The organism is Chitinophagales bacterium, assembly GCA_016787225.1.
In the GTDB taxonomy this organism is placed as follows: domain Bacteria; phylum Bacteroidota; class Bacteroidia; order Chitinophagales; family JADJOU01; genus CHPMRC01.
Map to the genome: position 1 here is coordinate 1 of JAEUUY010000018.1, position 57,671 is coordinate 57,671.

Sequence of the window (57,671 nt, forward strand, 5' to 3'; positions counted from 1 at the left end):
ATATTATTGGAAGCTGTTTTTACTTCTCTAATTTTCAACATAATTTACCTTAGTGCGACAAATGCCGCACTAAGGTAAATGTAAAACATTTGATATCAATACATTAAGAAAAATTGAAACTTTAAGTGGACAAGTCAGGAGGGGATTAAATCACCATTTTAAACATAGGTCTTGCTCACCGGAGTTATGTTAGCTCTATTTTGTCAAAAGACGATTGTTTTCTTAAAATTTGGGTTAAACGATGAAATTCGTAAAAAATCACCCCACAACAAAATTAATTCTGCTATGGGGTGACTGCATGGAGAGGTTAATAACGCTATTTCTTCACAATTCTATTGTAGAAGATAATTTCATTAGATTCGTCTAAAATTCTCAAATGATATATTCCCGCAGGGTATTTATCCATGTCTATATTGATGTCATCCAGACTTGTTTTCCAATGAATCTTATCCATACTTCTACCAAGAATATCGATAATTTCTATTTCAGTATTATTAAGTTGAATACTAGAATTTGCTGATATTAGTAAGGATCCTGAGGTAGGATTAGGATATACTTTGATGTCGCCTTTCAAAATAGATTGAATACTGGATGGATTGCATCTTTTATCTATGAGGTGAAATGAATCCAGTGCTTCACAACCCCAGTTCAAATCTTTCACCTTCATATACATGGCTAGAGGTCCTGATGTAAGAACTGGTGTGGTCAATGATGTAGGACCAGGGACAAAACCTCCAGAGTTAATCGGCGAACCTCCTAAACCACTATATCCATACCAGAAGAAATTATAATTACCACTTCCATTGGCTCCATAAGCGGTTAATATAACATCGCCTGTACCTACTCCATCTACCTTGGTGATTACGAGTTTAAAATTAGTACAGCGAGCATCTGCAACTGTGTTAGGAACACAACCAAAAATATCATTATACCAATCTGTGCCCGATGTGTCTCTACATCCAGTGACATTATCTGTGACTATGCAATAGCATGGTGAAGCACCCGCATAGTTAATACCAACAAACTGTAATACCCCTGCTAGATTGTACCAGCGATAGGTGTAGAGACCACTGCCTCCAGTAGCAAAGGCTGTTCGAGTTCTGTCGCCTGCTATAGCGCAGTCATCTTTTATATTGACATTGACAAAGAGATTATGGCAGTATTCGCACGGGTTATCCGATTGTTTGCGCTCTACAATGACCTTCTTTGTAAATTTCACGTAACAGGTATCCTTCTGGGTAGCCGTATGGATAAATCTCATTACATTAATACAAGCATAGTAGGTGCCGCTGGTAAAGTAGTTCCAGCTAGCTGTAGCCATACCCATCGTTGTCATATCCACAATGCCATCACAATCAAAATCCCATTGAACCACATCACTAGCTAGCAAGCCTGCAGGAGGTGTGAATACGAGAATAGGAGAAGTGGCATAGTTTACTCCAATGGTCTTATTTTTCATACTATCGAGAAAATCATTGCAGCATGAATCTTTGATACATGGTGGACATATGCTATCACATTTCTTTACGAATACGGTATAGACGTCTGAAGTATCTTTACACCCAAAGTTATTAGTGACGATTACTTGAATATTGTGGCTGCCGAGACTAATAGAACTCATATATAAATAAGAGCCTGGTATAGTAATAACGCCATCTACAAGCCATACAATGGAAGGGTATTGACTAGGATTTGGTGGAAATCCGAGTGTGTTTGCGAGAGGAATATATAAATGAGCGGTATCACACATGGTGTCGCAACCTCTCGGGTAGAGTTCCAAATTGGGTTTAGGATTGATAGTGACAAAATTAGAAGAACTGCTACATCCCATTGAGTCTATTGTTACCGAATAAGTGCCTGGACTGCTTACACTGATAGTAGGGGTAGTGGCACCTGTTGACCAGACATAATTATACAATAAAGGATTGTTTGGTGTAGGCGTTAATGTCACGATATTTCCTTCACATATAGGTCCTCCCGGAGCTATTGTGACTGTAGGTGAATTCTGCAAGTATATACAAACGGTATCGGATTTTGAACAGCCTGTAGAGGTATCAAGAACAGTTAAATATATTTGATGGAATCCTAAACTAGCACCGGAAGCTACGGAAATATAGGTTGGATTAGAATTAGCATTGAAGAAACTTATATTGGTAGGGTCGTCAGAAGTCCATGAATATAAATAGTTGGAGTTAGCTATAGAAGCTGCACTTACTCCACCAGCGCCTCCAAACAAGCAGACTGTTTGACCTTGATTGAAGGTGAATTTTATTTTTGGTAGGGGCTTCACGACTACCGTTACTATGTTTGAGTTTGAACTACAACCGTTGCCATCTGTACCTCTCACATAATATTGCCCAGTATTAGAAAATGGTCTTGGGTTTATATTCGGAGGACCTAAGGATGTATTATCGGCATTGAACCATAAGTAAGAACTAAGCGAAGTAGGGCTTGCAGAAAGATTTACAAAACCTCCCTTACAGATCGACGTATCTTTTAACAGTTTGACTGCAGGCAAGGTGTCTATAATTATTGTAGTCGTATTGGAGTCTTTGCACCCTAAGTTGTTTATGGTTACTAATTTTATGGTAAATGTAGAACCTAATGTTGTGTTCCACGCGTGTTGAGTAGGTGCCATATTCGAGGTAGTTCCGTCTCCCCATGTCCAAGTAAATACTGAGAAATTGCTAGGAGCAGGCGTTGTGGTAATACCAGAGACCATACTTCCTTTACATGCTCTAACTGGCACTCCTGTGATTGTTACTGCAGAGCTTGGGGTCGTGATGGCTTGTGTAATGGTATTGGTACAGCCTCCTACGGTTACCGTTAAAGTAATGTTTCCATTCCCTGTAGCAAAAGTAGGATTAGATGTAGTCGATGTCAACGAAGTTCCTGCACCAGCAGTCCATGAGAAACTACTTATGCTATGTCCAGCTAAAAGTTGTGTAGTATTAAAGAGACTATCGCCAGTGCAAACTTGTTTAATGCGAAAGTTGGGAACAAAGGTGACAGTATCTAATTTGCATCGCACCTGACTACAAAAACCTGGACTCGTAACCGTAACACAAACATTGTATACGCCTGGTAAAGTATAAGTATGTGAGCTTGGATTTCCTGAACCTGTGTTTCCATCTCCATAAGACCATGCATAGGTAGTACCAACTGGTGGTGCAGTAGAGGTAGTTACGGTAAAGGTTTTTCCAGAACCTACACAGCTACTCGTTAGATTAGTTAAGGCATAGGTAGGTGGTGTACAACCTCCACCGCCACCCGAACCACAAGCAGTATCTATATTTAGAGTATTAGAAGTGACCGTGCACCCTGCTCCGTAGGTGACTACAAGATAATAATTACCTATAAAAGTAGTCGACGTATTAAAAATAGAAGATGTAGCTCCTCCTATAGCAGTAGGTGCGGCATTATTTGATGCAGGTCCATACCATTGATAGGTAACTCCTGTGCCCATACTCAAGGCTGAGTAGAAATTTATAACAGGAAGTGCTCCGCAAAATCGATTTAGTGGCGTAGTAATGTTGAGTGCAGGTGGTGCAGGAATTGCCACATTAAAGCCGCCTCTTTTATAGCACCCCGTAGGCTTACATGACCAATAACCATTGGATGTAACGGTTACAGTTTGTGTAGTAAGCAATGGCTGCAGTACTCCATTTAGATACCAAGCATAAGGCGAAGCTCCTGCTATACTCGAACTAATAATAGCATTATTGCATCCATAGCTGACTAAATTCACCGAAGTAGGGGCAGCACTAGTGACCGCTATGTTTATAGAACTAGTACCTGAGCAAGTAGTCACACTAAGGCTATGTCCTCCCGAGGTATTTCCTGCCCACATGATAGTGACCGTGTTTGCTGTTTGTGATACTATAGACCCATATAATGGTGTAAAATTATAAGAGGGCAGGCCCGCAGGTGTGACGGTATAAGTGACAATATCATCTTCACAGGCTGTCAAAGGTCCTGTAATACTTGGAGCTAAGAAAGTATCTACCGTAAAAGTTAGTGTATTGGAAAGACATGGAGTCTGTTGATTCACCGTTAAGGTGCCTGGCTTCATCCACTTCACCGTGACGATACTATCTTCGTTAGCCATAATGGTATTTCCCGCACCTGTAATATTCCATGTAAATGGGCTACTCGGCACGGTAGAAGACACATTATAAACCATTAAAGTTCCCGGACATACGGTATCATTTAACGCATTAAGTGTAGTCAGGACTGGATTAGGGAGAATATTAATAATCGTCAAATCGCTCGAATTGCAGAAAAGAAGAGGATTAACTGGAGTAGCAGAAATGGTGTGTACCCCTGGATTAAGCGCAAGTATGCTGATACAATTTAGACTGGAAAAGGTAGCAACAGTAATACCTGCAGAATCGATTGTCCAATTAGCACTTCCATTGGCACAAATTGTGGTCGGAGTATTATCACATATAGGACCCGGAGGGGCAAAAATCTTAAATCTATTTTTTACATCAATCGTATCCTTGGCTACTCCACCACATTTTTTCAATGAGTCATAATAGGTAAACTGAATAATGTATTGTCCAGGAATAGGACCGGAGTTAATATTAATAGTATTGGTATTAAACGTATTTGTTCCGAATGGAATAGAAGCCATGGCTCCTAAATTTGTTAAACTAACACTATAATACGACCCTGGCAAGACCGGAATACTATGAGTGTTTACAGAATTTACACAAACTGGGTTAGGGCCAGAAACAGGGAGATTTGGGAATATAACCGGGGCAATAATAGTAGTAGAGGCAGGGCAGCCGCCACTGCAGGTTAGAGGTACTGTTAAGGTCACACTAGGAGTACCTAAAAATGCGGGATTCCATATAATTTGGACAGGATTACCTCCAGGATTCAGTATAGTGCCTGATCCAGCTGGTATGGACCACGTAAGAGGTGTACATGTCGAAGAAGTCGAGAATCTAGTGGTATCTCCAGCAGATGCACAGAAAGAGCCTTTGCAACCCACTAAATTAATGTCGGGTCCTGTGCCAGCTTTTACTAAAAAAGTATCACAAAAAAAGTCAGAACAGCCTATACATTTATTCCCCCCTGCACTTCCTTGTCCAGTGGAATTGGTAACGGTAAGGCATACAATATAGGTCCCAGCAGCAGCATAGGTATGGGTGAGGGTGTTATTCGTACCATTATAGGTGGAACCATCTCCAAAATCCCACGAATAAACATTTCCTCCTACCGAAGTATTAGTAAAACTGACAGGCATTCCCAGACAAACTGAGTCTGGCGCTGTAAAACTAGCGTTGGGGGCATCGACCATACAAAATTCTTGCATAATAGAATCTTTACAAAGCCCTCCAGGACCTGTAATTACTACTTTGATATAGCCAGAACTACCTGTACCCCATGTGATCACCATAGGATTACCAGTAGGAGTGGCTGGTGTTCCACCTACTACCGTCCAACTATATGTATATCCTCCTAAGGCAGGAAGAACAGTATATTTAGTAGCAGCACCTTTACATGCTTTGATGGGTTCTCTGTTCGGTGTACTAGACCTACATGCAGTAGAATCAGAACAGATGTCAGGAAAATTGATTTTGAACTTAGGACAGCAAGTAAATTGAGCTTCTGCTTGAATTGTCATGGATAGTAAAAAAATAAGCATGCATCGTTTTACTAATATTTCAGAGGTTAATTGTAAATTTCTCATAAGCTTAATATTTAGTTATAAATTACCTATCCCAAATATCTTGCCAAAGTTTACATTATTTAAAATAAAAGATTAAAACTTTTACAAATAATTGTACGACCATAAACATATGTGCCTAAATAACAAACAATTATCATGAAAAATCAAAAAAACCTGAATCTGTAAAAAAATTAATCAAAAAATTTAACCCACAAGAATAATTAGTATAATGATGATTGATATTCTATAATTTAGGTCAAACTTTAACTCTTTTTGTTCTGATAGTGGTTTAAATATTATACTTACCCTACCCTTGATTCGCCCAATTCTCTCTGTCCAAACTACGATAATGAATAGCTTCAGCGAGATGTTCGACTTTAATTTCTTCACTTTGGGCGAGGTCAGCAATTGTGCGTGATACTTTTAAAATTCTATCATAGGCACGAGCGGAGAGGTTGAGTTTTTCCATAGCTCGCTTCAATAGATTGCGACCGGCATCGGAGATTTGACATATTTCTTGTACTTCTTTACCGCCCATTTGCGCATTGGAGTGGAGACCTTGAATGTCCTTGAATCGCTCTTGTTGAATGTCGCGCGCCTTCATCACGCGCTCTCTTACATTGGTGCTTTTCTCAGATTTTACTTCGGAAATGAGTTCGTTGAAATTCACAGGAACAACCTCTACATGCAGGTCGATTCTATCTAAAAGAGGACCTGAAATTTTATTTAAGTATTTCTGGACTGCACCGGGTGGACAGACACATTCTTTTTCAGGGTGATTGTAGTAGCCGCAAGGGCACAGTTGTGTACACTTGTTGTCACTTTCAACTAAAAGGCTGTAAACCCTTATCCGCAGAAGAATTAGCTATTCCCATAACCCTAGGGGAGCATTTACGAAAGGTAAGAATACAAAGAAAGTTATCACAATCACAGGTAGCAAAGATTATAGGTGTTTCTACTAATACAATAACTTTTTGGGAGAAAAATAGGAATCATCCAACTGAAAAGTTTGCTTCTAAAATCATCCAGTTCATAGGATATTTCCCTTTTGAGTGGAAAGATGAAAGTCTCCAAACCAAGGTAAGTTATGCGAGGATGGTTTCAGGAAATACTTTGAAGCATATGGGAAAGGAAATTGGAGTTGATAGCTCTACTATTTACAAAATCTTCAACGGTAAATCCAAACCTCAAGATGAAACATTAGAAAAAATTCAAAAGTATGTATTGTCTCATCTAGATTCAGAAATATTGAGTGATCAAAGTTATCATTTATGCATATGAAAATGAGTTTTTTAATTCTCTATACATTCAATTTTGTGATTCACATCACAGTTTCATGCAAATGAATTATTAATTAACTAATCCTTTATAAATTTGCGGAAAATAATAAACTAAAGAAGTCTTGTTCTCAAAAACCTGTGAATATGCTCTCAGAGCCTTAGTGATAATAGCCAAGGGCTCGCTAAATGGCGATTATGTCAAGCAGAAGGATATTACACGAATGCTAGGTTCCCCTGAAGCCTTTACCGCCAAAGTAGTACAGCAATTATCCAAAAATAGTTTTGTACAGGCAGCAAAGGGTCCGTTTGGTGGCTATTTTATACCTGTAGAGATCATGAAAAAATTGAATGTAATTGAAATTGTCAAGGTTTTTGATGGAGCCGATACGCTTAACAAGTGCATTCTAGGCTTGTCTGAGTGTCCAGGGAAAAATCCATGTGCTTTTCATGATAAATATGTACAGATTAGAGAGAGATTGAATAAAGAGCTATTGAATTGTAGCTTATACGATGTCGTTGTAAAAAATAAATCTATTATTTAAAAAAAATTAACCACATTTGCGATATTCCTATCGTAAAATCGTATATAAAAAAACTCTAAAATTAATTCAGTATGAGAAAAAGAAATTTAATTCCAATCATTGCATTTGCAATACTCGTAGTCGCTAGCTGTGGCGAGAAGAAAAAATCAAAAGATGATTTCAAATTAGACGAATCTTCACTGTCCCCATTGGATACCAAAATAGCCAATGGTAAAAAAGTTTATGAGAAAACCTGCCAAGCCTGTCATCAAGCAGACGGAAAAGGTGTAGAAAATACATTTCCTCCTTTGGCTAGTTCAGACTTCTTTGCTACAGATAAGCTAAAAATGGTAGCCAATATAGTCAATGGATTAGAGGGCGAAATTACCGTCAATGGTAAAAAATATAATACTCCTATGCCCAAGCAAGTAGTAACAGATGAAGAAGCTGCCGATGTAGCTACTTATGTCCTTAATTCATTTGGCAATGGCGGAGGTGAAGTGAGTGTAGAAGAGGTATTAAGTGTAAAAAAATAAAAAATTTCACATTTAAATTTTTAAAAAATGAACAAGCTATTTTCAAATTTATTCAATACTATTCTTATAGGTAGTGCCTTATTGTTGGTCAACTGCAATAGCAAAAATGATGGACTAGAAACAATTAAAGGTGAGGAAATTGCAGTATTGACAGACGCTCCCAATGTACCTCCCCCAATTACTCGTACACACGCTACCAAAGTCATTGTCAATCTCGAAGTTATAGAGAAGGATATGGAAATGATGGATGGTGTGAAGTACAACTACTGGACGTATGGAGGCGATGTGCCAGGTAAATTTATTCGTGTAAGACAAGGCGACTTGGTGGAGTTTCACCTAAAAAATCACCCAAACAACAAACTCCCTCACAATATTGATTTGCACGCAGTTACTGGTCAAGGAGGAGGAGCGGGAGCTACTTTTACAGCACCAGGTCACGAAACCAAATTTACATTTACTGCATTGAATGAAGGACTTTATGTCTATCACTGTGCTACAGCACCTGTGGGAATGCACATAGCCAATGGTATGTATGGACTTATCTTGGTAGAGCCGAAAAAAGGATTGCCAAAAGTGGATAAAGAGTTTTATGTGATGCAAGGGGACTTTTATACCAAAGGAGCTTATGGCGAGTCTGGGACTCAACCATTCTCTATGGAAAAAGCGCTCAAAGAGCAACCAGACTATGTTGTATTCAATGGTCACGTAGGAGCCATAGCAGGCGACAAATCACTTAAAGCCAAAGCTGGGGAAACAGTGAGACTATTTGTAGGAAATGGTGGACCTAACTTGGTATCTAGCTTCCACGTAATCGGTGAGATTTTCGATAATGTCAATCGTGAAGGGGGTTCACAACAAGACCATAATGTTCAGACAACGCTAGTGCCAGCAGGCGGCTCCGCTATTACAGAATTTAAACTGGATGTCCCTTCAAACTACATTCTTGTAGACCATTCTATATTCAGAACGTTCAATAAAGGTTCATTAGGAATGCTCAAAGTAGAAGGTGAAGAAAATAAAAATATCTATTCAGGTCAGCAAGATGATAGAGTGTATTTGCCAGAAGGTGGTGCTATACAAGAAATGCCAGAGACAGCCAAAGCGGCAGAGAAACCATTGACAAAAGATGAGAAAATAGCGATGGGCAAATCTCTCTACGCTAGCACTTGTCAAGCATGTCACCAAGCAGATGGAAAGGGAATCCCAGGTTCATTCCCTCCGTTAGCTGGTTCAGATTATTTCGCAAGTGATGCCAATAAGCTAACCGCTGCCATTAAAAATGGAGTTTCAGGAAAAATAACTGTCAATGGAAAACAGTATGATGGAATAATGCCAAAACAAAGTTTAAGTGATAAACAAATTTCTGCTGTAGCTACTTATATTCTAAACAATTTTGGCAATAAAGGAGGCGAAAAATAATAGAGGTAAGTTTCAAATGACTAAACCATTTTTCATTTTTATATTTAGTTTATTTGTTTTTAAAATTTCAGCACAGACCAAATTAGTTGTAATAGAGGGCGGTATATACCGCCCTCTATACTCTCTCGACACGCAGAGGATTGTGGTCAAAAAATTTTCATTAGATAATTTTCAAGTGTCCAATGCAGAGTTTTTAACCTTCGTCAAGAAAAATGCCGAATGGAAAAAGTCAAAAGCAAAAAAAATATTTATAGACCAAGGATATTTAGGTCAATGGACGACGGATACAAGTTTTTCTGATTCCTTAGCGAATCAACCTGTCGTAAATGTATCCTGGTTTGCCGCTACGAAATATTGTGAATGTCAGGGAAAAAGATTAGCGACTACGGCAGAGTGGGAATTAGCAGCACAAGCAAACGAAACAAATAAAGATGGATATAAAGACAAGCGGTTCAATCAATGGCTGCTCGACTGGGTCGCCAAGCCACAACCTATCAATAGACGCAAACGAGGGAGTACATTTAAAAATGTATATGGAGTCTATGATATGCATGGATTGGTTTGGGAATGGACGAGTGACTTCAATAGTGCTTTGACTACTGGCGAATCAAGAGAAAACGGAGGATTGGATAAGTCCAAATTTTGCGGAGGCGGTTCGTTTTCGTCCAAAGATGTGCGGAACTATGCCGCATTTATGCGATATGCGATGCGTTCAAGTTTGAAAGCGAAATACTGTGTAGCTAATTTAGGATTTCGATGTGCCAAATAAAATTGTTATAACTTTTAAAAATTAAAAAATTATGTTATCTAAATCACAAGCAAGATGGTTCTTTGTTATAGGGACAATATTCTTTTCAGGAGTATTTCTATGGCTGACTGTAGATACTATCAATACTGTTCCGAGTCAGACCAATGCTAGCAATATTACTCCTGCGGTCAATCGTGGAAAAGTGATATGGGAAAAAAATAATTGTATGGGATGTCATACGATATTCGGCGAAGGTGCATACTATGCCCCTGAACTTACAAAAGCATACGAAAGAAGAGGTGAAGGATATATCAAGGCAGCATTAATGTCCAAAACTCCTTGGAGTCCTCGTGGCAGAAAAATGGTGGCTTATGGTATGACCGAAGAAGAAGCAAACGATGTCGTTGCATTTCTCAAATGGGCTGGTGAGGCAGACCTCAATGGTTTTCCAGCTAAACCTACCTTAAACGCCAGTAAATAATTTATTCATTTAAAAACGATATTAAAATGAAATTCAAGTCACAAAAATTAGCATATTATTTTTTCGCTACCTGTATGCTTCTATTGAGTTTGCAGCTCGCATACGGATTTATTATGGGTTTTGCCCATATGGGTTTTGACAATCTTCACGATTATATTCCCTTCAATACCGCTCGTGCCGTGCATACTAATCTTTTGGTCGTATGGCTATTAACCGGCTTTATGGGAGCAGCTTATTTTATCATACCCGATGAGACCAATAGAGAATTGTATTCCGTCAAATTGGGCTTTATTCAATTATTGTCTCTTATTGTAGTCGGAGTCATAGCAGTCATTGGCTTTCATTTCAACTGGTGGGAAGGAAGAAAATTTTTAGAAATCCCTCGCCCTTTAGACTTTTTAGTTGTAGTCAATGTATTGACATTTTTGTTCAATATCGGTATGACTTTGTATAAAGCGGAGCGAACTTCTACCACGAGTTTGGTTATCTACACGGGGTTAGTAGCGGCTGCTTTACTTTATCTACCAGGGATGATTTATTTTGAAAATCAGACGATGGATTCTTATTTCAGATGGTGGGTTGTTCACCTTTGGGTTGAAGGTGTTTGGGAATTGATTATGGGAGGTATTCTTGCATATTTATTAATCAAATTGACAGGTGTAGATAGAGAGGTAATCGAGAAGTGGCTCTATGTCATAGTCGGCTTGACTTTCTTATCTGGAATTTTAGGCACAGGTCACCATTATTATTATATCGGTACACCGAAATATTGGTTGATTGTAGGAGGCATATTTTCTGCATTAGAACCTTTGGCATTTTTAGGAATGGCGCTGTTTGCTGTGACCATGTATCGTCGAAGCGGTAGAGAGCACCCCAATAAAATTGCTTTGATGTGGACGATTGGATGCGCCATTATGTCTTTTGTAGGTGCGGGTTTCTTGGGTTTTGCTCATACTTTGCCTAGTGTAAATATGTACACACACGGCACATTAGTTACTGCTATGCACGGACACCTTGCCTTCTGGGGAGCTTATGCGATGATAGTATTGGCGATTATCAGCTATGCGATGCCGCTAATGACTGGTAGAAAAAATTATAACAGTCTATATGGCACGCTGGCATTTTGGATATCCAATATCGGAATGATAGGTATGACTGGGGCTTTTGCAGTAGCAGGTATAGCACAGGTCTATTTAGAGAGAAAATCTGGAATGGATTTCACTTTAGTTCAACAAGAAATAGAGCCTCATTTTTTAGGTTTGATCCTAGCCGCTACTTTATTTACAATTGGTATCATACTTTATATTATAGACTTTTCAAGATATGGACGGCCCAATGATGAAGCGATTGTTTCGGCTTCTGATGTATCGGCAAATTAATTCTGACTAATGAATTTACCCCAAGAAAATAAAATTTATTATCACCCTCAAGGCAAAGAGATAGAGGTATTTGAGCATTGTTATAAAAATCAACTACCTCTCATAATCAAAGGACCGACTGGTTCTGGCAAATCGAGATTTGTAGAATATATGGCAGAGCGATTTCAGAAAGAATTAATTTCTATTGTCTGCCACGAAGAAACTTCCACAGTGGATTTATTGGGAAGATATATTGTGAAGGGCGCTGACACCGAATGGATAGACGGACCTCTGACCCAAGCCATTCGACGAGGTGCAATGATTTATCTAGATGAAATAGCAGAGGCTCGACCTGATGTGTTGGTGGCAATACATTCTTTGACCGACCACCGTAGAAAATTATTCTTGGATAGACACAATGAAGTGCTCAATGCTAGTAATGGATTTATGCTCGTTGCTTCGTTTAATCCAGGTTATCAGCGAGGGTATAAAGAACTAAAAGCCTCTACTCGCCAGCGATTCGTGATGATGACTTTTCAGTATCCCAATAAAGAGATTGAGACTGAAATCGTAGAAAAAGAAACAGGTGTCAATACAGCGACAGCAAGCCGCCTCATACAGATAGCACAGAAAGTGAGAAATCTAACCGAACTCGATTTGACCGAAACGATATCTACTAGACTATTGGTCGATGCAGGGAAATTGATTCATTCAGGACTACCTCCACGACTAGCTTGTAAAGTAGCCATAGCAGAAACCCTGACCGACGATAAAGATATTCAGTTGGCATTAGAGGATATTATCAATATGAATTTTTAGATGGAATGGGATCAATACATATTCAAGAAAATAAGTGAGCTCGTCCACTACATTCGCACCGAAACCGCTGACCCTTTAGAGGAGGCAAATAAAGTGAATTTAGATGAGATGAGTCATAGACTTACTTATCTAGCGCAGATGATATGCGGAGTTCCGATTAGGATTTATCCAGCCGAAAAGATAGGAGGGTGGAAGGGCAGTACTTTTTTTCTTCCTCCTTTCTACACTCGTGGGATGAACGATGAAATAAATCGCAATTACTATGTATTTAGGACAATTTATATGTCAGGACAGTTTCTTTTGTTTCGATCAAGTCTAATATCTGAAGAAGATCAAAATGTAGACAGACTTCATATGTCTGAAAAATATGCAGCTCAAATTATTGAGTTTCTCAAAAAACAGTTTCCATTTTTTGAAGAATTATATCTAAAAATCATAAATGCAGAATTAGACTATCAGCACAAAAAATTTCCAAACCATAAACCCACAATGGAATGGGTTTATGGCAAGCATTATGCATTTGATGACAAAGACTGGAACGACTACAACGAACTTATAAATCCTTTGAAAAAAAGCACGGTAGCTGATGAAAAAGACAAGGAAAAATACACTGAAGTCAAAGGTAAAAATGTAGAGAATACGCAAATACTACGTATCAATACAAAAGAGCAAGAAGAGTATACGCTCACCCATAATTTTGAAAAAATAGAAACGCTCGATACCTTCTCAGGGCGGTGGCGAAATTTTGATGGTAGCGATGATATGGACGAACACGCCGAGGCACTCCAAGAGTTGAATATTCAGCAATTAGTCCGTGTGGATAGCCCAGTGCATTCTATCTATAAGACTGACTTTGTCAATGCAATGGGACTAAACGATGTCGATGTCAATATTTCTCATTATGATTTTAGCTATCCAGAATGGAACGAAAAATCACGCCAATACAAAGAGAATTATTGCAAACTCATATACAATCGACATAAAGAATCACGGCCAGAATACACTCAAACTATTCTGAAAAAGTCAAAATCAAAAATCCAGAAGCTCAAGCGAAATTCTGAAAAACATTTGTCTGATTATTATGTCAAAAAAAGATTGGCCGAAGGCGATGAACCAGATTTAGATGCATTGGTAGAGACTTATACAGATATTCATACTGGAAAGACCCCAAATGAAAATGTATATATATCAAAACGAAAAAAAACAAAAGACATTGCCATTTTAGTTTTGACTGATTGTAGCTTGAGTACTGACGGATACACACTCAATAGAAGAATATTAGATATAGAAAAAGAGGCGATTATTATAGCTTCAGAGGTTTGGGATAGTTTTCAGTTGAAATTTCAGATAGATGGATTCTCAAGCCATACCCATTCTCAATGCTACTATACAACCTATAAGGCTTTCCACGAAAATTGGACAGATGTTAAATATCGTGTAGGTGATATGAATAGTAGCGGATATACCCGCATTGGGGCAGCGATTCGTCACGCTACCTATATTTTGTCCAATATCAAAGCAGACAAAAAATGGCTACTCCTCCTATCTGATGGTAAACCGAATGACTATGACACTTACGAAGGAGATTACGGAATCTATGATGTGAAGAAAGCCATTCGAGAAGCTGAATCCAAAAATATTTTTTCCTCTGCTATAGCTATTGAAGCGAGTGCAAAATTTTATTACCCAAAGATGTTTGGCACTGCGGGGTATAAAATATTAAATCATACGAATCATTTGAGCGATGTGCTTACACAGTTTTATATTAATCTTTTAAAATAAAAATTTATGAATCTTAAATCAATTTTCATTTCAATCTTATTGCTTATTGCATTTTCCTGTCAACAGAAAAAAGAGTGTTGCAAAAAAGATGCTAATTCGGAGACTCAATCGAAATCAGCACTTTCAGATGAATCTATCTATCAGCTCACGAGTGACTGGAAAAAACAAGATGGAACCACGATAAAGCTAGAATCTATGCGCGGAAAAATAGTTGTCGCAGCGATGGTTTTCACCAATTGTGCTTCCGCTTGCCCGCGTATCGTAGCAGATATTCAGCGAATTGAAAAAGAAGTAAATTCTAATGATGTACACTTTCTACTCATTAGCATGGATCCTGAGAAAGATACGCCAGAGCGATTTAGAGAATTTGCTAAAGAGAGAGGAATCGGCGATCAGTGGACGATGATTTCTTCAGTTCAAAGTTCTACCGACGAAATAGCTAATGTATTAGGGGTAAAAATTAAGAAACTATCTGATGGTGGATTTGACCATTCTAATTCGATCTACGTACTGGATGTCGATGGTAGTATCGCTCATATTCAGGAAGGATTAGAACAAGAGCCTACACAGGCAATAGCCAAAATCAAAGAACTCATAGCCAAAATGTAAGTGATGTTAAACGCAGAAAACACAGTCGGTGAATGGGTGGCAAGCAACTGGAATACCGCTACTATTTTTGATAAATATCAAATAGATTTTTGCTGTGGAGGTGGGGTATCACTGCGTGAGGTGTGCGGAAAAAATAATTTGAAAGTAGCAGATGTAATTACTGAACTACAAGAATCCAAACCTAATGCCAATGTCATTGACCCTAATTCATTAGAAATACCAGAATTGGTCAGTTACATTATAAAGGAATTTCACGAAGAAATAAGAGTGCAAATTCCTATTATAAAATCATATTTGGATAAAGTAGTACAAGCACACGGTCTGAATCACGAAGAACTTATTGATATTCAAAAATTATTTGAAGAGGACAGCGTTGATATTCTTTTTCACTTACAGAAAGAAGAAGAGGTTTTATTTCCAATAATCTCGCAAAAAGATTTCGATAAAACTAATACATTCATACTCTCCCCTATTAATCAGATGGAACTAGAGCACCAGCAAGAAGGTGATAGATATAATATGATAGCTACACTTTCTAATAATTTTACAGCTCCTGATGATGCTTGTAATTCATACAAGCATTTATATCATTTGCTAAAACACTATGTAGATAGACTGCACCAACATATTCATATCGAAAATAATATCCTATTTTATAAATTAAAAAATCAATTGTTTCATTAAAATTCAAGCGTATGAAAAAGAGTGCAATTATCAATTTTCTGTTTATTTTGATAGCAGTACAGTCCTATGCCCAGTTCAATATTTCAGGGCAAATTTTAAATCGTAGTGAGTACCGTCACGGATTCGGCACATTAGTAGATAGTGGTGTAGAGGCAGGGTTTTCCATAGGTCAGCGCAGCCGGCTCAATGCCACCTATCAAGCTGATAAAGTAAAATTCGGCGCCGCTATTCAAGATATTCGTACGTGGGGCAATACTTCGCAAATTAAAATTACCGATGGGTTTCAATCTTTACACGAAGCATGGATGGATATTCAATTTCACCCCAAATTTTCTGCCAAAATTGGTCGTCAAGAATTAGACTATGATGATGCGCGTTTTCTTGGGAATCTCGACTGGGCATTACAAGCTAGAGCTCACGATATAGCATTATTGAAATATTCGGACTCTGCCAATCAGCTTCAAATTCATGGAGGGTTTGCATATAATCAGACAGGTGATTTTCTCACAGGAACTTACTACAATCAAGCTAATCAATACAAGATAGCCCAAATGCTTTGGTTGAATAAAAAATGGGATCAATTCACTATCGGTTTTTTGATGTGGAATAATGGTATGCAATCCGATACGACTGTTACACACAATAAAGACAAGGTCAATTATACCTCTACTATTGGTATCCCAGTGATTCAATACAAAGAAAAAGATTGGACGTTTAGAGGATTTTTCTACTATCAGTTTGGATGGGATCAGAAAAATAAAAATGTAGCCGCCTTTGATGCGAATGCCGAGATTAATTATTCCAAACTAATCAATGAAACAAAGAAAAATAAAATATCTCTTACAGGAGGATTTGAATACATTAGTGGAACAAGCCAGATAGACCCTACCAATACTCAAAATAACTCTTTCAACCCTTTGTATGGCACGAATCACAGACATAATGGATATATGGATTATTTCTATGTAGGAGGTCGCCATATCAATTCTGTAGGATTGATGGATGGGTCTTTGAGATGTAAGTATGATATCAATCCCAAGGTATTTCTAGGGGCGACCATACACTATTTTAATTCTGCTGCGGATATCAGAGATGTTAATTTGATTGGCTTGCAGAAAGCAAGTTCCTATTTAGGTACTGAACTTGACTTGACAGCAGGCTATTTATTTTCCGAAGCGGTGTCATTTCAAGGTGGATATTCACAGATGTTTGGCTCAGAATCTTTACAGATGTTGAGAGGAGGAAATAAAGATGCTACCCAAAATTGGGCATATTTAGCTATCTTATTCCGTCCAGAAATGAAAAATAGATTTACAGGATTGAAGTGGTAAATAGGATTGAATTTTGAAGAATTGTCCAATTGTAATTTTATTTTTCATCGTTTCCATTTTTAGTTGTGCAGAATCTTATCACCAGTCTGATCATTTGATCCGTGATAAGATTCATACAGCTGAAGATGCATTGGTAGAATTGAAATATGGCAATAATCGCTTTCTAGATAATCAATTAATAAATACCGATTATCACAATCAAATAGAACACACCAAGAAACACCAAGCCCCTCATAGTTTTATACTCTCGTGTATAGATTCTCGCATACCACCAGAAATTATTTTTGACCAAGGTATTGGAAATCTATTTGTAGCTCGTGTAGCAGGGAATATTGAAAACTCACATATCCTTGGGAGTATGGAGTATGCTGTGAAATTCAAAGGAACCAAACTAATCGTAGTGATGGGGCACGGTAGCTGCGGGGCTATTAATGGTTCGCTAGACAAGATACACATTGGAAACCTTTCTTCTATAATGGAAGACATTGAAATATCACATACTGATGACCATAGAGTAAAAGAAAATGAATCTACTCTCACTTGTCTGAATAATATTCATACTACGATGAATGACATTCGGAAAAAAAGCAAAATCATTGATAGCTTGCTTGTAGTGAATCAAATCCAATTGGTAGGAGCCTACTACGATATTAAAAGTGGCGAGGTTAGATTTTTGGATGATTGAATCCTTGAACTTCTACCCCTGATTCGCCCAGTTCTCTCTATCCAAACTGCGATAGTGAATGGCTTCTGCAAGATGCTCGACTTTGATTTCTTCGCTCTGAGCGAGGTCGGCTATGGTGCGAGACACTTTAAGAATACGGTCATAAGCACGGGCAGAGAGATTTAATTTCTCCATAGCGCGTTTTAAAAGATTTCGACCTGCATCAGATATGATACAAATTTCTTGCACTTCTTTGCCTCCCATTTGTGCATTGGAGTGAAGTCCTTGTATTTCTTTAAAACGCTCCTGCTGTATATCTCTCGCACTCATTACTCGTTCCCGAATATTGGTGCTTTTTTCCGATTTAGTTTCGGAAATGAGTTCGTTGAAATTCACAGGAACAACCTCTACATGTAGGTCGATTCTATCTAAAAGAGGACCTGAAATTTTATTTAAGTATTTCTGGACTGCACCGGGTGGGCATACGCATTCTTTTTCTGGGTGGTTGTAATATCCGCAGGGGCACCGTTGTGCGCACTTCTTGTTACTTTCGCCTAAAAGGCTCAAAACGCACACAGGAGGCGGATTTAATCGATCCTCGGACATTGGGAGACCATTTGAGAAAAGCACGTCTAGAAAGGAAATTATCGCAACCACAGGTGGCAAAGATACTTAATGTGGTGGCAGATACGGTAACTTTATGGGAGCTCAATAGGAATGAACCAACTGAAAAGTATGCCTCTAAAATCATCAAGTTCATAGGGTACTTCCCCTTTGAATGGGAACATGAAAATCTCCAAACTCAGGTAAATTATGCGAGGATGGTTTCGGGGCAAACCTTGAGACAAATGGGTAAGGAAATCGGAGTTGATTCCTCGACAATGTATAAGATTTTTAGTGATAAGTCGGAACCGAAAGGAGAAACATTAGTGAAAATTAGAAGTTATATAATCATGAATTTAAAATAATATAAAGTGTAGAAATCCTCAAAAACTAAAAGCTAGATAGTTAACTTTGCTTTGATTAACTCATTGTATAATTTTATTAGCTGTTTGATTTATGAAAAAAGATGTCGAAATAATCAATATCAATTGGGAGATGAAAAAATTTGATAAGGATATTATCTCACAGATGCATGGACTTAACGACTATGGTTTGTATCAAATTTATGCAGATCATTATGCTTATGGTAAAAATGCCTTAGTCTATATTGGATTAGCCAAGGAAAATACCTTTGCTGCTCGCTTATTCTCTAAAGATCGCTTAGATTCAGATTTTATTGAATCATCAATTGAACCAACGGAAGTCCGTTTTGGGTACATAGTAAAATCAAGTAAAGACGAAGAAAACAAAGATCATGATTATAGTATGGAGATGTGGGATAAATATATTGAAGTGTCAGAACGATTATTAATTAAAACTCATACCCCAGCTCTTAACAGTCAATTAAACCACAACCATTGGAAAAATAATTTTGATAAGGATTACCTCATTATAAATTGGGGTAATAAGGGTTCGCTATTACCTGAGGTTAGTACTTTTAGAAACTCTTATGCCTTTTGGAATTTTGATACTCCAATTGTGACAACATTAATTAACTAAGAAGCTCTGAAAAGTTTGTTATTAAGAATGTTTTATAGATTTTAATTGATAAGATCAAATTGTGTTATGAAAATTGAACCTTACATTTTCCAGTTAACTCTTAAAAATAAAGAATTGATATCAATTTTAGACCTTGTAAAGGGTACAAATAATACAAAATTTTATGAACCTCTTACAAATAATAGATATAAAGTATATATAATTAAGTCAAAGGACAAGGTATTATATATTGGAGCAACAAAGTCTTCTATTCGAAGAAGGTTATACGAAGGATTGCGAGCTAAAGGAGTTGGAGGTTATAGCGGTTACAAATGGAAAAATTATTCTTCCGTTATCTTGTTTGTTTATACTTTTAATAATTTAGTGAAACTAGAGGCAGAAAGTATTGAAGCTGAATTAGTATATTTATTTAGAGAAAAAACTGGATATTGGCCAGAATGTCAAAACGAAATTCACTTCAATAATGAATACTCTAATGGAAAGCTAATAGCTAAAAAAATTTACGATCAGATTAGTAAAACTAAATATTAATCTTTTAGCTTGTTGGTTGATGCTTAATATTACATATTTACTCAACGTCAACTATCTTTATCTGAAACACTTTACCATGATATGTTTCCTTGAAGAAAATATATGCCATTTAGAACTGTCATATTGTGTATCGCAAATTATTTTTATTTTGATACCTTGTCAAGGCATGTATCAATCTTTCCTATGAAATTTATAATGTACAGAAAGGTGCTTAAACTAATTAAGTTATCTTTTGATACAAAAACCATATTAACTAGGGATAGTTTTTCTTTTTGAATGTATTGTTTTATACTTTCATCACTAATCATTTTAATTGTAAAAATATCTGTCCTTTAAGTGAATTGAATAAATGGGTTTTAATAGTTTCTATACTTAACAAGTATTAGAATTGGTAAGAATTTAAAAATTGAATTCTTCATTAAATTGTAAAAATAATTCAATTTGAATTATTCACTAGTATGCACACAGGTAGATAGCCTCAATAGTTTTCTAAGCTAAACCATAAGTATTTTTTAAGAAAAGTATCATATAAAAAACTTTGTTAAGAGTAGGTTTTCATATACAAACTGATTTATTTGTATATGAAAATCCTTCACATACACTAGTTTAGTTGTAACTTTGCAGACTATCATATTATATTAATACAATATTGTTACCCATCTCAATAGGTATTGACAATTATTATAAATAGTATAAATTAATTAAGTGAAAACTCAAGCAGAATTATTAGGTCATCATCCCGCCACCCCAAATATTTTTGGAGTATGGTTGAGTTGCAATGATGTACCTGTAACTATAGATAAATCTCATAGGGCATTAACACAACTAATTAAAACAACAGACAAACAGTTAATTGATTGGTTGGGGAGCAAGATATTTGAACACCATCATAGTGAATACAGAGTTCAAAAACTAAAAGAGAACTTTACAAAACTAGGATTTGAAAAATATGCAGAACAGAATAGAAAACTACCAACGGCAGATAGAACAAGAAAGGGTAATGCAACTGAGGTGATTTTATCAGAATACATTGAAAGTGCCTTAGGAAAAAAACTTATTAAGGCATTCAAACTGAAATACAATCCGAATGCTGACCAAGCAATAAAAGGCGACGATACTTTACTTATTGATGTAATTGACAATAAAAAGTCAAAAAGAATAAAGCTCTATTTGGGGGAAGCAAAATTCAGAAAGACTCCAAGTAGTAAAGTAATCAAAGATATTTCCAAATCACTGTCAAAAGACAAAAAACCTTTATCATACTCCTTCATGGTTGATGAGCTTGGACGGGATGCTAAAACTAAAGACCTTGCAGATTTGCTTGATACATTTATCATAGATGAAGTAAAAGGAAAAGGAGATTTAATTTATACGGGTTTTCTATTGAGTAATTTGGATACGTTTAATGTTGTTGAAGCTCACCTAAAATCAGATAATCCACTTTTTGTTTTAATATCTATCGGCATTGATGCTCCAGAGGAACTCATTAATAAAGCATTTGAAAAGGCTGAATACCTATTTGCTAATCCTGATCAAGTATGAACATTGAACGAAATATTGAAAGGTTACGCAAGGTAAACAGTGATGAGCTTTTACAGGGTTTAATTGCACAAGCTGATGCACGATATATATTGTTCAATACTTCTGAGCAAAGAGAAAATTTCCCTGCTTACACAATTCAAGATAATAATTTAAACATTTTAGCCCTTTACTATTTAGAAATAGGCTGCTCATTTGGAGAGAACCAAAATTTAGAGTTGTGTAGAGAGCCAATGGAAAAGGGAGCTTCAATCTTAGAATTTGTTCACAGCTCTGAAGTAAACAAAACTGAATTGAGCAATTATTATTGTTTGATTTCTGCTTTAGCTTACTATGTAAGTTTTCAATATTCCAAATCTTTTATCCTCATTCGGAAAATAAAAACCAATACGGTTATTTCAAGCCTCGTAGCACTTTTTCTTGAACGAAATTTTACTGCATTAGCAGAACTGATTGAACGTTTAATTGTAGATGGAACTTATTCAGATGATTTCATTTCAAGTTCTTTTGAGAATGAAAATGAAGAAGGAGAACAAAAAATTTATGAGATAAGTATTGCAAGATGTCTCAACGGTTTTATAAAATACTTTCAGACTGGAAATGAAATATATTTATCTACCGCAAGAGAAAATCTAATCACTTTGAAAGAAATCGTAGAACTAAATTCCGAACCAAGCATGTGGTGGATAATTCGACTTTTAATTTTGATTGCGGACGGATTTAATGAGGCTTCATTGTGGAATTCATTAAGAAGTTATTTTGACATCCATTCTCCTACAATAAAAAGATACATTCAATCACTTGTTTACCTTCAACCAAGAGGAATTTTTGAACTCTTTATAACACAAAGAAAATCTCTGATAAAAGTTTTGAATCCCGAAAATTTTGGATGTGTTGTTACGATTCCAACAAGTAGTGGAAAGACAAGAATTGCAGAAATAGCAATTCTCGATTGTGTTGGTAAAGAATCCGTAAACAAGGTTTTATATATTGCACCTTTTAGGTCTTTGGCTTTCGAAGTTGAAAATTCTTTAGATCAAATTTTATCAAATGTTGGCATTAATTTATCTCACCTCTACGGTGGTAGTTTGTATAATCGACTTGATGAAAAAATTGTTGAAGAATCACATGTAATTATTGCAACTCCAGAGAAAGCAAAAGCAATTATTAGAGGTAATAGAGAAATTGCCAATCAAATTAAGTTAATAATAATTGATGAGGGGCATTTATTGGGAGAAAATAAAAGACTAATTGTAAATGAAATTTTTTATGAAGAGTTAAGATTCTTTATTGAAAAAAACAATGGTAGGTTTTTGGTTTTATCTGCCGTTCTTCCAAACCCAGAAGACTTGGCTCTTTGGCTTACAAAATCTACAGATACTATTTATAAGGATACTTGGAGACCGTCTGACGAAAGATTGGGTATTTTAGATTGGACAGGCTCACAGGTAAATTTAAATTGGATGAATAACGACGAAACCCGACCTTCATTCAACAACAAATTTGTTTCTAGTGAACAGCAACCATTAAAGCAAAAACAAAGGAAGGTTAGATATTTTCCAAGCAATAAGAATGAAGCAGTTGCATCCACTGCATTTAAACTGAGAAGTTTTGGAACAACTTTAATTTTTGTTGGTGCTAAAAAGTCTGTATTTACAATGGCAAATGCTTATCTTAAATGCTTAGGAAATGATCCCGAAGACTACAAGTGGTCAAACAAGAATGAATGGAAATCATTTGAGTTGGCTTGTACTGAAACTTACGGGGAAAATAGTAATTGGCTTTTGTATGCAAAAAAAGGGATTCTCTGTCATCATGGAGGACTACAGGCTGATGTAAGATTACCATTAGAAAGATTGATGAGGAATGATAAGCCTCTTGTAATAATTTCAACTTCAACATTAGGACAAGGGGTTAATTTAGGGGTTTCATCGGTTATCTTCTCTACCATTTATCAAGCAGGAGAAAAAATTACTGCGAGAGACTTTTGGAATATCGCCGGCAGGGCTGGTAGAGCTTTTGTTGACCATGAGGGAAAAATTCTTGTTGCAAGAGATATTTCAGATACTTCAACACCTAGAGCAAAGGAAAAAGTAAGGTGGTATGAACAAACGATAAGACAATACTTCAATAAGGAGGAAATAGATATTGCTTCAAGTGGAATTTTAGCTTTGATAAGGGTATTATATCAAGTTACCTCGGCGGATGGAATAGACATTGATACCTTACTGCAACTTATTACAGAAAATAAAATTGAAGAACTTGGAGAAAAAGCAAAAGTTATTGATGAAACCATTGATTGGATTGATGACACGCTGCTTGCATTGCAAGAATTACATAATACAACGGATGAGATTGACTTTGGGTGGGTGGAATCTTTTTTCAAAAGCTCTTTAGCATTTATTCAAGCAAAAAATCAAGATGTCGTCTCCACAGAAAACATATTGAAATTTTTTCAAGCAAGAGTTAAGGGTATTATTAAGAAAGTTGGAAATGATAAAACAAAATGGAAATCCTTAACTAATTCAGGTATTCCCCTTAACAGCGACCTGTTCCTTGAAAGTAAAATGGATGAAATTCTACTTGCAGTGCGTTCTTTTGGTGATTCAGAAAAATTAATTGATGATAAAATTTCTTTAGCAAATGCTACAATAAACATAATTGAACAAATGCCAATATTAGTGGTGGATATTAATCATACTGCAAATCAAAACTTAAATTCAATTCTTTCAAAATGGATTAATGCAGAGCCAATAAGTTCTTTGAATGCTTTTGATGGAGTCGAGTCCATCATATCAGAATTATTCACCTTTAAATTACCTTGGGTTTTTAATGGTATTGCCAAAAAACTTAGGGTTATGAAAATGACGGACGAAGCTGAAATTATTGAGGAACTGTCAATGCTCATAGAAATAGGATTGCCAAGTTTAAAGGCACTAAAAATTTATCAAGCTGGAATTAGGTCAAGGGTTTCCGCACACGAGCTATCAATTCTCTTTGATGATGAACTTTGGGACAAGAGTATCAAAGAATACAAAAGTGATATTGTTCTACAGAAAGAATATTACAAAACACTTGTTTCACCTATTTGTCAAGAATGGATTGAGTTACTATATGTCATGACAAGAAAAAAGATTCAAACTATTAAAAACATTCCTCATTTTAAATTTGGTAATGTTCATATGAAAACAGAAATATTAATTGCAAAAGAGATAAATGGAAAACAATACCTATTAAGCCCAGACTGCTCTTTTATTCAAGATATTACTGGATCAAAAATTGACTTTAGCTCCGTCAATAAGGTTGTTGGTGTTTTTTTTAACTATGATAGCGAGGATAATCTTTGGAAAATGATACTTGATAATCCATATTTAATAGTTAAGTAACTATTTAAAAAGGGAATACAGTAGTTGAATCTTCATTTGATTTATAATTCTATGCCCAATCAATTTTGCTTTTACGAACAAAGAAGTGGCTTTTGCAACCTGAGGTTCGCCAAATGGAAGGAGAAATATTGATTTTCTTTTTTTTCGTGACCTTATATTTCCAACATGGGTCAGTATCTTTCAGTAAGTCTAGTTGAATTATACTATGACAACCGCAAGGACAGTTAAAAGCTAAAAGCCAGGGCTGAATTGATTCTCCAACGATGTAAATAGTTTTTTCATTTACATTTTCAGGAAACTCCACTACATTAACAAACTTATGTTCTGGTTGAGACCACTCTACAAATTTATCAACTATTCTCTGAAGCCACCTCATGACACAAGTTCTGACATTTCTATAAAAGGGTTAATATCTCCTCGTCCTGATCTCTTTTTCAAATAATGATCTGTTTGAAAATCTAATTCATTTGTATTAACAATGTATCCCTCGGTAATATCTATTGTGCTAGCGGCATAATTAGAAGGAGGATCAGTCTTATATAAGTGAATCCGATTAAGAAACTCATTAACAGCATGACTGGCAATCTGCATATTTACACTGATCACAGCAGGATTATCCACGTTGATATTTTTGATATATTTCTCTTTTTTTAGATTCTCAAATTCTTCAGGATTTCTTCTAAACTGACTAGATGCCCTTAAATCTTCTTTTGTATACACCCCACGAGATATGAGCGAGGATTTACAAGGTTGGAGGTAATGGACTGAACCGCAAATTTTATCTATACCTCCAATTCCGTTTGCTTCGAGTTTTACTCCTAAATCAAAATATGGCAACAGATAAAACGAACAGAGTTGATTTAGCAAATGCCGACCATCAACAGTGTCCATACAACCAAAAACGGCATCACACTTTATCAGTGCTTTTATGGCCTCAACATCATCGTATAAATTCACTTGATGAGAATCAACATCGGTACCCAGACCAATTTTTTTAATTACATCAGAGATTACAACAACTTTAGGCTTTAGTGTTTTCACATCTGACATCGTTGTGTTCAATATACGATTAAGGTTTTTCTCTTCAACAATATCAGGATCAATGACCACAAGTTTTCCAATTCCCAATCTTGTCAGTTGTTCTATTACTGGACTTCCTGTACCTGAGCAGCCGACAATACCTACAGTCATTTGACTTAAACGATGGTATGTCTGTTCACCAAAAGCTTGAATTGTTCGTAAAGCAAAATCAGCTATGCTGAACTGCTTGGAGTTTGAATATTGTTGAATGGTATCACCAGCAACCAATATTTTATCAATCGGTTCATGGTGCAAATCATTGAAGAAAAATCTTCCAAAAATTTTTCCTTCGGGCAACATAACTGCACTTGCATGAGGTTTGTCATTTATCGCCCAACCAAATGCAGAATTGAAAAACTCAATGTCAGAAAAATCATCTGTGCTTGAAAATTTATCGTAACCATTAGGGTGACTATGAATTTTCAAAAGTGCCAAATCAGATTTTCCAATTCGTTCAAAGTAGTGTTGAATTCTTTGTGTTGACCAATGTAAAATATCACTTTCACGAGAGAAACATTCATTGTAAGGAATGAGAGTTAAGTCATGCACTAATAGATACTCTGATTCAGAGTCACTGAATCTTCCACACAAAGCAACCGCAACTGCTTCCCTTCCATCTGCGGGGAGTAGGTGTTGTTTCAACGTTTCGTTGTGAAGTCCTGATATTCTAAGCTGCAATTCCATTTGCTTGTTTTATAAACTCCTGTTCAAACCAAAAACTAACTAGTGTCAAATGAGTAGTAAGGTCGTCAATTCCTTCTCTCCAAGGATTTTCTCCAGTTCTATGTCGCGACCAACGCTGATATTGTTTCCCATCAATTTGCTGGTCGCATATTGCATTGATAGCTTTACCATCAAGTCGTTGTAGCATTGGGAAAAAATATGCCATGTCTAAAGGAGTTCTTGGATAACCTGTTTCAATTTTTAATGCCACAGATACTTTTTGATGATTATATCCTTGAGCAACTGGGTAATCATGAATGATTACCCATTGCATACCAAGATCATTAACTGTTTCCCAAGACAAACCAAGATTATCGAGGAAGATTTTATCTTCCTCTGGTAGTATAAAGTCCCTTTTCATTATCCTTCAGTTTGATCTAATGGAATAGTCATGAATTTTTCAATCCCCGGTTCGGTAAAACAAACCTTTTGGTCATAACCAACTTTCGCAACTTTGCCGTCTTTGAATCGTTGGTTTAATTGAAACCTATCATGAGGGGTTTTATCTGCAAGAATTAATATTTCTTGACCTGTCATACACTCTTTTTTAACAGTGTATTTCTGTCTATCTACGGTAATTATGTAGTGGCAACCTTTTGGCACCTCTTTACCTTCTTTAGCGTAGAGTTCAATTTCTACAACTTGGGTTTCGTTTGATTGTAAATTTTGGTCATCTGATAACATATGTAATAGATTTAATAAATGAAAAATTGGTTTTAATTGATAGTTGAACAAACTGTTCGTTATTGTGTTTTTATAGAAAATACATTGTATATCATATATCCGACGCCACATATCGCAAGTAAAGAGCAAACGATTGCATACTTACCTTTGAACGAGACAAAGAATCCTTTATATCCAAATGTCAATTGGTTTGATGTAAAATTTTTAATCATATTGATATAATTTAATGGTTAGTAATAATTTTCTTTCTCTTCTCGACCGAACGAATTAGACGAATATCTATACCTAGATATCTTACTTTTCTTTGGTCACACCTTTGAATGGTTTGTTATCTGATGTTTTTACATCAATAAATCGCCCAGTATCTGAATCCCTTTTGACCCAATGGTCTGTTTTAGGATTCAATACCTGTGAACGATCTTTCACTGCCCCAGTTCTATGGTTATCTCCTGTTGGAGGATTTTTTGCCATGTTTAATGAATTTATAGATTAAATAATCTAGCCCCACTTCTCGACCGGGGTATTTAGACGAATTAAATTTTGAATAATTGTAGTTCATTAATAATATACAGTTTATTATTGTGCAACAAATGTACTGCAATAAATTTAACTTTAGCAATAAATTTTCAACAAATTGCCAACATATTAATTTTTAATTAGAAATATTTATGCGTACCTTTGCGCAAGATAACCCCAATATGTCACAGGAAATATATGTATTAATTGGTGAAAACGTAAGAAAAGAGAGGGAGAAATTAGGAATTAATCAGGTAGAATTAGGAAATCGAGTAAAATTTAATCGCTCTTCAATCTCTAATATAGAAAAAGGAAAGCAAAAAACACCTATACATGTTTTATATAGGATTGCAAAAGAACTTCAGGTAGATGTTAGGGATTTTCTCCCATCTCAAAACGAAATTGAACAAGTTTTGAGCAATGAAGACAAAAGATTAAGAGGGTTATATGAAAAACATGGACAAGGTATGTCTTATGATGAGTTTATCAAATTATTTAATTAGTAGTAATGGCAAGTAAGTACATAGAGCAAAAAACAGAGGATTTGTTGAAAAAATACCAACTATTTAAGGCTCCTATAGATATTGAATCATTGGTTTCAGAGATAGGAATATCCCTATTTGGAAAGAAGTTAGAGGACAATATATCAGGAGTTCTTATTATCCGTGAGGGTAAACCAATGATTTCATTTAATGAAAATGAGAAAAAAGTTGAACGGAGAAGATTTACTATTGCTCATGAGTTGGGGCATTTTATTTTGCATTCAAAAAATCAACCTATGTTTATTGACCGAAAAATGTATAGGGACATTAATTCTACAACTGGTGAAAAACAGTGGGAAGTTGAAGCGAATTCATTTGCTGCTTCTATATTAATGCCTAAAGCCCTTATTGACGAAGAAATTAAAAGTATTCAAGATGGAAGTGATTGTGCACCTGTGCTTGCAAAAAGATTTAGGGTTAGTGATGTTGCAATGAATTACAGACTTTTGAATCTAGGTTATATTACAAATTAGATTAATATTGATTAGAGAACTCACTTAAAAATCGACCACCTAGATAGGTTGCATCGAGGTTTAAAGGATCAAACAATGAAGTTTTATATAAAGATTTAATGTCGGTTAGTAGTATAAAATTTGGCATTCTAATATTTTACAATCTAGTTGAACTCTCACTGAGACAAATTATACGAAATCCCACATCGTAGAATAAATTATAAGATCGATCTACGGCTCTAGCACTGCATGCTGCAACGGAGTGATTATTATACCAACTACTCCCTCTAACAACTCTTTCATCAAGACTATTGCTATTAATTCTCTGTGAATCAAATTCTTTATTATATGAAAAGAAAATACTATCAGTCCACTCCCAAACATTTCCACACATATCGCATGGTCCATTTTTCCATAATTCTTCATATACCCCAACAGGGGATGGTTGCCTCATATTGAGTTGATTAGTTGACACATGTGCCTTTGACTCAATCCATGTATCACCCCAAGGATAAATGCTGTCATTAGCATTTATTCGAATAGTTCTTTCCCATTCAAACTCTGTAGGTATACTAAATTTTTCAGTGCTTAAAATTGTCTTTTCTTTTCTTGCACGTAATGTTAACCACCTACAATATGCCTCAGCTTCCCAGAAATTTATTCCAACAACAGGTTGATTTGACTGATTAAACCTATTATCGTCCCAATAGAAAGGTAATTGCCTTGGAGCTGTTCTGTGAAAAGATTCTTCTACTAATCTCGATTCATTTATTTCGCCATCTCTAATTTCTTTTGCATGATGCAGATGTACCTTCTCCAGCCAATCTAATCTAATTCTTTCAATAACTTCAAGATTACCCTTAATCCAACCCTCAGACATTAATCCATTCCAATACTCAATGTTTGTATAGCCACCATCTTCAATGAAAAGTTTAAAGTCAGAATTTGTTACTAAATACTTGCCAATTTTAAATTTATAGAAATTTATAGTTCTAACTTCTCCAACAAATGCTCCTGAGTTTTTTAAAACCTCTTCATTAAGTCTATCGCTTCCAATGTTACATGTACCTTCTGGAATTTCAATTAGTTTTGGAGTCGTATTTCCAAACCTTGGATCCCCAAGTCCAGAAAGGATATTTGAACATCTTTCAATCTCTGCAAGTCTTAAGGAGGAATTTGCTATGTTGTCTAATATTTTTCCTTTTGTCAATTCCCATAATCCTTCTTTGCTTAAAACAGAAGAAAACTTATGTAAAATTAGTCTACTTTTTCCAATTTCAACTAACATTTCACCAGCAAGCAATATTGATAACAATTGATTTTTTTCCTTCAATAAGCCATTTACTAATTCAAGAACATAATATAAGTTGTTGGCATCATGCCCTGCAAAACTTGACATTAACTTATAAGGTTCAATCCAATTTGGATCATTTCCGTTTAAAATTGCTTCCTCCCTTTTTGCGCCTGTTGCAAAGTATTGACCAGCTAAAAACTCTTGAAAAGAACGATGAGAAAATTTGAATGAATGGTTGTCAATATTGATTATTAGTCCGTGGTTGTTCATAATTCTGTTTATTAAGTCAATCGAGTTAATTTGCGGTTTACTCGATTCTGAACTTTTCAACTCATCGCACATTTGATCTGAAAGTATTTTTATCTCATTATAGTTAATAGAACTATTATTTTCACGAATATGTATGTTATAAGCAATTTCTATTGACAATGAATATACAAGTGGTGAAGCAGTTGTTAATACTCCGGCTTCTCGGGATCTCCATTTTGCATTATCTGCCAACATTAACTTTATAGCTTTTTCACAAAGAACTGACCTAGAATCTGGCAACTTGGCTTCTTCAGAATGTATCAAAGTTAACAATGCTAAAAGCATAGGAGAAGAGGCTATCTCTTTTAAATCATTGCCCTTTACTTCATTAATTAGTGCTTCCATTAATCCCCTAGCTTGAATTGAATTAAATCGACCTATACCTACAGCAGATTTATACCAACCTTCAATATATTTAATTTGCTCTTCTAAATTATAGGGTAATAACTCTAATTCCTGTTGAATAGGAATTTTTCTATTCGGATTTTCTTGTTTGTAGTCAAACTTTCTACATGACACTATTGTTCTTGTTCCATTATTTAGTGCACAAAAATGCGCAATAATTGCTTTAACCGCGCCAATATTATAATCTTGAACTTCATCTAAACCATCTAATAGAATTAAAGCCCTTCCTTCAATTATTGCATTAATCAAGTCATTAGATAGGGTAGACTGTGATTTTTCTGAGTTTGCCTTACCAATTGAGTTTATTTCAGGTATATTTTGTATTAAAGTTTCCGTTGGAGTTGAATTAGTTAAAAATTTAAAGGAGGATAAGTTTATCCAGATTGGCAATATTTTATTTTTTGACTTCGAATAATTTTTAGCGAAATTTAGCGAAATTGATGCCAGTGAAGTAGATTTACCACTTCCAGGATCACCTAATATAATTATTGAGTTATTTGACTTGTTTAGAACATCCATAAGGTCCTCACCATTATCTTGTTCTGCCATATTATCATGTGAAGATTGCTTTCTATTTCTTACTTGATTATTCGCAACTCTCAATGGTGTCCATACCTGATCAAGAGTGACCATACCATCCAGTAAATTTGAATTTTTCGTATGAACGTTTGAGGGATCTCCAAAACTAAGCAGAGAACACCTTGTAATCAGATAAGTTAAATATAAATTAATTGATGACTTATCAGGGTGATCTTGTATTTTGTTCTCTCTTTTTTCTTTACGACTTTTAATCTTATAAATTATTATACCAAATATAGTACCACCAATTCCAAGTAAAACTGTACCAATTATTTCGCCAGATTTATCTATAAAATATTTCGTTAATTTATCTATTATTTCCATTGTCATATTAAAATTTTAGAATAACAATCTTTCACCATGAAGTCTGCAAACATTTCCATTGAGCTAACTCCAATTTTCAAATTAAAATCTGTACATGCTTCAACTAGAACCAAGTTCTGAAAAGACGGCTCATATTTTTTAATTAATTTTTCTTTTATCTCAAATATTAGTGAGTCTATACTCTGATTAAAACTTATTGAGTTAATAATCCATTTTTCAATGTTCGTATAGTCTTCATTATCTAAATAAATTATATTAAATTTACTCAAATATTTATTATTATTAAGTGTATGATAGATGTTGTTTGTTTCTTTCGTTCCCATTATAAGTAAATTGTTATAGGAACGATTTTCGCAAGAATCTAATACCCCCTCCGGTACGGTGCATGCTCTTATTTCCGTTGAAAGTATTTTTTCTATTGGATGCAAACTCAATCCGTTTCTATTAAAATACAAAGTTATAAGCTCATTTGAATTAAATATTTCAGCCATTCTTAAAATTGTATCAGAAAGACTATTGCAAATTATAGCAATCCTTATTTTTTTATATCCAAAATTTATTGCGGCATTAATTGATGGGACTATCCTTAAAAATAATTTGTTTTGAAACAAATCCGAAATGCCCGTGTCTCCAAGAGCAATAAGTATCTCGCTATTTATACAGCCAAATTTTAAATTTAATTCATCAATATGCTCACGCTTTAGAAAATTAACATCCCCAATTAGTTCAAACATAATGCGCCTATATTCATCAAAAAAAATCATATCATTTTCTTTGATTAGCTCAGTAATATATTCTCTTTCTATGCATTCCAGTAACCTTAAAAAGTCAATAGATGCCTTCCTACCAAAGTCAGATATGACTATGTCAAAAACCATATCTGAGTCAAGAATCTTTTTTGCAATCATTTATTGAACTTCAAAAATTGCTTCAATTTCAACCGCCCAATTCGATGGAATGACTGCACCAATAGCAGTTCTTGCATGAAGCCCAGTGTTTTCAAATACATAGTTGAAAAATTTACTGCCTCCATTAATCACTGATGAAGTATCGTTAAAGTCTGCTGCGCAGTTTACTAGCCCCAATATTTTTACAACTCTAACAATAGAATTTACATGGACAATAGACCCTGCGGCTCTTACACAGTTAAATGCACAAATTTCAGCTGCTTTAATTGCTTGTTCTAGGGTAACATCATTTCCAACTTTACCTTTAATAATAGTTGTGTTATAAATTGGAATTTGACCAGAGGTAAAAACCAAATTTCCAACTCTTGTCGCAGATCCAAATGGTAAATCGCCAACTTGAATACTTGAAGGAGAGTAACTATAACCCAATTCTTCCATTTTTTTAATAATCATAATTATATTTTTAGTTAATTAAATCTATCTAATAAAAAGCAGTTCTTATCATATGGATAATGATTAGTATTATTGATCCAGTCTGATAAAATTGCACCTCCTGCTGGGGAATGCATTATTCCTTCGCCACCCCAACCACAATTGTTAAAATATCCTTCAATACCATTAGTTGGTCCTAATATTGGAAGATTGTCATCGGTTATTGGTCGAATTCCGCTTATCCCGCCTAAAAGTTCAAAAGGGTACAATTCTGGAGCTCGATAACGTGTAAATTCAATAACATTTGGTAGAAAATCTAAATTGGCATTATCCGTTGGTATTGCATCAGTTTCAAGTCCCATTCCTATCATTACCTTGTTATTCCCCATCGGTTTATAATACCATTCTTTCTCTGAATCTTCAACCATTGGACCAAGATTATATTTAGAGGAATTTGTCATAACATAGTAGAGCGATCTTCTTTTATTAGTAATTGGCAATTTAATATCTACCCAAGTAGCCACCTCTTTAGCATCGGCTCCAGCAGCATTAACTACGATATTACAATCGATTGTTCTCAAAGATGTTTTTACACCACATATCTTGCCATTTTTAAGTATGATATCCAATGCCTTTTCTCCGGTAAAAATTTTTACATTCAATTTTTTCGAATAACTCAGAAAAGTAGAAATTATTTGGCTAGGATTTATCTCACAATCATCTTTTCCTAGAACACCAAATTTAACATCACAAAAATTAAGTCCTGAAAGTCTTTTTTTCATTTCACTTACTGTAAGGATTTCAGAAGGCACTCCCATTTTAAGCCTAATTTCATGCTCCTCGTTATATCTAGCCTCAGTTTTATCTGTTACTAAACTTAGAAATCCTAGTTTGTTTACTATTAAATCATCTTTAAACTCATTTAAGAAATCAAAATATCTATTATATGAATAAATTGATAATTGAATTTTAGCTATGTTCTCTCTCGATTTCATAAGCATTGATCCAGACCTACTGGAAGATCCGTTCCCAACTTCATTTTTAGATTCAACTACATAAATCTCAACTTTTGGGTTGTATTTTGCTATATTGTATGCTGAACTCAATCCTTGTATACCTGCACCAATAATTACTATCTTATCCATAATTAATTTGTAATTTTTAATGAGTTTAATCTAATAACCAATTCATCAATCTCTTTATAGTTCAAAGTAGAGTAGCTAATTCTTATGAATCTATTTTTATTTGGAACAAACAGATTGCCGGGCAAAACTAATACTCCCATCGAAAGTATTAACTGACTTACTACTTTTTCGGTAGGGGTATTAAAATTATGTTTAACCCAACCAAAGAAAACCCCATGACTGACGAGTTGAAAATTCTCATTTAAATTTCTCATAGCTGCTTTAAAGTAATTTCCTTTGTTTGTAATGTATTTTATATTCTTACATTTTTCTTTTTCGCCTAATTTAAGGCTAATTATTGCCACTTTTTGACCTATAGTAGACGGTGACACAGAAATGCACTCAGACACTTTTAACATTTCTTGTAGAACTTGATTTTTTGAAATTATAGCACCAATTCTATATCCACAAAGTGCGTAGTCTTTAGATAAGCTTTGTAAACTAATAAAATTGTTCGCCCACGATTTAATTTTGAATAAATCGTGAGGCGTACTTTGGTTGAAAATAAAACTCTTATAAGTTTCATCAATTACTAGAAAGATATTATTCTCAGCGCAGAAATAATATAAATCTAAGAGCACTTTATTTGGAATAATATAGCCTGTTGGGTTAACTGGATTTGTTAGAATAATGGCACGTGTCTTTTTTGTGATTAATTTATGAACAACTGAAACATCAACCATATTATTTTTCGTAGTATCAATATACTTTATCATTATACCCTCCATTTCTAGAAACATACGATGATTAAAATAATACGGACTAAGAAGTAAGACTTCATCTCCTTCTTTGAATAGTGTTAATACTAGTATTGCGAATGCATTATTACAACCAGAGGTAATTAAAATATTTTCTTTGTTTATTCTTGCTTGGTAACACTTAGAATAATTAAATGCTAATAAAGTCTTTAATTCTTTAAAGCCTCCTCTTTCAGAATAGAGAGCCGTTTCTTTTTGTTCAATTTCATTTACAAAATACTTTATCAAGGTTTTATCAGGAAAGTAATTGGGCATACCTTCAGTTAAGTCCATTATTGGCTCACTTCCATGGTATTTGGTTTTTAACTTTTTTAATTCCTCAATTGGGGATTTTTTCTGAAGTAAAGTTTTAGGTAATAAATTAATCATTAATTTATACTTTTTTAGTCAAAAGGAATCCAATCTTTAATTCCAACGAATCATAATTACTAGATGGATAAACATAATGATTAACTACTAGTCCAGATTTTTCAAATAACTTAACCCAAAAACTTTTCTCAACTAATCTTTGTTTTGTTAAAGTGTGCAAAAGAAAATATGGGTTATAATAAGATAATGCTAAGTCATTCTTGAATATCTCTCTGTCATTAAACTTATTATCAACTTCAATTATAACAAAAGCTGCATTAGGGTATATAGTGAACAATTTGGTTAAAAATTCAATGATCGACTCTTCTCCTGTTTGTTCCAATACTTCTTGCAGAACAAAAGCTGCAATGAAACATACATTTTTTAATTCTGAATCAGTATTGCCTAATTTTGAGATTTCATTTATAGTTCCTTTAATAAAACTTACCCTTTCTTTAAGGCCCGATTCTAATAAATAAAAGTTTCCTTTATCGATTGATTTTTGTTCTGGGTCTAGTCCAATACCATTAACATTTTTCATGCTACTGCACAATTCAATTAAAAAACTTCCGTCTCCACAACCAAAATCAATCAAAAAATCTATACTATGATCAACTCTTGAAATTAACTCGAGCGTCATTGGAATAGCATCAAATTTGCTAATTCCGCAACTTCCAATACCAACAAGCTCATCATTTCTTGTTGCATATTTAATTTTTGAATCTAGCAAATCTGATATTTGATAAAAAGTATTCGAGTAGCCACCAATTAATAAATCATACCAAGGTTTGTATAAATCTAACCCTTCGCATTTCTTGGTTAATTGAAATTCTTTAAGTTTGTTAACCTTTATGTATTTTTCATTTTTTAGATAAGTGAGTATTCCATTTAATATCTTCTCATTAATAAACAATTTTTTAGTCAGGTATTCAACGGTACATTTACCATTTAACTTAATTTCATTATGAATTCCTTTATGTAAAAAATGAAACAGTACGCTCGCAAGTACATGGTATCTAATTGGTTTTAAGTTTTTTGCTAAATCAAATTCTTTCATATAGGTTTATAATGTCCTTAATACAAAGATAAATATTTTAATACAACTAGAATGAGATTAATACCAAATTAATTGAACTAACTAATATCCTACTTTTTAAATTATTGATATAAGAATTAACTATTGTATGTAAATTCAATTAAAAAGGGAACCTAACAAGCCCTATTCGCCTAAATTTTCATATGTAATTATAAATATAAACACACTAAATATGCTGATATGTTAATTTATTTATAAAGTACCCCTTATAGCTTCGAATTCTGAATACCACTTAATCAACTATATAGGGATATCAAACTTGGTTTTAACGCTAAAGAACTCAAAAGTATTCTTGATTTGTCAGCGAGATTACTTGAGTACTTCTAAACCCCTTGCTCTAGCGAGGACTTCTATTTCCAAAATTGAGCTTTTTACTCTCTCTGAGACTGAGGACAGGTCGAAATCAAGGAGGACAATTACTGTAGAATTTGCTCAGTAAGTTTTTTTGTATAACATAAAACAGCGACTAGTCGCTGTTTTAAATTTTATTCTGATTAATAACAATGTGTATGAGTATCGAATAACTTCATTTAATAATGTTTAGAGTAATAGAGTTTTTGTTTATTAGATTTCTTGGGTTCTAATTCTTCATATTACTTAATGATATTAAAAGAAATATCTAAATTGGTTGCGGCATTGAAGTCAGAAAAGTTTGAGATTGCAAAATAACTTACACCTTCAAATACCAATGCGTTGTTAAAAGCGCAAAGGCATCAAATACTCCCATCTGATAATGTTCAGGTTTCCACGGTCGCCGTTTTGGAGGGATAATAGATTCTAGTTCAGGATACCATTTCATGATCTGAACTGAAATCTCAAATTTGGTATTCGATCCCAGCACAGAAAAGGTATCTCGAATTTGCCTTTTCGAGTATTTCTTAATGTCTAAATTCTTTGCTCGAGCAAGAGATTCAATTTCCTTTATCGTGCCCGTGACCCTATGTGACACATTTGATTTATCATAATCAAGGAGAATAACCACTTGAGGTTTGCCATAATCTAAAAACCATTTCACTTTTTTGATAAATTTGTGTTTTGAAAATGGTCTAAATTTTCTCACGCCGTAGTCATATATTTCCTTTGGATGACTCGCTATAACGTATCCAAGTCCTGTAACATTTGGAAACAGAACGAGTACAACTCTATTCTTCATCAAATTCTTCTCCATCATAGGTATCAGGGGTATTAAGTGCTTTTAAACAACCGATACTTCGGAGAATGTCTTCAAGGGCTTCGACCCTCATTTGAACTTTTTTGGTTTGGATTTCATCTTCTAGTTGACCCATTAATTGCACTACTTTTCGAGAAATCCTATCTGCTAATGAGAAAATATCAGTTTGAAAATATTTAAAAAGTGGTTCATTTGAAATAATATGATAACCAAGACTGATGTGTAGAGGAACACTTTTAACAGCTCGTTCATATTTGGAAAGATTGGAAACATCATAATCAAGAAGAAATGCTATATCTTGAATCGTAAGTTTTGATTTTTTACGACTACGCTTAAGGTGGTTATGTAATAACATAGAAAGAACAAACTATAGGGATTATTCTGTGTCCTATAGTACCCTCATCGTATGTGATTACAAGATTTAGTATAGGAGTCCTATTTGGTACGATATACCAAAAAATTTCGCTCTCTCCTAACAGATTTTAGAAACAGCTGCGTAGTCTATTGATATATTAAGTATTGAGATTAGTAGGGTATATCTCACAATGGATAGTGATTGTTTCCTTTTCTTTTTTGATAAAAAAGAAAAGGAAAAACACCCTCCTTGTGGATATTACCAAAAAGGACTACTTCCCATAGTTTTCAATATGATTATGATGTTGGGGTATGTTTGAAATTAGACCCTCAGAGGAACAAGTAAATAGAGAAGAGTATCTCAAGGGTTATATCCTCATGATTCAAAGAATCTATAGACGCATTCAAGCTGAAAAGGATATAACACTTGACGAAAAGAGTAATTTGATGATAGAAAGTAATCATAAAGGACATTACCAGCCTAATCCACCTTAATGCTATGAAAAATATCTATGCGTATATTCGAGTTTCTACTGTTAAACAAGGCGACGGAGTATCTCTTGAAGTTCAAAAAAGAGATATTGAACGTTTCGCCCAGCAAAAAAACCTCAACATAGTTGAGTGGTTTGAGGAGCAAAAATCTGCCTCAAAAGGATTTCGTCCAAAGTTTAATCAGATGATTGAACAACTTTATAGTAAAAAAGCCGATGGATTTGTGGCGCACAAAATTGACCGTATGATGCGTAATCGTCATGACTGGGCAATTATTAATGAATTAATAGACGAAGGATGCGAAGTACTTTCTGCTGATGGAACAACCCTTGATGACGTTAACGGGCGCTTTATGGGCGATATTCAAGCTGCGGTTGCAACTAGGTATTCTCACAATCTTTCACAAGAAGCTAAAAAAGGACTATATGGACGACTCGCACAAGGAATTATGCCCTTTAAAGCTCCTGTGGGATATTTGAATAATGGTCAGGGAAAATTAAAAACGATTGATCCATTGAAAGTTCATTTAATACAAGAGCTCTTTAGTCTTTATATAAAAGGGGATTCAGTACTTATCCTAGTCGATAAAATATATCAATTAGGACTGCGAAATAACAGAGAAAAGAGATTGGATAAAAATGGTATTATCTCAATTCTTCGCAACCCATTCTATACTGGAATAATAAAAATAAAAGGGCAACTATTTAAGGGAAATCATGAGCCTATCATTTCAATGACTACCTATAAAAAAGCGCAAGAAGTCCTTGATGGTAAAGTAAATGCAAGACTTATCAAGAACGATTTTCTGTTTAGAAGAATGATATCATGTGCTAATTGTGGCTATAAGCTGATTGGTGAGCGACAAAAAGGAAATATATATTACCGATGTCATACTAAGACTTGTCCAACCGCCACTATTCGTGAATCAGTAATTCAGCTTTGTATTCGATTTCTGTTCGATACTGTTTCCATAAACGACACTGAAATGTCGTTTATGGAAACCATTCTCAATGAAACAACTATTGACTTGAAAACAAAACAAAAGGAAGCTTTACAAGCTCTTAGTCTCAAAAGGTTTGCATTAAAGGCTAAACAAGATCGAATCACTACTCTCGTTATTGATGGTACGATTGACCAAGAAACATATCAAAAAGAAAGGAATAATATCCTAACAGAAATACAATTACTCGATGAGCAAGAAGTCAATATTTCTGCTCAAAGTGGGACTTATCATGAAGAAGTCCTCAAAATCCTCGAACAGGCAAAAACCCCATATTATATATATGAAAATGCAATTATTGAGGATAAAAGAGAAATGTTAAAATATATAACCTCGAACCTTGTTTTAGAAGGAAAAAAGCTAGTATTTACAATGGTTTCTCCGTTTCTTGAGCTATCAAATCGCAGTATTTTCTCGTTATGTGGGCATACTCAGGACACACCTCTACAAATGGAGTCCAATTTGGTACGCATAGACCCAAGTGAACCTCCAATACCTCAGGAACCGCTCTCGGAAGAAGGATGTCAAAATTTGATTCACTATCTTATTGAGCAACACTTTAACATAAATAATAAACCATAACCTATGAATCATAACTACACCCCAATATCAAATATCCTCTTCGACAACTTCATACCAACCTTAACTGGTGCAGAGCTTAAAACTCTCCTCATTATTCTCCGTCAAACAGATGGATGGCAAAAGGAAAGAGATAAAATGACCCATGCCAAACTCATGGAGAAAACAGGACTCTCTCGCAGAGTCATAGCAGACACAATTCAATCACTCATCAATAAAAAGTTAATAGTGGTAACAGACTACCAAAAAAACGTTCTGGAAAATACCGTGGATAGAAAGGGGAAAATACTAATTTTCTACTCCTCACCACTGGGAAGATGTGCAGAAAATAGCACCAACCTATGCAAAAAAGCACCAAATCCTGTGCAGAAAAGTGCATATAACAAAAGAAACTATACAAAAAAAACTGCACAAAAGGATTTTCAAAATTTAGGAATGCAAAAAGCAGCTAATTTTTGCAAGGTGAGAACTTATTACACCACTTCTAAAAATTCAAGTTAAAATTAAAAAATGCTTAATAAAGATAGATTGTTAGTATTTGAGGGTGCTCAAATACTATTGAATTTTGTGAAGTTTATTTCAATTTGTATTGTTCTTTTAATATCTCCCATTGTTCAGATAGATAAGGATTTAATTTCGAGTATAATGATTCACTTATTAATAAGTTAAATGTTGACAAGGTAGTTTCATAGTTTAGCATGGTTAGAATGATTTCAGGCTCTTTTTTAGAAGTAAATTCTTCTTCTCTTAAATCATTATAAAGTCGACAAAAACTGTCAAGAATATATTTCACTCTTAAGCAAAAAATGGAATGATTTACTGCATCTGAAATTAAATAAATAGGTAAGGTCAGTTGTAATATCATTGTAAGTGCAGTATTGTAACCCTGAACTGCAAGAGAAAGAATTATTACAGTAACAATAAAGTTCGTTATCCATTTTGTTTTTAGTCCTTTAATAGCCAAATGGTAAGTAAAAAAACAACTTTCAAAACTGTTGACACCCATTCTTAAGATGCCATTTTCAATTGTATCGTTGTTATAATACTTATTTGATTTATTTGAAGAATAATTTGTGCCAAATGAATTGTCTATAAAGTCTGAACGTTTGTCAAATGAAGTATGAAAAATTAAATAATTAACTGCAAACTTGAGAAGAGTATATAGAATTATCACAACTGTGTTTGCATTACTTAAAATTTCTGCCCATTCTTTAAGGTTGGTAGCATATTTATTAAATACAAAATTTAGTAAAGTTAAAACTGCTGATAAAATCAGAATTTTAAAAGCTATCGAATCAATTTTCTTTGCTAGTTTAAATGATTCTCGTAATGGGTTATAATATTCATTCATATGAAGGGAATTTATCTCCAAAAATAATTTTCCAATTTTCAATTGCCTTTTCTTGATTCTTTTTTTCAATTTCAAAGTCAAGAGCAATTAAGGCAGTATCATAGCAGGATTTAGCTTTATTTGAGACCTTTTCTCTTTGTTCACTTGCAAGATTGTTTATGTTACCCTGAATGTCTTTTGGATCTTGAACATCATAAGGAATGTTAGAGTATAAATAGTAAAAAAAGTCTTTTATATTAATATCATTGAAATCGTTCTGCTCTACCTTTGATTTTACAAAGTTCAATACAAGAACTTCAAATAGATATGAACCAATTTTAGGGCTTACGAAATTTGCATTCCAATACTTTAAGGTTCTAACTAGTTGGTATACCTTTCCACCGTAATTGAGATTTGTCTCCTTTATGTTGTCGTGGTCTTTGATTGGATTTGAAGCTTTCCAATTCCCATTTCCATCAGGAATCAGATAAAAGTTATCAACTGTGTAAAAACAGGGTACAATATCATAACTCCAAGAATATGAAATTAAGTTAAGTACGGCTGCTTCCTGATTTCTTTTTATATCCGCGTTTGAGTATTGTGGTATTGTCTCTAATGATTTTACAAGTTTGTTAACTACTTTTATTGAATTTAGAGTAAAGTCATCATTTGAAAGTTTCTTTAACTTATCATTCGCATTCTCTGTATGAATATGATATTTTTTATTGTCATTAAAATCTATTTTGTAATATGCGTCGCCTGCCCCTAAACAATACATAAGATCTATGTCGTCGAGCGGTCTTATTTTGGTCTTTCTTTCAAAGGAGCCAAATTTTATATGTCTTTCGGGGTAATCATTTGGAAAGGCTTCAACGCTTTCGGGAAAAGCCAATAGCTGGCTAATTAGCCAATCTCTACTACTTCTTGCATTATCGGTATTTTCTTTGATAAGGTTTACTATATCTTTATTAAATTCTTCAAATGCTTGATTTACGCTTTTTGCCATATTGTTTTTGTGTATTTTAGGTATTTATAATCAAAGTAATCACTTGTTCGTCTAACAGACTTATTTTAAATCAAAAATAAACAATTGTAAATAAAATGACTTGGATATCTGAGACTTAAATGTAAAGATATAAAATGATGTATACCAAAGGAATAAAAAATATCAATATATCTCTTTAACTCAAAACGACAAGTATCCTAAAATACCTTTCAGCACTCCTTCACTTCCAAAAAGAGGAACGCTAATGTTGGAGTATGTTTAATCATTTCAATCCTCAAATTTCATATTTTGCAACAACAGATTTCCGAAATACGAATGAACAATTCGGCATTAAACAGAACGACCGAATGGTGGGCTTGTATATACTTGGTAAAACAGGGACAGGAAAAACTAATCTCCTTGAGACTTTAATTTACCAAGATATATATTTCAATCGAGGTATCTGTGTCATGGATGTGAATGGCGACTTGATAAAAAAAGTAGCAAGTATGATTCCGAACTACCGAAAAGAGAATACAGTGTATCTCGACACCTCTGATGTAAATCTCACGTGGGGATATAATCCTTTGAAAAGAGTTGCATACCCATATCGCCACCTCATAGCATCGCATATCATTGAGACTTTTCAGAAGCTATGGGGTCAGCAGGCTTGGGGAATTAAATTGGAACATATCCTCCGTAATGTCATCCTTACACTCCTCGATCAAGAAAAATCTGATTTTACGGATATCAATAGAATATTAGTTGACTCAGAGTTCAGAAAATCATGTATGAACTGCATTGTCTCAAAAGAAGTTTTGAGTTTTTGGGAAAAGGAATTTCCTAGTTACTCAAAGGCAGATGTTTTGCCTGTTCTGAATAAAGTAGGTAGTTTCATGGCTATACCCACCATCAAGAAAATTCTCGTTGACAACAAAGTGCAAATTTCTATTGGAGACATCGTCAACAACCAAAAAGTAATGCTCGTAAATCTCTCCAAAGGAACTCTTGGTGTTGATGCGGCACACCTCCTTGGTTCTCTTTTACTCAATGCATTTTCATCAGCTGGATTCTATCGCACGACTATTCCTGAATCTGAGCGTAAACCGTTTTTCATTTATCTTGATGAATTCCAAAACTTCACAACCCTATCACTCGTCAATATGTTTGCCGAACTGCGAAAATTCAAAATTGCCTTTATCCTTGCCCATCAATATCTTGGACAACTGAATCCAAAAATCAAAGACGCCATCATGGGAAACATTGGTAGTATAGTTTGTTTTCGTATGTCCTATGACGATGCAAAATATATGGCTCATGAGTTCTTTCCTTACATTGAAGTAAAAGACTTTATCAATCTTCAGAACTACCGTATTTATACTAAGCTCCTCATAGATGGAATGCCAGGGAAGCCTCTCTCAGCTAGTACGATTCGGCTTTCAGCGCCAATTGTGGAAAGTACCAAAGAGGACGCCTTTTAATATATAAACTGATACGTATAATATATTTTGAACTTGTTCCTTGTGCTTGTGTCATAACACTCTTTGATATAGTTTCCATGAGTAACAACTTAAAATTCATCATATGCTTAAAGTATACAACAACAAATGCAAAAATTGTCTCTTTACCCAAGACCGAATAGTCAGTTCAGAGCGCGCGAAAGAAATTATCCAAGAATGTAAGGACACTAACACACATTTTATCTGCCACCTTTCTACAATGGAAAATAATGGAAATATCTGTTGTCGTGGATTCTTTGATAACGAGGGAGATGATATTGATAAAATACAGATAGCGAAACGACTTGGACTCGTTGAATTCGTGGAGACTCCCGAATCTGACAAACTCCCTCCATATCGAGACTTTACGTAACCCCTTACTAGAAGGGGTTTTCTTTGTATTACAGGTTCTAGGATAGATAGTTGTTTTTAAAGATATCACATACAAAAAAATTATTCGCTACCCTTGTGGATAGTACCAAAGAGGACGCCTAGGAATATATTTTTATGTCGCTACAATGTGCCGTGAACGTTCTTTTGAAAAACTTAACTTTCAAAGGTCGGTAATTATCAACTAATCTTTTACTCAATTTCTATGCACACTCCCATAACCTATTATGGAGGTAAATACTCTATGTTAAAACACATTCTCCCCCTTATTCCACCTCATAAAATATATACTGAATCCTTTTTCGGAGGTGGCGCCGTATTCTTTGCTAAAGAACCTGCCGAATCCGAAATCATAAACGACATTAACCACATGGTCATTAATTTCTATGAAGTCGTTAAAACGGATTTTGAAGCACTCAAAGAAAAAATTGAATCAACTATGTTCTCACGTGCTACCTATACCATAGCTTGGACAATCTACCGTATGCCCCAATTATTCTCCAAAGTTGTTCGTGCATGGGCATTCTATATTGGAACAAATATGGGGTTTGCCTGTCATATCGGTTCATGGGGGTTTGACAAATACGGTAAACGTTCCAAAGCATTCTTAAATAAGAAAATGAGGTTTGATATCAATATTTCGAAGAGGCTTCTCGGAGTTCAAATAGAATGTGATGATGCCTGTAAAGTAATTACGAGTCGAGATGCAGAAGATGCATTTCATTACGTTGATCCTCCATACATAGATACACATCAGGCTCATTATGGTGGATATACGAAACAAGATTATGAGCAATTACTGGAGACACTTTCACAGGTCAAGGGTAAATTTCTTCTTTCGTCATTTCCATCAGAAATACTTGAAAAATATACTCAACAATATGGTTGGTACACCAAGTCATTTTCTCAGCCGCTTTCATCTCAAAAAGTACCAGAAGGTAGTAGTCGAAGATTAAAAACAGAAGTCCTTACGGCTAACTACCCTATATGACCAAACCCCTTCGAGTAGTAGAACTCTTTGCTGGGGTCGGAGGATTTAGAATTGCATTGGAAGGATATCCAAAAAAGAAAAATAGAGCTTATGAAGTTGTTTGGAGTAATCAATATGAACCACAGAGTAATATCCAACACGCGAACCTCGTGTACAAAAAACGCTTTCCTCATGCCAGTCACTCCGAAGAAGATATTGAAGCCATTGTATCGAACAAAATAGACCAAATACCCAATCACGATGTCTTGGTAGGAGGGTTCCCGTGCCAAGACTATTCTATTGCCAACCGTTCTCATAATAGAGGTCTCGAAGGCACTAAAGGAAAACTCTGGTGGGCTATTTATCGAATTCTTGAAAGCAAGGGAAACAAGGCTCCGAACTATCTCATTCTTGAAAATGTTGATAGACTCCTGCGCTCTCCTGCACACCAAAAAGGACGAGACTTTGCCGTGATCCTCTCTAGCTTAAATCATTTAGGTTATGCTGTTGAATGGCGAGTGATTAATGCCGCAAACTATGGATATCCTCAAAAGCGAAAGCGAGTTTATATCTTAGGGTATAGGGAAGGAACTAAGATTTATCAGAAAATTGGAAAATCAAGTCCCAAGGAATGGCTCACGAAAACAGGAGTCTTTGCCAAAGCATTCAAAGCGGATGTACAAGGAGAACTCCGAATGCAGTCAATCCCTCTATCCATTGCTGAAACCTTGAAGTCATTTACAAATACAGAAAACCTTTTCTTAAACGCTGGATTTATGATGCGAGGGACGTGTTTTCACATTAAATTAAGTGCCAAGTATCAAGGATCATATACCACTATTGGAGATATCCTCATAAATGAACATGAGATTCCAGAGTCATATTATATCTCTAGAAAAGACCTCTCAAAGTGGAAAGCAGTTAAAGCCGCTAAGGCCAAAAAACGTATCAGCAAGAAAACTCATGAACCCTATCTATTCAAAGAAGGTAACGTTGAATTTCCCGACTCACTGAATAAACCTGCACGAACGATACTCACGAAAGAACTCAGTACTTATATCTGCCGAGAGAAACACGTCGTCAAAGTAGGTCGTAAATACCGAGGACTGCACCCGACTGAACTGGAGCGTCTCAATGGATTCCCAGATAATTTCACGAAATGTGACGGTGTATCCGATATGAAACGAGGCTTCTTTATGGGTAATGCACTCATTGTGGGAGTCGTCCAAAGAATAGCCAAACAACTTTTTAAATCTATCTAATTTTTTAACCCCTTAAATTTTTAATATGCCAGACTTTATTTACTGCTCCCTCATTCTGAAGGGAGAGCAACAACATGTCCAAGAAGTTAAAGAGGCTATCAGTCTCATAGATGAACACGACAAGCTAAGGGCAATTGATTTTAACAAAATCATTCCTATGCCAGAGTCACTTAATATCAGTGAGGATTCAGATGCACAAATGTTTTACAAGAGAGACTATCTCAAGAAACCGTTTGATGAATCTGAAGTTAAACGATTCAAACGAATGTCAACTACGAGAAAGCAAGAAGCTAAAAGTCTAGCCAAGCAGTATCACAACAACAAGAAAATGTATGGATTTACTACTTGGTATGACTGGTCTGTAGAGCATTGGGGAACGAAATGGAATGCTATTTTCTCTGATGATGAACACCTGCGTAATCGCACCAGCGATACAATCTTTTTTCAAACGGCTTGGAGTCCACCTATACCCATTATGAACCATCTTGCTTGTGCTTATCCAAACGTCAAATTCATTCTTGAATACTTCCACGAACAAGACCCAAATGATATCACAACCGTAGAATTTCATATTGGAGAACCCCCTAAAAACTAATCATTAACTCTTTAAATTTTAAGTATCATGAGCACCAGAGGACTCTTAGGATTTGTCCACAAAGGACATATCCGCGCCAGTATTAATCACTTTGACAGCTATCTCGAAGTACTCGGTAAGAGTGTCGCAGAGATTTGCACTATCATAGTTGATTGGGAAGCATTTATCAAAAACTATGAAAAGATTACATGGGTTTCAGAACTCTCTGAACCTATGAAATATCTCAGCGCAAAGGAGATATTAATCGAAATTCTCAAAGGTAAATCCCTAACACTCCTTGATGAGAAGGAATTCGCTAGAGATGAACTCTTTTGTGAATATGCCTATCTCATCAATTTAGATGACAAGCAGTTGGAAATCTATGCTGCTAATTTCTACACAGACTATGACCAATTTCAATCTAAACTCCCTATGCATCTTTTAGTATGCTACCCGCTTGATTCTATACCTACCCGCTTTCTTGAGAAACTCAATGCAGAGAAAACAAGAGTGGACATAGACTGGAAAGAGAGATTGAGAAAAGCAGGGATTGACCCTAACAAGTTCTTGAAAGATCAATAACGTGTCCCTCAATTTTTTAACCCCATAAACCATATCACAAATGATTACCTACAACCGTATTTCTAAAATTCTCTACAAGTCTAAAGTCAATAGTCCCCAAGAAGCCTTTGCATTATCTGAAATAAAAGAACTTGAAAAGGAAAATCCAAGTGCTATAAAACTCGCTGTTGATTATTATTTCAATAACGACAATTATGATACTTACTATGATATTAACAGAGAAGTAGAGAAATTAAATCACTAACTATTTTTTAAATTAAATCAATACATTATGCAAAAAATCGTACCAAAAACAGTAAATCTCGACCTTGTTGGAGTTGATGCCAACGCATTCTCAATTTTGGGGGCATTCGGGCGTCAAGCTCGCAGAGAAGGTTGGACAAAAGAGGAAATTGACCTTGTCACCGAGGAAGCTAAAACAGGAGATTATGATCACCTCCTAGCAGTGATTATGAATCATTGCGAAGTGGAGGATGGAGATGACGTAGACTTCTAATTTTCACGCAAACAATTAAATAAGTTTTTATGAAACACCTGTCAGAGCGAGGTATGTTATCTGAACGAGATTCACCACTTACTCAATTCGCATACCTTGAACTCTTTTATCGCCTTGATCCGAGGTTTACCTCTATTGCACAATTACCAATAGTTAATTGCGAAGAATCAGTTATGGAGCATTTGAAATCATATATCCAAAGTTCCAATATCTCTCTTGATTGTCAGGAAAAATTCATTGTCATGTTTCTTAATAACCGACATAGACTCCTGGCTATTCGCACTATTGGTATTGGATTATCACATGCAACCTTGGTTGATTTGAAATACATTGTAAAACTGGCACTTGATAGTGGAGCTTTACATATCATCGCTATTCATAATCATCCGAGTTGTTTTCTTGAGCCAAGTAAGGAAGATTTTAAAATCACCAAAGCTATTCAAGAAGCACTGCGTTGGTTTGATATTACCCTTGTTGACCATATTATTGTCTCAAGTGATTTGCAATCAAGTCACAGCATGGCTAATAAAGGACAACTGGGCTCAATTCCCGAAATATAGTACTTGGAATTATCGTTAAGTAAAATTACTCACTTTTAAAACTCAATACACATTTTTTCACCCTTTTAAATCCAAAATCATGGACAAAGAAACAAAAGCAACACTTTTAAAACAGTTCAGTATCATACTGAGAAACCGATCAAAGGATGCTAAGTATCCAAAACTCTCGCAATCACTTGTAGAATACTATAGTCGTAAAGACTTGATAGACATTCTCAAGAAAAAACATGATGGAAAAGTTCCCAGTGAACTCAATCTCATGGAATGTGAGAATTCAGAATTACTCAAACTTATTGGTGATGATATGTTTCTCATATCATACTCTACGGAACAATGGAGCAAGGATACTCAAGTAAATAATACTTCTGTGCCACAAGTGCAAAAGATTACTCCAGTTGCGGAAAAAAAGACCTCAACTCCTGATCCAAAGAATCCAGTTAAGGATGAACAAAAACCAAATTCTCAAATCAATAAAGAGGAGAAGAAGGATAAATAATATCCAAAGCAAAGCACTCGATTGAGTGCTTTTTAGTGTTATTTATTTTAATTATTTCTGATCTATTTATTAAGGATAGTCGAGAAGATTTTAGGGCTAATTCCTATTCCAAATCCCCACCACCATTTTTTATCGTATACCCAGTTATTGCCAATAGAGGTTGTTCCAATATCCCATCCAGCAGGGACAATTACAAATGATATATCATTATATGAAAACGTTAAAGTCAAGCCAGTAGACACAAAAAATTGTTTAGACTTCTCAATTTTTCCAGCTCCTTTTCCTAGTTTTCCGCCTGCTCCTGATGTAGAGAGAGAGTCTAGTTCTTCAACTGAAGGTGCAGCCCATATCCCTAAAGCCGCTTTAATAGTAGTTTTCTTGCCACTCGCATTATATTTATCTAATTGAAATTTAGTAATCTCACAATTTAAACCTAAATTAGTTATTCCTGAGTTAGCAGTTGCATAAAATTTACTACCACCTTCTGATATCTCAGGTCGAATTTTAAATGGGATTGTTATTAATGCTAATGGATTAGACTTCAAATATGAATTCCAACGCCATAACTTGAATCTTTCACCTATTATTAATGATTCACCTTTCTCTAATTTTACATACTTCTTAGTATAAAGACTATTGTTGTCATCGTCTATTATTTTCTCACCGCTTACAGTCAGTATGTTATCATTGGATTCAACTTTGGTTACATAATCAAGCCTATGAGGTCCATCCCAATCTAAATAATCTTTTGTAGAAATTGGTGCATCGCTAGGCTTAATTGTCACTTTTATTTTGTATATTATTCGACCACTATCAGTAACATCAATGTAGAAAACTTTATCATAATTGACTGTTAATCCATTAAGTACATTGATATAGAAAATTCTTTTTATTTCTTTTCCTTCTTTTGGATTTAAGGTAAAAGTTTGATTATCATTTACAATCGAAATTTTTGATTGTTCATTAGACGATATTTGTGAAATAACTGGTGCCGTGGAGAAGTCAGATTTTATTGTTATCTTACTATTCACAATTGCGTTAGTTTGATTTATTAAATCAAACTCAATAGGTACAATTTGATGAGTGCCTGGAGTATTTTTAATCTCGATAGAGGGTGTCTTAGGCATTACAATAAAATTACTTTGGGATATTATACTCTGAATTGTTAAGAGAAGAAGTATGGGTGTTAAATAAAACTTTTTCATGATGTTTATGTTTAAGTGGTTTATAGATATAAAAGTACAAATATTAACAAAAAATAAACTAAAAAAAATTAAACTAATATCTTTAGGGTCTTAACTTAAACTTATTTGATTATGTATTTACAAAGTATGTATGGAATAGAAAGACTCTTTGGTGGTTCGTTTGTATTATTGTTTTACGCCTTTATCATTTACCTAATTGTTAGATTCTTCATTTTTTTCAATGGGCTGCAAATATTGTCCCATTGGACACTTCTCCTTGATATGCAGTTTTCAACGAAAGAATTTTTTGAACGTTTGAAACAGCGGCTTGTTGACTCAGATGTAAAAAATATTTCATATTCGAACCTAAATCTCAACGAAAGTATTATAGGCCTTTCAAAGAGAACCTATCTCACAATTAATTACAAAGACTACGTCTTCTATGTATGCGGTGCTCCTTTTGGCAAGCACTTTTTTACGAGTTATTGGACTCATTTTAAACCGAGTTTTATGGAAGTATTAGTGCGTACCATTCCATTTATTGGTCAACGTTTAGCAGACCTAATGTTTTCACATACATATTTTGAACATGATCAATGTGCCTCATTTAGAACCTTACTGCATCATCATATTACAGAGCTCATTAAGGAAATGACAACTGAGAAAGGTATTCCCATGCCTGAAATTCCAAAGCCTGTCATGAGTGACGTATTTAAACGTTAGGTATGAATACAGCCGAACAGGCAACTCTCTATTATTACGCATGGGACTATCGTCACCGTGGATATTACTTTTATGATACTCCTATAAGTATTGAACCTCCCTATGCACCATATTTTGTATCTATTGCCAAGACAGTAACTGATGACAGTAAAGTCCCCTCAATCTTCGGACAGTTAAAGTCAATATTCAACAAAGAAGAACCAAAACAAGAGGAAATTCAATTACCAAATCCTAAAGCTTTAGGTAAACTTCCACCTTTAGAAGGGCTGCGACTCTCTTTTACCAAAAACCACCAAATAACCCTAGAAACGTTCCGTTCGTTCGTTTCTATGCTTTCCTTTACTCAGCACCCTGTTTCTATGGAAATAGTCGCTACAGGGCGAAATATAGCCTTACAGCTCGTGTTTTGTGCCTATGATGGCCATGTATTAACCTCGCATATTGCTACCTACTTTCCAAGTATCATCACCACAGAGATAGATATAGAGGGGTTACCTTTTCATGACAAATCTGATCTCGGTATTGTTGACTTTGGACTTTCAGAGGAATTTATCAGACCAATCAATACACTGGAGAGCAAAATAGATTCACTCACTCCTCTGTATTCATTGCTTAATAATTTGGGAGTACATGAGTCAGTTGTAGTACAGACAATCTTTAGAGGAGTAGGGTCACCTCTGGCTAAAGACATCCCTCGTGCAGTTACGGGCTATGATGGAGAATCATTCTTTTACGATGCACCAGAGATGCCAAAACTTGCACTACAGAAATCATCCTCACCTTTGTTTTCTGTTATCCTCCGCATTATCGTCCAGACAGAGGAGAATTACAAAACTCAAAGTCTCACGAAAGAACTTACAAAAACCATATCCCTAATTTCAGATAGTGGCACTAATAAATTGATTCCTTTATCCAATGAGGGATATCATTTAGACTGGCATATCAACAACGTATTTGACCGTACGAGTAATCGCATGGGAATGGTGCTTAATGTTGATGAACTGACTCATCTGATGCATATTCCAAGTAATATAAGTGTGTCAAAGCTCGGTAGTGTCGAACAAAAGACTAAGCAACTGGAATATGTCTCGAGTGATAAAAAGTGTCAGATAGGGGTCAATATCCATCAAGGGATTTCTACTCCAGTATATCTGGATACCCAAATGCGACTGCGCCATACCCATATCATAGGAGCTACAGGTACGGGCAAATCTACCCTCATGGCAAATATGGTATTGCAGGATATAGAGCGTGGTATTGGTTGTGCATTGTTTGATCCTCATGGAGATATTGTCAATGATATCCTTGCTCGGATTCCTGATGCTCATAAAGACAAAGTATTTATCGTTGACCCATCAGATGCAGATTTCCCAATTGGATTTAACCTCCTTGAGGCAAATACCGAAATAGAGAAAATTCAATTGTCGTCAGATTTGGTTGCAGCATTTCAGCAGCATGCTACCAGTTGGGGTGACCAAATGACAGCGGTGTTATCAAGTGCTATTAATACTTTCCTCGAAAGCACTAAAGGAGGAACACTCATTGAGCTCAAACGATTTCTCATTGAGTCAGCATTTAGGAGTCAGTTTTTAGAATCAGTTGAAGATGCAACCCTACTCTATTATTGGAAACATGAATATCCAGCCATTGCAGGTAAAATCGCTCCACTGCTTACCCGGATTGATACGTTTCTGCGTCCCAAGATTATTAGGTATATGCTCGTTCAGAAAAAGGGACTAGATATGCGTTACTGCATAGATACCAATACCACCGTCCTAATTCGTCTCTCCCAAGGACTCATTGGAGAGGAAAATAGTTATTTATTAGGATCACTCCTCCTCTCTAAAATCAATCAAGTAGCTCTCGGCAGACAATCTCAGTCTAAAGACGAGCGGACACCGTATTACGTATATATTGATGAATTTCAACACTTCCTTACTCCAAGTATTGTATCTATGCTCTCAGGGAGTCGAAAATATGGTATTGGACTGATCCTAGCTCACCAAGACTTAACACAACTAGACGATGCTAAAGTCCTCAATTCTGTCCTCTCAAATCCATATACAAGGATATGTTTTAGAATAGGTGATGCTGATAGTGTAAAGTTAGAAAGTAGTTTTTCATACTTTGATCGTAAGGACTTACAATCACTTGCTACAGGGCAAGCATTGGTTCGTATTGGTAGTGCATCCTGTGATGGGAATCTCCAAACAGAGCCGCTAACGAGCATTTCAAAGGATAGCCATGAAGTACGAGAGCATATTTTTACTAGCACTCGTGAGAAGTTTTGTACTCCACGAGCTGAAGTAGAGGAGATGATAAATACCCTTATGTCTCATGCTGAGAATGAGACTAGGGAGTATAAAAAGAAAACACCAATTGAAAAACCTGTTGTTGTGAAACAACAGGAAGAAGTAATTATCCCAGAACCAGTGGATGAACTCATTCCAGAGACTATCGATGAGCCAGTTACAGAGCCTATTGTAGTAGACAACTTTGAGAAACAAAAGGATGACTTTATCAAAAAAACAGAGGAAATGGAAGTGGTACGTAAACATCGTACCCTGCAAAACCTCATAAAGACCATAGCGGTACAAAGAGGATATCAAGCATTCATTGAATATGATTTGCCCGATAGTAGACGAGTAGATGTTGCCTTGTTCAATGATGATAAAAAGATAGCGGTGGAAATATCAGATACCAATACCTCAAGCTATGAAGTTGGAAATATTAGGAAATGTATTGATAACGGATTTCAAGTAATATTCATGATTTCTGAAAGTGAGAAACATCTTGATAATATCAGAACATTAGCTTTATCTGAGATTACAAATGAACACCACTCTAAAATCTATTTTCTCATTCCTGCACAGATATCATCTGCTTTTGAAAAAGTCTTTATGGAGCAAAAACCGAAAGTAGAAAACAAGGTGAGAGGATACCGAGTCAAAACAAATTATGTTCCCAATAGCAATGATGATGCAAAGGGGTCATTGACGGATATTATTTTATCGACGATAAGGAGGAAGTAATAAGGTTTCCAATTACTTGCCTTAAAAACTAGTTTAGTATATACTTTTTTATGAGGCACAATTGCAACGCATTGTGCAATATGTTCATTATCACTTAAAATTTAACATCGAATTCTCAATTATTTGTGTTATATTTGCATCGAACCAACAAGTATTTCACCAAAAAAACTTAACAATGTTTGTGACCATTCTTTCATACGTAGGCATAATAAATTCAAAGGCGCTGAAGCGGGATAGTATTCATAAATCTGAATAAACCCGATTCTTTCACCTTAAATTTTTACATGCCCAATTACCGACTCGTTTATTTATAATAGCTTTCTGCCAACACATGGTGGAGCATTGTGTGTAGTATTTCAAAATACTCACAACAAAACTCCAAAGTATGTTTGGATTGAAAAGCTAATCTGTGCCCGTAAAGCACAAAACGAAATAGCGAGAAAAGAAATAAAAAAAATGAAAGACGTGCAAACTTTTGAAATATATACCATCGATATCTGTTGTATCGATACCGTACATAAAAAAAGCGGAAAAGGAAGCTAATTTTCTTCATAAGATCTGATAGTTTTAAGTTAAAAATTTGTTTGTTTTTTCGCTCTACTGGAGGCTATGTTAGCGCATAGCCTTCTTCTTTTTATAAAGAAGAACTGTAGTAGTTATATTAATATGTCATAGGCTGAAATTGTAATGCAAAAATATAGAAAATTTCGCCCACTTTTTCAATGAAAATTTGGTTAAAAAATTGAATGTGTTCGTTATGAATCAAAATAACTTCATTATGAGACTTTTAGTTAATATGTTAAATTTTAAGATAGTTTACTTATGCAACATTTCTTTGCTGAACAATTATTTAGACACTTATTAGTATATTTCAATTTTACCATGATTTTTTTAGGATTTAGTTATTAATATAATAGTATATCTTATAGATTAGTCAAGTTAACGCAAACAATACTTTTCATTTACCTAGGTTGAATTATACATGTGAATTTTGATTTCCAATAATTTTATGAATGTGATATAGTCTTTCTATGTCATATTTCAATCTAGAAAAGAAAATTGAATTCTTGCGTAAATGGTTTGAGAAAAAAGAAAAACTCGCCATAAGGTATTTTGAAAACCAAATAGAAAAATCTAAGCCCTATGTTAAAGCGGGAGATATCTACCATGCAGACCTGGGAGTAAATATATACGATGAGATTGATAGATTCTGCCCTGTGCTGATATTCCAAGGCAATGACTATTATCTCCGCAACAGTAATGTTGTCTTTGTTATCCCTATTTCCAGTAATACACAATCAAAGCCGTATCGAGTTAATTTCAATGACTATGATTTAACTATCAGTGAAGGACTTTCGGAAGGAACGATATTAATCCAACAAGCACGCCCTATTTCTAAAACACGACTGCTTGATTTTCGTGGCAGACTGAGTGAAAAGAAAATGCTTGAGATTGGCGATATGTTCATAGAATTTATTACAAAAAATACTCCTCATATTTAAGGAGTATTTATTTATTTCCCCGCATACGATTACTCGTATGGGACGCACAGCAATGTTTCCATCCTGCGAAGAACATTGAGATTAGAAACGATCCCAAAATCTATCTCAATTATTTGGAGAATAAAAAATGGCTATCCCGATATGGAATAGCCACAACATGAAAAAAACTATTCGCCTCTATGGCGTTTTTTTCTGAATACTGGTTATCCGCCAACCATCGTTATACATTTCAGCTATACCGAGAAATGATTCATTTTCTGTATCACTACAATGACTTTGGTATACAACATTTCCAAGAAAACTACAAGTAAATTTGAGTTCAAATTCAATCTCAGCTCGCTTGCCTTCTTCGGTGTTTTTTATACCAGTAATCGTTCCAAGGCTTGGAGTAATCGTGATATAGGTTATTGTGGATTTTTCTACAATCAGATGTTTTGGATCTAGATTTTTAGATTCGCCCTCCAAATGTATTACTTTGTATCGATACTCACAGCAGCTCGAATTATCAACGCTATCTTTTACGGAGATATATTTGTATTTCTCCAATTGTTCGAGAAGTTTCAGTGTTCGGCTATCGAGGTAACGATAATCACTATTGCCATTGATAAATGGTTCGGAACACATAGTAACTCCCCACCCACCACTATTACAATTATTGGATGATCCATTATAGTACTGGCTCTGTATGGTTTCTTTGTAATTAGTAGTAAATTCCTTTTGGTAATCCATAAAGTCCACCTTTTGGAGAAGGGCTGTTGCTCCATTGGTGTCAAGATTGGTCTTGCAGCTAGAAATTGAAAGGACAATACAGAGTAAGATTCCGCTGAGATTAATGTACTTCATCAGACAGAGTATTAATGACCAAAATTAAATCGTACATTTCCTTCAAGTTTCAAAGGGAGCTTGTCTACAAAATACTCATTAGTATAAGGAGCCTCTCCCCAATACTTGCCAAAAAGTGACCCAGCAGTAGAAAATTCATTTGGGGTAAATACTGCGGTAGTCGAAAATTCAAGCCACTTAGTAACCTTGAATCCTAACCGAGTGCCAACCTCAAAACTGACTTTATTCCCATATCCATTGCTCACGGTGGGACCTACTATTCTCCTATTCCCAAACTGGTCAGTAATGTATCGCTCTAGACCATTTTGTCCAATAGCATCTACCAATGCTTTATCATAGAATCTTACATAGTAGTATTTTAAACCTAGGAGTGGTGTAATCGTGAATCTCTCAAGATTGAATTCTTGGGAAAGTCCTCCACCTACTCCGATAAAGAAAACATCTGAAGGATAGTTGGTGTTTTCGAAGGTAAAGTTTTTGCGACCAAAACTTAAAGGTTGATAGTTAGCATCGATATAGAATCGCGTACTACTCTTGTTGTTATTAAACATGAGAAATGCCATGTCTACTTTGAGATTGAATCCCATGTTGCCATATCCTAGCGCAGCAGAATATAGTTGACTACGAAACTCCATTGAATCTAACTTTTTAAGAGGCTCAATAGTGGTTGAAGTGGTTTGCGCTGAAAGACTGATGAGTCCTAGATTCAGCAAGCTGAGTAAAACTGTTTTTTTCATTGTGAAAGAATTTAATGGTTTATGATGAAAGTGCAAGTATCACACGATTTGCGGGTGTTTCCAAACATTCTCACTCCTATTTTCGAAAATTGGACTATATTTGCTCCGAAAAATGGTGAATTATGGATATTAACTCTCTTACCGCTAGTAAAATCAAGGAATTACGCCTTGAAACAGGTAAACCTCAAAATACAATTGCTAAAGAATTGGGGATGTCTCCCTCTGCGTATGTGAGACTAGAAAATGGCAATGTAGATATAGATCTCAAGACACTCGAGGTGGTAGCGAATTTCTACCAGTTATCGG

Annotated in this window: 58 protein-coding genes (1 of these 58 running past the window's edge); 37 read left to right on the forward strand and 21 right to left on the reverse strand. The window is 35.1% G+C overall.

What is annotated here, in order from left to right:
- Window positions 1-316: 316 nt before the first annotated feature.
- Window positions 317-5,701 (reverse strand): PKD domain-containing protein, encoded by a 5,385-nt coding sequence (locus tag JNL75_05805; GenBank protein MBL7789332.1) that lies wholly within the window; start codon window positions 5,699-5,701, stop codon window positions 317-319.
- Window positions 5,702-5,987: 286 nt separating this feature from the next.
- Complete coding sequence (locus tag JNL75_05810; GenBank protein ID MBL7789333.1) at window positions 5,988-6,542, reverse strand: ATP-binding protein; 555 nt, start codon at window positions 6,540-6,542, stop codon at window positions 5,988-5,990.
- Between JNL75_05810 and JNL75_05815 the strand changes: the two genes are divergently transcribed.
- The 13 genes from JNL75_05815 (at window position 6,431) to JNL75_05875 (ending at window position 17,933) form a co-directional block, all read left to right on the forward strand.
- A complete protein-coding gene (locus JNL75_05815; protein ID MBL7789334.1) occupies window positions 6,431-6,961 on the forward strand; it encodes a helix-turn-helix transcriptional regulator in 531 nt (176 codons plus the stop codon). The two genes, JNL75_05810 and JNL75_05815, sit on opposite strands and share 112 nt — an antisense overlap.
- A gap of 121 nt (window positions 6,962-7,082) precedes the next feature.
- A complete protein-coding gene (locus tag JNL75_05820; GenBank protein MBL7789335.1) occupies window positions 7,083-7,502 on the forward strand; it encodes an Rrf2 family transcriptional regulator in 420 nt (139 codons plus the stop codon).
- A gap of 71 nt (window positions 7,503-7,573) precedes the next feature.
- Complete coding sequence (locus tag JNL75_05825) at window positions 7,574-8,017, forward strand: cytochrome c (protein ID MBL7789336.1); 444 nt, start codon at window positions 7,574-7,576, stop codon at window positions 8,015-8,017.
- Window positions 8,018-8,044: 27 nt separating this feature from the next.
- Complete coding sequence (gene nirK / locus JNL75_05830; GenBank protein ID MBL7789337.1) at window positions 8,045-9,436, forward strand: nitrite reductase, copper-containing; 1,392 nt, start codon at window positions 8,045-8,047, stop codon at window positions 9,434-9,436.
- The gene (locus tag JNL75_05835; protein ID MBL7789338.1) at window positions 9,411-10,205 is read left to right on the forward strand and encodes a formylglycine-generating enzyme family protein; all 795 of its coding nucleotides are present in this window, start codon (window positions 9,411-9,413) and stop codon (window positions 10,203-10,205) included. Before nirK ends, JNL75_05835 begins: the two co-directional genes overlap by 26 nt.
- 31 nt (window positions 10,206-10,236) lie before the next feature.
- A complete protein-coding gene (locus JNL75_05840) occupies window positions 10,237-10,665 on the forward strand; it encodes a cytochrome c (protein MBL7789339.1) in 429 nt (142 codons plus the stop codon).
- A 26-nt stretch (window positions 10,666-10,691) separates the two neighbouring features.
- On the forward strand, window positions 10,692-12,044 hold the full coding sequence (locus tag JNL75_05845) for a cbb3-type cytochrome c oxidase subunit I (protein ID MBL7789340.1): 1,353 nt from the start codon (window positions 10,692-10,694) through the stop codon (window positions 12,042-12,044).
- A 9-nt stretch (window positions 12,045-12,053) separates the two neighbouring features.
- Window positions 12,054-12,842, forward strand: coding sequence for a CbbQ/NirQ/NorQ/GpvN family protein (locus JNL75_05850; protein MBL7789341.1), 789 nt, complete (start codon window positions 12,054-12,056; stop codon window positions 12,840-12,842).
- Complete coding sequence (locus JNL75_05855) at window positions 12,843-14,624, forward strand: VWA domain-containing protein (protein MBL7789342.1); 1,782 nt, start codon at window positions 12,843-12,845, stop codon at window positions 14,622-14,624.
- Between the two features lie 6 nt (window positions 14,625-14,630).
- Window positions 14,631-15,233 carry an SCO family protein gene (locus JNL75_05860; protein MBL7789343.1) on the forward strand — a complete coding sequence of 201 codons (603 nt, stop codon included), beginning with the start codon at window positions 14,631-14,633 and terminating at the stop codon, window positions 15,231-15,233.
- Between the two features lie 3 nt (window positions 15,234-15,236).
- On the forward strand, window positions 15,237-15,917 hold the full coding sequence (gene ric / locus JNL75_05865) for an iron-sulfur cluster repair di-iron protein (protein ID MBL7789344.1): 681 nt from the start codon (window positions 15,237-15,239) through the stop codon (window positions 15,915-15,917).
- Window positions 15,918-15,928: 11 nt separating this feature from the next.
- Entirely contained in the window at window positions 15,929-17,248 is a 1,320-nt protein-coding gene (locus JNL75_05870; protein MBL7789345.1) for an alginate export family protein, read from the forward strand.
- Between the two features lie 13 nt (window positions 17,249-17,261).
- Window positions 17,262-17,933, forward strand: a complete 672-nt coding sequence (locus tag JNL75_05875; protein MBL7789346.1) for a hypothetical protein — start codon at window positions 17,262-17,264, stop codon at window positions 17,931-17,933.
- Between the two features lie 12 nt (window positions 17,934-17,945).
- On the opposite strand, the gene JNL75_05880 is transcribed toward JNL75_05875, so the two are convergent.
- Entirely contained in the window at window positions 17,946-18,518 is a 573-nt protein-coding gene (locus JNL75_05880; protein MBL7789347.1) for an ATP-binding protein, read from the reverse strand.
- 11 nt (window positions 18,519-18,529) lie between these two features.
- Between JNL75_05880 and JNL75_05885 the strand changes: the two genes are divergently transcribed.
- The 5 genes from JNL75_05885 (at window position 18,530) to JNL75_05905 (ending at window position 24,970) form a co-directional block, all read left to right on the forward strand.
- Window positions 18,530-18,880, forward strand: coding sequence for a helix-turn-helix transcriptional regulator (locus JNL75_05885; GenBank protein MBL7789348.1), 351 nt, complete (start codon window positions 18,530-18,532; stop codon window positions 18,878-18,880).
- A gap of 91 nt (window positions 18,881-18,971) precedes the next feature.
- Complete coding sequence (locus JNL75_05890; protein ID MBL7789349.1) at window positions 18,972-19,514, forward strand: hypothetical protein; 543 nt, start codon at window positions 18,972-18,974, stop codon at window positions 19,512-19,514.
- Between the two features lie 114 nt (window positions 19,515-19,628).
- Window positions 19,629-20,045, forward strand: a complete 417-nt coding sequence (locus tag JNL75_05895; GenBank protein ID MBL7789350.1) for a GIY-YIG nuclease family protein — start codon at window positions 19,629-19,631, stop codon at window positions 20,043-20,045.
- A gap of 705 nt (window positions 20,046-20,750) precedes the next feature.
- A complete protein-coding gene (locus JNL75_05900) occupies window positions 20,751-21,587 on the forward strand; it encodes a DUF1837 domain-containing protein (GenBank protein ID MBL7789351.1) in 837 nt (278 codons plus the stop codon).
- The gene (locus JNL75_05905) at window positions 21,584-24,970 is read left to right on the forward strand and encodes a DEAD/DEAH box helicase (protein ID MBL7789352.1); all 3,387 of its coding nucleotides are present in this window, start codon (window positions 21,584-21,586) and stop codon (window positions 24,968-24,970) included. Before JNL75_05900 ends, JNL75_05905 begins: the two co-directional genes overlap by 4 nt.
- Window positions 24,971-25,019: 49 nt before the next feature.
- Here JNL75_05905 and JNL75_05910 read toward each other — a convergent pair whose 3' ends face one another.
- From JNL75_05910 to JNL75_05930, 5 genes are all read right to left on the reverse strand, one after another.
- Window positions 25,020-25,346 (reverse strand): hypothetical protein, encoded by a 327-nt coding sequence (locus JNL75_05910; protein MBL7789353.1) that lies wholly within the window; start codon window positions 25,344-25,346, stop codon window positions 25,020-25,022.
- On the reverse strand, window positions 25,343-26,734 hold the full coding sequence (locus JNL75_05915; protein ID MBL7789354.1) for a ThiF family adenylyltransferase: 1,392 nt from the start codon (window positions 26,732-26,734) through the stop codon (window positions 25,343-25,345). The genes JNL75_05910 and JNL75_05915 overlap by 4 nt, the downstream gene beginning before the upstream one ends.
- Complete coding sequence (locus JNL75_05920; GenBank protein ID MBL7789355.1) at window positions 26,718-27,134, reverse strand: hypothetical protein; 417 nt, start codon at window positions 27,132-27,134, stop codon at window positions 26,718-26,720. Before JNL75_05920 ends, JNL75_05915 begins: the two co-directional genes overlap by 17 nt.
- On the reverse strand, window positions 27,134-27,457 hold the full coding sequence (locus JNL75_05925) for a multiubiquitin domain-containing protein (protein MBL7789356.1): 324 nt from the start codon (window positions 27,455-27,457) through the stop codon (window positions 27,134-27,136). Before JNL75_05925 ends, JNL75_05920 begins: the two co-directional genes overlap by 1 nt.
- A 294-nt stretch (window positions 27,458-27,751) precedes the next feature.
- Window positions 27,752-27,928 carry a hypothetical protein gene (locus JNL75_05930; protein ID MBL7789357.1) on the reverse strand — a complete coding sequence of 59 codons (177 nt, stop codon included), beginning with the start codon at window positions 27,926-27,928 and terminating at the stop codon, window positions 27,752-27,754.
- 197 nt (window positions 27,929-28,125) lie between these two features.
- Between JNL75_05930 and JNL75_05935 the strand changes: the two genes are divergently transcribed.
- Both JNL75_05935 and JNL75_05940 read left to right on the forward strand, forming a co-directional pair.
- The gene (locus JNL75_05935) at window positions 28,126-28,476 is read left to right on the forward strand and encodes a helix-turn-helix transcriptional regulator (protein ID MBL7789358.1); all 351 of its coding nucleotides are present in this window, start codon (window positions 28,126-28,128) and stop codon (window positions 28,474-28,476) included.
- A 5-nt stretch (window positions 28,477-28,481) separates the two neighbouring features.
- Complete coding sequence (locus JNL75_05940; protein MBL7789359.1) at window positions 28,482-28,988, forward strand: ImmA/IrrE family metallo-endopeptidase; 507 nt, start codon at window positions 28,482-28,484, stop codon at window positions 28,986-28,988.
- A 136-nt stretch (window positions 28,989-29,124) separates the two neighbouring features.
- On the opposite strand, the gene JNL75_05945 is transcribed toward JNL75_05940, so the two are convergent.
- The 8 genes from JNL75_05945 to JNL75_05980 all read right to left on the reverse strand — a co-directional run bounded on the left by JNL75_05945 (window position 29,125) and on the right by JNL75_05980 (window position 38,130).
- Entirely contained in the window at window positions 29,125-31,878 is a 2,754-nt protein-coding gene (locus JNL75_05945; GenBank protein ID MBL7789360.1) for an SUMF1/EgtB/PvdO family nonheme iron enzyme, read from the reverse strand.
- Window positions 31,879-31,880: 2 nt separating this feature from the next.
- Window positions 31,881-32,786, reverse strand: coding sequence for a hypothetical protein (locus tag JNL75_05950; protein ID MBL7789361.1), 906 nt, complete (start codon window positions 32,784-32,786; stop codon window positions 31,881-31,883).
- Window positions 32,787-33,239: a RidA family protein gene (locus JNL75_05955; GenBank protein ID MBL7789362.1), complete on the reverse strand. Its 453-nt coding sequence runs from the start codon at window positions 33,237-33,239 to the stop codon at window positions 32,787-32,789. It abuts the gene before it with no gap.
- Between the two features lie 14 nt (window positions 33,240-33,253).
- On the reverse strand, window positions 33,254-34,363 hold the full coding sequence (locus JNL75_05960) for an FAD-binding oxidoreductase (protein ID MBL7789363.1): 1,110 nt from the start codon (window positions 34,361-34,363) through the stop codon (window positions 33,254-33,256).
- Between the two features lie 2 nt (window positions 34,364-34,365).
- A complete protein-coding gene (locus JNL75_05965) occupies window positions 34,366-35,529 on the reverse strand; it encodes an aminotransferase class I/II-fold pyridoxal phosphate-dependent enzyme (GenBank protein MBL7789364.1) in 1,164 nt (387 codons plus the stop codon).
- A 4-nt stretch (window positions 35,530-35,533) separates the two neighbouring features.
- A complete protein-coding gene (locus JNL75_05970; GenBank protein ID MBL7789365.1) occupies window positions 35,534-36,565 on the reverse strand; it encodes a hypothetical protein in 1,032 nt (343 codons plus the stop codon).
- 709 nt (window positions 36,566-37,274) lie between these two features.
- Window positions 37,275-37,757, reverse strand: coding sequence for a hypothetical protein (locus JNL75_05975; GenBank protein MBL7789366.1), 483 nt, complete (start codon window positions 37,755-37,757; stop codon window positions 37,275-37,277).
- Entirely contained in the window at window positions 37,747-38,130 is a 384-nt protein-coding gene (locus tag JNL75_05980) for a helix-turn-helix domain-containing protein (protein MBL7789367.1), read from the reverse strand. Before JNL75_05980 ends, JNL75_05975 begins: the two co-directional genes overlap by 11 nt.
- Window positions 38,131-38,441: 311 nt before the next feature.
- On the opposite strand from JNL75_05980, the gene JNL75_05985 reads away from it, so the two are divergent.
- The 3 genes from JNL75_05985 to JNL75_05995 are packed head-to-tail and all read left to right on the forward strand — an operon-like array spanning window position 38,442 to window position 40,701.
- Window positions 38,442-38,624 carry a hypothetical protein gene (locus JNL75_05985; GenBank protein ID MBL7789368.1) on the forward strand — a complete coding sequence of 61 codons (183 nt, stop codon included), beginning with the start codon at window positions 38,442-38,444 and terminating at the stop codon, window positions 38,622-38,624.
- A 4-nt stretch (window positions 38,625-38,628) separates the two neighbouring features.
- On the forward strand, window positions 38,629-40,203 hold the full coding sequence (locus JNL75_05990; protein ID MBL7789369.1) for a recombinase family protein: 1,575 nt from the start codon (window positions 38,629-38,631) through the stop codon (window positions 40,201-40,203).
- A 3-nt stretch (window positions 40,204-40,206) separates the two neighbouring features.
- Window positions 40,207-40,701 (forward strand): replication protein, encoded by a 495-nt coding sequence (locus tag JNL75_05995; protein ID MBL7789370.1) that lies wholly within the window; start codon window positions 40,207-40,209, stop codon window positions 40,699-40,701.
- A gap of 73 nt (window positions 40,702-40,774) precedes the next feature.
- Here JNL75_05995 and JNL75_06000 read toward each other — a convergent pair whose 3' ends face one another.
- Together JNL75_06000 and JNL75_06005 are read right to left on the reverse strand one after the other, a co-directional pair.
- Window positions 40,775-41,551, reverse strand: a complete 777-nt coding sequence (locus JNL75_06000; protein ID MBL7789371.1) for a hypothetical protein — start codon at window positions 41,549-41,551, stop codon at window positions 40,775-40,777.
- Entirely contained in the window at window positions 41,544-42,536 is a 993-nt protein-coding gene (locus JNL75_06005) for a hypothetical protein (protein MBL7789372.1), read from the reverse strand. Before JNL75_06005 ends, JNL75_06000 begins: the two co-directional genes overlap by 8 nt.
- Before the next feature lie 254 nt (window positions 42,537-42,790).
- Between JNL75_06005 and JNL75_06010 the strand changes: the two genes are divergently transcribed.
- From JNL75_06010 to JNL75_06055, 10 genes are all read left to right on the forward strand, one after another.
- Window positions 42,791-43,996 carry a type IV secretion system DNA-binding domain-containing protein gene (locus JNL75_06010; protein MBL7789373.1) on the forward strand — a complete coding sequence of 402 codons (1,206 nt, stop codon included), beginning with the start codon at window positions 42,791-42,793 and terminating at the stop codon, window positions 43,994-43,996.
- A gap of 103 nt (window positions 43,997-44,099) precedes the next feature.
- Window positions 44,100-44,387 (forward strand): hypothetical protein, encoded by a 288-nt coding sequence (locus JNL75_06015; GenBank protein MBL7789374.1) that lies wholly within the window; start codon window positions 44,100-44,102, stop codon window positions 44,385-44,387.
- 222 nt (window positions 44,388-44,609) lie between these two features.
- Window positions 44,610-45,395 carry a DNA adenine methylase gene (locus tag JNL75_06020; protein MBL7789375.1) on the forward strand — a complete coding sequence of 262 codons (786 nt, stop codon included), beginning with the start codon at window positions 44,610-44,612 and terminating at the stop codon, window positions 45,393-45,395.
- A complete protein-coding gene (gene dcm, locus JNL75_06025) occupies window positions 45,392-46,636 on the forward strand; it encodes a DNA (cytosine-5-)-methyltransferase (GenBank protein MBL7789376.1) in 1,245 nt (414 codons plus the stop codon). The genes JNL75_06020 and dcm overlap by 4 nt, the downstream gene beginning before the upstream one ends.
- A gap of 25 nt (window positions 46,637-46,661) precedes the next feature.
- The gene (locus JNL75_06030) at window positions 46,662-47,231 is read left to right on the forward strand and encodes a hypothetical protein (GenBank protein ID MBL7789377.1); all 570 of its coding nucleotides are present in this window, start codon (window positions 46,662-46,664) and stop codon (window positions 47,229-47,231) included.
- A 27-nt stretch (window positions 47,232-47,258) separates the two neighbouring features.
- The gene (locus JNL75_06035; GenBank protein MBL7789378.1) at window positions 47,259-47,792 is read left to right on the forward strand and encodes a hypothetical protein; all 534 of its coding nucleotides are present in this window, start codon (window positions 47,259-47,261) and stop codon (window positions 47,790-47,792) included.
- Between the two features lie 40 nt (window positions 47,793-47,832).
- Entirely contained in the window at window positions 47,833-48,036 is a 204-nt protein-coding gene (locus JNL75_06040) for a hypothetical protein (protein MBL7789379.1), read from the forward strand.
- A 27-nt stretch (window positions 48,037-48,063) separates the two neighbouring features.
- Window positions 48,064-48,288, forward strand: coding sequence for a hypothetical protein (locus JNL75_06045; GenBank protein MBL7789380.1), 225 nt, complete (start codon window positions 48,064-48,066; stop codon window positions 48,286-48,288).
- A gap of 29 nt (window positions 48,289-48,317) precedes the next feature.
- A complete protein-coding gene (locus JNL75_06050; GenBank protein MBL7789381.1) occupies window positions 48,318-48,848 on the forward strand; it encodes a JAB domain-containing protein in 531 nt (176 codons plus the stop codon).
- A 79-nt stretch (window positions 48,849-48,927) separates the two neighbouring features.
- Window positions 48,928-49,344 carry a hypothetical protein gene (locus JNL75_06055; GenBank protein MBL7789382.1) on the forward strand — a complete coding sequence of 139 codons (417 nt, stop codon included), beginning with the start codon at window positions 48,928-48,930 and terminating at the stop codon, window positions 49,342-49,344.
- Between the two features lie 62 nt (window positions 49,345-49,406).
- Here JNL75_06055 and JNL75_06060 read toward each other — a convergent pair whose 3' ends face one another.
- The gene (locus JNL75_06060) at window positions 49,407-50,549 is read right to left on the reverse strand and encodes a hypothetical protein (GenBank protein ID MBL7789383.1); all 1,143 of its coding nucleotides are present in this window, start codon (window positions 50,547-50,549) and stop codon (window positions 49,407-49,409) included.
- Window positions 50,550-50,660: 111 nt separating this feature from the next.
- Between JNL75_06060 and JNL75_06065 the strand changes: the two genes are divergently transcribed.
- From JNL75_06065 to JNL75_06075, 3 genes are all read left to right on the forward strand, one after another.
- On the forward strand, window positions 50,661-51,251 hold the full coding sequence (locus tag JNL75_06065; protein MBL7789384.1) for a hypothetical protein: 591 nt from the start codon (window positions 50,661-50,663) through the stop codon (window positions 51,249-51,251).
- A 2-nt stretch (window positions 51,252-51,253) separates the two neighbouring features.
- A complete protein-coding gene (locus tag JNL75_06070) occupies window positions 51,254-54,283 on the forward strand; it encodes a type IV secretion system DNA-binding domain-containing protein (GenBank protein ID MBL7789385.1) in 3,030 nt (1,009 codons plus the stop codon).
- A gap of 1,031 nt (window positions 54,284-55,314) precedes the next feature.
- Entirely contained in the window at window positions 55,315-55,785 is a 471-nt protein-coding gene (locus tag JNL75_06075) for a type II toxin-antitoxin system PemK/MazF family toxin (protein ID MBL7789386.1), read from the forward strand.
- 177 nt (window positions 55,786-55,962) lie between these two features.
- Here JNL75_06075 and JNL75_06080 read toward each other — a convergent pair whose 3' ends face one another.
- Both JNL75_06080 and JNL75_06085 read right to left on the reverse strand, forming a co-directional pair.
- On the reverse strand, window positions 55,963-56,628 hold the full coding sequence (locus tag JNL75_06080; protein MBL7789387.1) for a hypothetical protein: 666 nt from the start codon (window positions 56,626-56,628) through the stop codon (window positions 55,963-55,965).
- A gap of 11 nt (window positions 56,629-56,639) precedes the next feature.
- On the reverse strand, window positions 56,640-57,365 hold the full coding sequence (locus tag JNL75_06085; protein MBL7789388.1) for a hypothetical protein: 726 nt from the start codon (window positions 57,363-57,365) through the stop codon (window positions 56,640-56,642).
- A gap of 122 nt (window positions 57,366-57,487) precedes the next feature.
- Here JNL75_06085 and JNL75_06090 point away from each other — a divergent pair, with 122 nt between their 5' ends.
- On the forward strand, window positions 57,488-57,671 hold the 5' portion of the coding sequence (locus JNL75_06090; GenBank protein ID MBL7789389.1) for a helix-turn-helix transcriptional regulator. The gene runs 170 nt beyond the window's last position; only the first 184 of its 354 coding nucleotides appear in the window; the start codon lies at window positions 57,488-57,490; its stop codon lies off the right edge, out of view.

Coding starts and splice junctions, on each gene's coding strand:
- JNL75_05805 (MBL7789332.1), bottom strand. CDS start 5,701: ATGAGAAATTTACAATTAACCTCTGAAATATTAGTAAAACGATGCATG.
- JNL75_05825 (MBL7789336.1), top strand. CDS start 7,574: ATGAGAAAAAGAAATTTAATTCCAATCATTGCATTTGCAATACTCGTA.
- nirK (MBL7789337.1), top strand. CDS start 8,045: ATGAACAAGCTATTTTCAAATTTATTCAATACTATTCTTATAGGTAGT.
- JNL75_05840 (MBL7789339.1), top strand. CDS start 10,237: ATGTTATCTAAATCACAAGCAAGATGGTTCTTTGTTATAGGGACAATA.
- JNL75_05845 (MBL7789340.1), top strand. CDS start 10,692: ATGAAATTCAAGTCACAAAAATTAGCATATTATTTTTTCGCTACCTGT.
- JNL75_05850 (MBL7789341.1), top strand. CDS start 12,054: ATGAATTTACCCCAAGAAAATAAAATTTATTATCACCCTCAAGGCAAA.
- JNL75_05855 (MBL7789342.1), top strand. CDS start 12,843: ATGGAATGGGATCAATACATATTCAAGAAAATAAGTGAGCTCGTCCAC.
- JNL75_05860 (MBL7789343.1), top strand. CDS start 14,631: ATGAATCTTAAATCAATTTTCATTTCAATCTTATTGCTTATTGCATTT.
- ric (MBL7789344.1), top strand. CDS start 15,237: ATGTTAAACGCAGAAAACACAGTCGGTGAATGGGTGGCAAGCAACTGG.
- JNL75_05870 (MBL7789345.1), top strand. CDS start 15,929: ATGAAAAAGAGTGCAATTATCAATTTTCTGTTTATTTTGATAGCAGTA.
- JNL75_05880 (MBL7789347.1), bottom strand. CDS start 18,518: ATGTCCGAGGATCGATTAAATCCGCCTCCTGTGTGCGTTTTGAGCCTT.
- JNL75_05890 (MBL7789349.1), top strand. CDS start 18,972: ATGAAAAAAGATGTCGAAATAATCAATATCAATTGGGAGATGAAAAAA.
- JNL75_05905 (MBL7789352.1), top strand. CDS start 21,584: ATGAACATTGAACGAAATATTGAAAGGTTACGCAAGGTAAACAGTGAT.
- JNL75_05910 (MBL7789353.1), bottom strand. CDS start 25,346: ATGAGGTGGCTTCAGAGAATAGTTGATAAATTTGTAGAGTGGTCTCAA.
- JNL75_05915 (MBL7789354.1), bottom strand. CDS start 26,734: ATGGAATTGCAGCTTAGAATATCAGGACTTCACAACGAAACGTTGAAA.
- JNL75_05920 (MBL7789355.1), bottom strand. CDS start 27,134: ATGAAAAGGGACTTTATACTACCAGAGGAAGATAAAATCTTCCTCGAT.
- JNL75_05925 (MBL7789356.1), bottom strand. CDS start 27,457: ATGTTATCAGATGACCAAAATTTACAATCAAACGAAACCCAAGTTGTA.
- JNL75_05930 (MBL7789357.1), bottom strand. CDS start 27,928: ATGGCAAAAAATCCTCCAACAGGAGATAACCATAGAACTGGGGCAGTG.
- JNL75_05935 (MBL7789358.1), top strand. CDS start 28,126: ATGCGTACCTTTGCGCAAGATAACCCCAATATGTCACAGGAAATATAT.
- JNL75_05940 (MBL7789359.1), top strand. CDS start 28,482: ATGGCAAGTAAGTACATAGAGCAAAAAACAGAGGATTTGTTGAAAAAA.
- JNL75_05945 (MBL7789360.1), bottom strand. CDS start 31,878: ATGGAAATAATAGATAAATTAACGAAATATTTTATAGATAAATCTGGC.
- JNL75_05950 (MBL7789361.1), bottom strand. CDS start 32,786: ATGATTGCAAAAAAGATTCTTGACTCAGATATGGTTTTTGACATAGTC.
- JNL75_05955 (MBL7789362.1), bottom strand. CDS start 33,239: ATGATTATTAAAAAAATGGAAGAATTGGGTTATAGTTACTCTCCTTCA.
- JNL75_05960 (MBL7789363.1), bottom strand. CDS start 34,363: ATGGATAAGATAGTAATTATTGGTGCAGGTATACAAGGATTGAGTTCA.
- JNL75_05965 (MBL7789364.1), bottom strand. CDS start 35,529: ATGATTAATTTATTACCTAAAACTTTACTTCAGAAAAAATCCCCAATT.
- JNL75_05970 (MBL7789365.1), bottom strand. CDS start 36,565: ATGAAAGAATTTGATTTAGCAAAAAACTTAAAACCAATTAGATACCAT.
- JNL75_05975 (MBL7789366.1), bottom strand. CDS start 37,757: ATGAAGAATAGAGTTGTACTCGTTCTGTTTCCAAATGTTACAGGACTT.
- JNL75_05980 (MBL7789367.1), bottom strand. CDS start 38,130: ATGTTATTACATAACCACCTTAAGCGTAGTCGTAAAAAATCAAAACTT.
- JNL75_05985 (MBL7789368.1), top strand. CDS start 38,442: ATGTTTGAAATTAGACCCTCAGAGGAACAAGTAAATAGAGAAGAGTAT.
- JNL75_05990 (MBL7789369.1), top strand. CDS start 38,629: ATGAAAAATATCTATGCGTATATTCGAGTTTCTACTGTTAAACAAGGC.
- JNL75_05995 (MBL7789370.1), top strand. CDS start 40,207: ATGAATCATAACTACACCCCAATATCAAATATCCTCTTCGACAACTTC.
- JNL75_06000 (MBL7789371.1), bottom strand. CDS start 41,551: ATGAATGAATATTATAACCCATTACGAGAATCATTTAAACTAGCAAAG.
- JNL75_06005 (MBL7789372.1), bottom strand. CDS start 42,536: ATGGCAAAAAGCGTAAATCAAGCATTTGAAGAATTTAATAAAGATATA.
- JNL75_06010 (MBL7789373.1), top strand. CDS start 42,791: ATGTTTAATCATTTCAATCCTCAAATTTCATATTTTGCAACAACAGAT.
- JNL75_06015 (MBL7789374.1), top strand. CDS start 44,100: ATGCTTAAAGTATACAACAACAAATGCAAAAATTGTCTCTTTACCCAA.
- JNL75_06020 (MBL7789375.1), top strand. CDS start 44,610: ATGCACACTCCCATAACCTATTATGGAGGTAAATACTCTATGTTAAAA.
- dcm (MBL7789376.1), top strand. CDS start 45,392: ATGACCAAACCCCTTCGAGTAGTAGAACTCTTTGCTGGGGTCGGAGGA.
- JNL75_06030 (MBL7789377.1), top strand. CDS start 46,662: ATGCCAGACTTTATTTACTGCTCCCTCATTCTGAAGGGAGAGCAACAA.
- JNL75_06035 (MBL7789378.1), top strand. CDS start 47,259: ATGAGCACCAGAGGACTCTTAGGATTTGTCCACAAAGGACATATCCGC.
- JNL75_06040 (MBL7789379.1), top strand. CDS start 47,833: ATGATTACCTACAACCGTATTTCTAAAATTCTCTACAAGTCTAAAGTC.
- JNL75_06045 (MBL7789380.1), top strand. CDS start 48,064: ATGCAAAAAATCGTACCAAAAACAGTAAATCTCGACCTTGTTGGAGTT.
- JNL75_06050 (MBL7789381.1), top strand. CDS start 48,318: ATGAAACACCTGTCAGAGCGAGGTATGTTATCTGAACGAGATTCACCA.
- JNL75_06055 (MBL7789382.1), top strand. CDS start 48,928: ATGGACAAAGAAACAAAAGCAACACTTTTAAAACAGTTCAGTATCATA.
- JNL75_06060 (MBL7789383.1), bottom strand. CDS start 50,549: ATGAAAAAGTTTTATTTAACACCCATACTTCTTCTCTTAACAATTCAG.
- JNL75_06065 (MBL7789384.1), top strand. CDS start 50,661: ATGTATTTACAAAGTATGTATGGAATAGAAAGACTCTTTGGTGGTTCG.
- JNL75_06070 (MBL7789385.1), top strand. CDS start 51,254: ATGAATACAGCCGAACAGGCAACTCTCTATTATTACGCATGGGACTAT.
- JNL75_06075 (MBL7789386.1), top strand. CDS start 55,315: ATGTCATATTTCAATCTAGAAAAGAAAATTGAATTCTTGCGTAAATGG.
- JNL75_06080 (MBL7789387.1), bottom strand. CDS start 56,628: ATGAAGTACATTAATCTCAGCGGAATCTTACTCTGTATTGTCCTTTCA.
- JNL75_06085 (MBL7789388.1), bottom strand. CDS start 57,365: ATGAAAAAAACAGTTTTACTCAGCTTGCTGAATCTAGGACTCATCAGT.